Here is a 45,447-nt window from a genome sequence, read left to right as displayed (position 1 = left end):
GCACACCGTTCCGCATACGAGAGCTGTCGGTACCTGGTTCCCATCGCAACACCTCAACCTGGTGTTGCACTTCGTTTGTGAACTCGGGGGATCCATTGCCGCTCCGCTTGCGCCTCCAGCGTTGCGCGTATGGAAGCTGACTTCCGTCAGCATGACGAGGAAGGGGGCATGCGCGCGCTCCCGCAAAGCGCAGGGATCTTGGAAACCGCTGCCTGCGACCCCATCTAAGCGCTTGATGACACAGCCTCTTTTCGATCGCCGCCGCCTGCTCGGGTTGGTCGGCTTGGGTGGCACCGCGCTCGCGATCGGTGCCTGTGCCGAGGGGGGCGAGGCCGCGCCTGCCTCCCCCTTCCGGCTGACCGACGCCCAGTGGCGCGCGCGGCTCACGCCGGCGCAATATCAGGTGCTGCGCAAGGAAGGCACCGAGCGCGCCTTCACCAGCCCGCTCAACAACGAGAAGCGCGCCGGCACCTTCGCCTGCGCCGGCTGCGCCCAGCCGCTCTTCTCCTCGGAAACCAAGTTCGAGAGCGGCACCGGCTGGCCGAGCTTCTGGGCACCGCTCAAGGGTGCGGTGACGACGCGCGAGGACCGGACGCTGTGGATGGCCCGCACCGAGGTGCGCTGCGCACGCTGCGCCGGCCACTTGGGCCACGTCTTCGACGACGGTCCGCCGCCGACCGCCAAGCGCTATTGCATGAACGGCGTGGCGATGACCTTCCGCGCCAAGGGGTGATGGGAGAACGGGGGGGAGACAGCGAACGCCTCATCCTCACTCGTCATGCTGACGGAGGTCAGCATCCATTCGCGCAACACTCGCGCTTCCTGCCATAGCGGCAATGGATCCTGACTTCCGTCAGGATGACGGACAATCCGTGCGGAGTTGAAGACGCGCCCCGCTCAGTCGACCAGCGCGACGACGCTCCTGCCGGGGCTGCCGGTGTTGCCGCCGCTCGCCATCTGGACGGCCGGCAGCGTGTCGCTCTCAGGCGCATGGCCCGAATAGATGAAGCCGTTGGTCGGGTAGGACGACGTGCCGAGGCCGCCGACGGGGCCGAACCACACGCGCACCTGGCTCCAGTCGCCGGCCGCCGACACGTCCACCGCGCGGACGTCGCGCTCGATCCCGCCGCGGCGCGACCAGTTGGCGTGGGTCAGCAGCACTTCGCGGTCGCTCACCACCTTCGACACCATCGCGACATGGCCCAGGCGCATGCGGCGGGTCGATTCGAACGACAGCACCGAACCCTCGACCGGGGTGTTGCCGCGCTCGTACTTGCCCGCGGCCTGGCCCCACCAGGTGTTGGCATTGCCGTGAATCTCGATCCCGGAGATCTCGCGGGCATAGGGTGCGCATTGCCAGAAGCGTGCCTGCGCAGGTACCGTCGTCAGCAGGCAAAGCGATGCCGCTAGCGCGCAACGCGCTGCAAAAGCCCGGAAATTCATGGACCCCCCAAAGGTCGGTGAAGCTCGTGCCAGTGTGTGAAGCAGGGTTTTTCGCCCCGCGAAACCCCATGCACTTCGTCGATGGAACCTTTTCCGACGAAGCGTGTTTACGCGACGATGGTTGCCCGCAGGACCGCGCGCCGCGGTGGCGTTTCGGCTGCCCGATCCGGTCGCTGGCGCTGGATTCGGGCGGGACTCGTGCCTGTCGCCGCAGCGATGGCCACGCGCCTCGCGCCGCTCTAGAAGAACCGCATGCGATCCTGGTTCCTGGCCGTGCTGCTGCTCGGCGGCTGCAACGCCGGCCCCCTTCCCGACGACACCACCCCCGCCGCGCCCGAGACGTCGGCGCCGCTCTCCCCGGCACCGTCGCGGTGCGGATCGGCGAACAGGGCGCGAGCTTCGCCGCCTGCGGCATCCGCGGGCTGGTGACCGACGCCGGGGTGCCGGTGCGCGCCGCGCCGTTCGAGGAGGCGACCGTCAGCGACACGCTGGACGAGGGCCGCAACCTGTTCGTCTGCACGCGCTCGCTCGACCAGCGCTGGCTCGGCGTGGTCGTGCCCGCTGCGGCGAGCCCGGAGGACGGCTGCGGCGTCGCCTCGTCCGTCTCGTCGCGGCGCCGCTACGACGGGCCGTGCCTGTCGGGCTGGGTACCCGCCGCCGCGATCCGTGCCCGCGCCGGCTGACGCGGACCGACGAGGCAGAGGGAGCCGAGCGGGCCGGCTCGGTTCGTCGCAACCTTTGTTGCGCCGCAGCAGCTTTCATGATTCGATGCGGATTGCAGGGCGATCCGATCGGTTCAGCATAGTGTTAACCGGCCACGGGCAGACTGCGTCGGCGATGGAGCACGGGGCGGAGCGAAACGGATGGGCGCAAGCAGGAAGCCGGCAAAGGGAGCGATGACCCTGGCCGAAATGAAGGAATTCGCAGGGTTCAGCGCTGCGACCCAGCGCTACATCCGGCGCTCGCTCGACATCGGGCTCGATCGCGAGGATGCGATGCAGCGCTGGTCGCGCGACGTGATCGAGGCGGCGAGCATCCGCGCCCAGGCCCGGCTCTACGACCGGCTTCCCGAGATCCGCGCGCTCATCCCCGACGACAGCGGGCTGGAGACGATCGAGCCGTTCCTCGCGCCGCTGCTGGTGGTCACCGCCTTCGACCTCGGTCAGGGGCGGCTGACCTCCTTCTCCGCCTACCGCTTCCTCTACGAGCGGCTGATCGGCGCCGAGGCGCGGCCGTGGCTGCCGTCCGCCTTCTGCGCCTCGGCGGCGCTGCCGCACCTCCATCCGGAGCTGCGCCGCAAGCTGCTCCAGTCGATCAGCGAGGCCGCCGCCACCGCATCGGGCTGGTCGCTCCGCCAGCCGGCGTTCTTCCCCGCCTGGGTGGAAAAGGTCGACCAGCGCGCCTTGCCGAACTGAGGGCGCAAGTTATCCAGTACCGGCGCCCGCGCCCGGTGGCGGACAACGCTGCCACCTTGCCGACGATCGCGTCCAGCGCCGGAAATCCTGCATCGTCTATCTGGAGGATGACGCGCGATGGTGAGCACGCATAGCGGGTCGTGCCATTGCGGCGGCGTTCGCTTCACGGTGTGTCATGACCTCGTCGAGTTGACGACCTGCGACTGCTCGCTGTGCGTCAAACGCAACGCCCTCATGGCAAAGGTGCCCGAAGCAGCCTTGCGGGTCGACGCCGGCGAAGCGCTGCTCGCGACCTACCAGTGGAACAGCCATCGCGCGAAACACCATTTCTGCTCGCGTTGCGGCATCTACCTGTTCCACCGCAAGCGCGCCGCACCGGACCACTTCGGCGTCAACGTCTTCTGTCTCGACGGGTTCGACGTCGCGTCCCTGCCCGTCCGTGCGACGGAGGGACTTTCCATGCCCGTGGTCTGCGACGATCCACGCGCGGAATGGCCGGGCCCGCGTGTGCCGGAACAGGAGGCGCGGTAACGGCGTGCCCGAAGCGCCGCCTGTGTTGAAACGGCGTCCGCGCGACGCGCGAAAAGGCCGGCTTCCTGTGCCCACCTGGGGCGGGTCGAAAAACGCGCGTCCCGACCTCCTCGTCCGTTTGCCTGACGGGGTCCGCTTTCGACCGGCTCCGTCCCTACTCGTGACGGACGGCGAAGGCGCGGACATCGATCCGAGCTAGCGACACGCCCGCCAGCCCATCGCGCCCCGGTGCGCCTGGTCGAGGTGGAAGTGGTCGCGGTGCGCCTCGTTGTAGTCGGGCGACAGCACCGTCGAGAACAGGTCGCACGCGCCGTCGCGGACCTCGCGCAGGAAGGCGGCGCGCTCGCCCCCGCCCTTCCAGTCGCCGACCACGCGGATCCGCCGCCCGTCTGCCAGCACGAAGCCGGCGACGTCCAGCGCGTTGGCGGCGGCATGCTCGCTCCAGTCGCCGGTCGAGCGCCCGTACATCCGCCGGCAGTTGTAGCTGCCGAAATGCTCGATCCGCACCACCGGGCTGTCGAAATGGCGGCGGGCGGCGGGCTGGACGACCTGCCACTCCCACATCGTCAGCCCGGCCGCGACCGGGCACGCCATGCCGACGCCCTTGGGCGAAAAGCCGATCCCGCGCGATCCGCCGCCGGTCAGCCGCACACCGTCGGTATAGCCGCACTGCCCCGACACTACCGGTTCGAGCACCTGGTAGTGGACGCCCGCGCGATCGAGCAGCCGCTGGCACTTGGGAAAATCGTCGCCCAGCCCGGCGAGCTTGCGCCCGGTGACCATCCCGATCGGCTCGGAAAGGTCGAGCGGCCGCCACGGCATGTCCTGCGGCCGGTTGCGCACCACCGCATAGAGCGCGAATCCGATCGCCAGCAGCACCAGCAGCCAGACGATCGCGCGCGTGATCCCGCGCAGCCCGCTCATCGGCGTCGCGCCGCGGCGAGCGGCTCGGCGGTGACCGGGTAGCCGAGGTCGTCGGGAATGCAGAGCTGGTCGATGCCGTCGCGCCGCTCGACCCAGGGGGTGATGGCGCGCACCGGATAGGCCGCCGCATGCGCGACCGCCGCCGCAACGTTCTCCAGTGTCGCCAGCCGCTCAAGCACGCGGCGGGTCGGAAAGATCAGCTGCGCACGACCGGCGTCGGCCTCCGCCAGCACCTGATGCGCGCTCGCCCAGAAGGCGTGCGCCGTCTCGGACCCGTCGACCACCGGCTCGCCCGCCGCTTCGGGTGCCGTCGTCAGGAAGAACTGCGTGTCGAACATCCGCGGGAGCCGCCCCTCCGGTCGCCAGCGCGCAAACGGGATCAGCCGGTCGGGCAGGAGACGGTGCGGCCCCAGCACCGCGCCCAGCGGCTCGCCGGCATGCAGCCGCGCGCGCATCGCCGTCACCGCGGCGGCATCGGGCGCGGGCGACAATGCCACCGCCACTCCGACCTCCTCGATCGTCTCGCGGATCGCCGCCGCCCGCGCGGCGAGCGTCACGTCGCCCAGCTGCGCCGCCAGCACGCGGTCGCCGGGATCGATCCGCCCGCCCGGAAACACCAGCGCCCCGCCCGCGAACGCCATCTGCGACGCCCGCTCGACCATCAGCAGCTCGGGCGCACGCCCGCCCGCCCGCTCGCGCATCACGATCAGCGTCGCGGCGGGAATCAGCTCGGGCGAGTCCGACGGGGGAGCAGCGTCTTCCATCCGCGGCCGCCTTCCCACGCGGGCGGGGGGCAAGACAAGCTCCGCGATGGACCATCGCCCGCCCTTCCGCCGGGAGGTTCGCGCAGCGACAGCTCCGGAACGGTGCGGCCCCCTTGCCTGTTTCGCTCCGCCTGCGACGACCGCGCCATGGACCGAATGTTCGAACGCGTGGAGGATCTGGCCGAGCAGGTGTGGCAGCGTGTCACCCCGCTCGCCGACCTGTCCGGCGGCTACGCGCTGCTGGACTTCCCGGACTATTCCAACGTGGGGGACAGCCTGATCTGGCTGGGCGAGCTCGCCTTCTTCGAGCGCGCCGCCGAACGCGCGCCGGCCTATGTCAGCACCATCCACGGCTTCGATCTCGACGCGCTGCTGCGCGCGGTACCGGACGGGCCGATCTTCCTGAGCGGCGGCGGCAACTTCGGCGACCTGTGGCCGCGCTTCCAGCGCTTCCGGCTGGAGCTGCTCGCCGCGCTACCCGGCCGGCGCATCGTCCAGCTGCCGCAGACGCTCCACTTCGCCGACCCCGCGCGGCTGGATGCGACGCGCGCCGCGATCGCCGCGCACGGCGATTTCACCCTGCTGGTGCGCGACCGCGCCAGCCTCGCCCAAGCACAGGCGACGTTCGATTGCCCGGTCGCGCTCTGCCCGGACATGGCCTTCTGCCTCGGCAGCCTGTCGCGCCCCGCGCTGCCGGTGCACGACATCGTCTATCTGCTGCGCACCGACCAGGAGCGCAGCGCCGGCCTCGGCACCCTGACCCTGCCGCCGCGCAGCATCGCCGCCGACTGGATCCACGGCGCGCCGGTGCCGAGCCGCTTCGAACGGGCGATGACCAAGCTCGGCCGGACCACCTCGGCCCTGGCCGGGGCCGAGCCCGACTATCGCCGCTTCCGCGCCCGCGCCCGCACCGAGCTCGAGCGCGGCCGGGCGCTGCTCGGCGCGGGCGACGCGGTGGTGACCGATCGGCTGCACGGTCACATCCTCGCGGTGCTGATGGGGATTCCCCATGCCGTGCTCGACAACAGCTACGGCAAGGTCCGCGGCTTCGCCGAACAATGGACCGCCAACCTCCCGGGCGTCGCGCTATGCGACACGCTCGAACAGGCCACCGCCCACGCTCTCGCCAGCGCGCGCGAGCTTGCCTGAACGAAACGCCGGCTCCGCTCACCGACCGGCGCCGGCGGTTCCGTCTCGGCAGATCACGCCAGTCGGAAACAGACGCCCACGCCCGAGTGCCGGCTTTCTCGGCGGCGACGTCTGCGGCCGAAACCGGCCCGGCATGATGCGAGGCTCCTCCGCGTCGGCCTAGACGGCGCGCGCCCGACGACGGTGTTCTCCGACTCCACTAGTACGCTGATCGCTGCCATGCAGGCGACCTGCATCCGCCACCGCCTCGCGGTCGCCGGCATCGGCATCCGCATCCGCCACCGCCTCGCTGTCGCCGGCATCCGCATCCGCATCGCCAGGGGATAGATGCGCAGTAACGCTGGCTGGCATTACGAGCGCGCCCTTTTCCCCTGTTCAGCCGCTATCGCCCCCCACAGGCGGTCGCAGACGCCAGCCTGCCGCCATCGGATCAAGCGGCTGTAGCAGGTGGTATGCGGGCCGCAGCGCTCAGGCGGGTCGCGCCGGATCGCAACACCCCAAATACGCCGTTCAGCACGTGCCAATCATCAACGCACGAGACACCGCGTGGCCTATCGGGCAGCAGCGGCTCGATCACGCGGCACTCGTAATCAGTCAGGTCATCTCGGCTCATGCCGACGCTGAATCAACGCTTTGCTCGGTCGTAACGTCGGTCGTGTGGGATCAGCTTGCAGGTACAGCTTTGCATGGCATGTCCGTCTTGCTGTGCCGTTGGACGCGCGGCGATTGATGCTTCACCGTCCATTTGCCAGATTCTTTACGGCGAACAACCTGCGCACGGCAAAGAAGCCGATCGGGGGCCGCTTCGTTGAAGATTGTTCGTACGCCGTCGTCACGAAACAGGGTGAAGGAACAGCGATATCCTTTGAGATTGCTGCCCCAGGACATATCTTGGATGTGAAGATCAGGTGCTTTCGCGCCTCCCGGACCCGCATTGTACCACAGCGACGCTGGCGAGCTACTATCCCCGATCATTGCATTGCATCGCGTTGCGTTGCAGATCGCTCCAGATCGCCGCACGAAGCTGCCCCGCGAACGTCTCCGCCGGCGGAGACAGACTTGCTGCGGCCAGCGTGGACAACAGGAAACCGAGGATACCCCGTCGAACGGTGCACTCCACCCGGCCTCGGTCGGGGGCCAAGGTCTGAGTCTACGGCCTAGATTGCACCGCCACGACCGCAGCAATCCCTCAAGACTTAGGCCTGCGTCCCCGCGAAACAGCCTCCCCCTTTCGGTCAGATCCTCGCGCCGCCAAACCATTGCGCGAACAGCCGGCCGAGGAACACCACGTTGCCGATCATGTAGCGGCGCCACAGCCGGCGCGGTTCCTGGGCGAGCCGGTAGAGCCATTCGCCGCGCAGCCGGCGTACCCAGCGCGGCGCACGCGGGACTTCGCCCGCCAGGAAGTCGAGATAGGCCCCGACCGCGATGGTGATCCCGCCCAACGCCCGATAGTGCGCGGCGCACCAGATCTCCTGGCGCGGATGGCCCATGCCGACCAATATCAGGTCGGCACCACTCGCCCGGATGCGTGCGAGCAGTGCCGGCACCTCGGCCTCGGCGAAGAAGCCGTGGGCGGTGCCCACCACCCGGTGGCGCGGAAAGCGGGCGTGGAGCCGTCGCGCCGCCTGTTCCGCGACGCCCGGCGGGCTGCCGAGCAGGAACACCCGCAGGCTCTGCTCGGTCTGCTCGAACAGCCGGTCCATCAGATCGGTGCCGTTGAGATTCTCCTGGAACGGCGCGCCGAACAACAGCGTGCTGGCGAGGTCGACGCCCGCGCCGTCGTTGACCACCACCGCGCGGGCGATCGCCGCGGCGAAGGCGGGATCGCGCTCCGCGGTGTTGGCGGTGTGCGCGTTGCAGAAGGCGACGAACAGCGGCGGCCGCGCGGGATCGGCCAGCGTGCGGTCGACCAGCCGTTGGAAACCGTGCGCGCAAGAGACGTGGATCGACACCCGGCCGATCCGCCGCCGGCTGCGCCCGAGCGCGCGTAGGTAGATCTGTCCGATCGCCGTCGCCGCCCCCTCCCAGCCGAACGGCGCGAGCCGGCGCTGCCGCTCCGCCGGACCAAGCGGGGCAGCGAGTGCCGCCAAGACCCGATCCAGCGTCTCTGCAACCGCCGCCGGATCGGGATCGAAGTCGCACAGCGTGCCGTAGCCGGTGCGTGCCAGCGTGCGGCGGAACGCAGGAATGTCGCGCAACAGCGGATAGAGCCCCGCAGCCATCCCCTCGACCGCAGCGAGCCCGAACCCTTCGTAGTCCGATGCGCAGACATAGACGCTGCTGCGCCCGATCAGCGCGCGCAGCTCGGCATCGGAGGGCCAGGCGTGCACCTCCACCGCCTCGCCCACGCCTTCCGCCCGCGCCCGGACGCGCAGCGCCGCCGCCTGCACGCCCATTTCGCGGCCGGCGACGATCAGCCGCCAGCGAGGGTCGCGGCGATGCACGAGGGCGAACCAGGCGATCAGCCGCTCGAGCCCCTTGTTGGGGGCGAGCCGTCCGAAATAGAGCATCGCGCGCGCGGCGGGATCGGCGCAGCCGTCGAACTTGGCCAGGTCGACGCCGTTCTCGACGGTCTCCAACCCTGCGCTGCGGATCGCGCGGAACTGCGCCTCGTCTGCAAGGCTCGACGGGATCACCGCGGCGTAGCGCCGCAGGCTCCAGCGGGTGACCAGCGCGAAGAACAGCCGCTTCGCGCGCGACGCGAAGCGCGTGTGGAAGAAGCCACCATGGGTCGACAGCACCATCCGCCGGCGGTGCAGCGGCTGGGTGGCGGCCAGGAAGTCGCAGAAGAAGTCGACGCCATGGACATGCACCAGATCGGCGCCGTCGAGCGCGCGCAGCACGCCGAGGGCGATCGGGTAGCGCTTCGATCCCCACCAGCGCAGCCGCGTCACCGGCAGCCGGCCGATCCGGTCGCGCGCCGGCAGCCGCTCCGCCGCAGGTTCGTCGAAGATGCGATCGAGCGTGACGATCCGCACGACCATCCCTGCCGCGCGCTGACGCAGCGCGAGTAGGCGGACGAACTCCTCCATCCCGCCGACGCCGGGGGCGAATTGCCGCACGACGTGCACGACGCGAAGGCCGTGAAATGTCGCCCCCGCGGGCGTGGGAGGAACGCTTGCCGGGGCAGCGGCATGGGGTGCCCCGTCGAGCCGCGGCAAGCGCGCGACCGCCGGCGCTTGCCAACCCGCCCCGTCCTGCGGAACTGCGCCTTCCGCGGTGCGCCCGCCCCGTACATGTACATCCTCCGTGTCGGCAGCGCCGCGGGTAAGCGGCGCGCCCTCAGGTGACCCCACAGTCAGCAGCGGCGTCGGATCGCTTGCCCGGAAAGCCGCGCGGTGCCCCGCCTCCGTGCGCACCTCAACAAGCGCCCGCTGGCCGGAAGCGCACTGGTGGAACGGCTTCGCGGCGAGGCCGGGTCCGAACGGCGGCGTGCGGCGGAGAGGGGGTAACACCCCGCCGCACGCCTACCCGCCCGTACGCCCGCGCGCGGCCGGCCGTAGGACTGCACCCATAGACGGGGAGCGCAATCGCTGGCCGCGCGGGGTTCGCCCGTACGGACGGGGTCTCCCCCGCATCGCGCGCCCAGGCGAAGTTCTCGCCGGGCGCACCGGAGAACAGTCGCAGCCTCCGGCGCGCCCCCTTCAGGCGATCGCCCGACGACGACAGAAACCAAGTCCTGGCCGAATAGAGCCGTGCAGCATCCCCCATCGCGCACCTGCCGTTGCTGCTGTCGATGTTCCGATGCAGAGCCTAGCCGATGGTCGGGGAGGTGCCAGCGGACTTGGGTGCACGCCGGACCCATCCGCATCCATTCTGAACGAGCCGACGATTTCGGAACAACGTCTCGCGTGTCCCAGCCGCTAGGTCGGCAGCGGGATAGGTCCCGCCAACGCGCTCAAGCGCCAGGGTAGGCCGAGCGTCAACGTGGCGCCGCTCGCTCTACGTATCGCGTCGCGGTGCCTCCGCACCCGTCGAGCGCATCTGTCGAGAAGGCGGTCGCGCCCGCCGCCACTTTCCTGGCCGAAACGGGGCGGAATGCCGATCGATGGGGGGCGAAAGAGTATCGACGCTCCGTGACGTCATCGCCGCGTCGGAGCGCGCGCGGACGAGATCCGAACGCGCCGCTTCTTACAGTTAGCCGACTATCGCTTCCGACGCCGCGAGCCGCCGAGCCTTCAGAATATCGCCAGCAACGCCACCGACCAGATCGCCGCACCCAGCACCGCCGACACGAAAAAGCTCCGCGCCAGCGACGGCGACATGATGTCCTTGGGTGAGTCGATCGGCAGTTTCATGCTTCATCCTCTCCTCGACGGGTTTGCCCCGTTCATGCGGAAGTGTTGCCGCTGTACGGGCAGCGGTCAAGTCGAAGCGAGGGTTACGCGCGATCAATGCTCGCGAAAGCTCCGCCACAGGCTCTGGTCGAGCGGCTCGAGCAGATATTGCAGCAGCGTCCGGCGGCGCAGCGGCACCAGGATCTCGACCGGCAACCCCGGCTTGATCTCGCGCCCGGCGGCGTGGCGACGGATGCTCGCGAGCCCCGCCTCCGGCACCACCACCTCGCCGGTATAATAGCGCGTGCCGGTGCGCGGGTCCTCGAAGCTGTCGGCCGACAGGCGGCGGATGGTGCCGAGGATCGTCGGCAGCGTGCGGGCGTGGAGCGCAGGGAAGCGCAGCTCCGCCTGCTGGCCGACGGCGAGATCGTCGGCGTCGTCGGGCGCGATCCGCGCCTCGATCACCAGGCCGGCGCGGTCGGGCACCACCTCCATCAGCCGCTCGCCCGCGCCGATCACCCCGCCGACGGTGTGGACGGTCAGCCCGACCACCTGGCCCGAAGCGGGCGCGCGCACCCGCGTGTTGGCGAGCGCCGCCCGCGCCGCCGCGAGCTTCGGAAGCACGTCGTTGAGCGCGAACTCGGCGGTGCGCAGCTGGTCGGTGAGCGTGCGGCGGTCGTCGGAGGCGAGCGAGCGGCTCTGGAGGTGTTTCTCGGCGATCTGCTCGCGCACCTCGGCGTCGCTGGCACGCAGTTGCCCGGCCTCGCCCGCCAGCGCCGCGGCGTTGCGTTCGAGCGCGCGGATGCGATTGCCGCTCGCGAACCCCTTGGCTGCGAGCGAGCGCATCCCGCGCAGTTCCTCGTCGAGCAGCCGCTGCTGATCCTCGATCGCGCGCAGCTGCTCGCGGATGCCGATGCTGCGCGACGCCAGCTGAGCGCCCTGCTGCCCGACGACCACGCGCTGGTCGGCAAGCGCGGCCGCGCCCGCGGCGAACTCGCGCCGCTGGAGCGCCATCGCACGCTCGGCCTCGGCACGGTCGTCCCCGGTCAGCTGCGCAAAGGCCACCGGCACGACCAGCGGCGTGCCGGCCAGCTGCGCGATAAGGCGCGCGCGCTGCGCCTGCAACGCGATCGCCTGCGCGGTCAGCGATCGTTCGAGCGAGCGCGTGTCGCTGCCCGCCAGCTCGACGAGCACCGCGCCCTGCGCCACCCGCTGCCCCTCGCGCACGTGCAGCGCCGCGACGATGCCGCCCTGGTCGTGCTGCACCGCCTGGCGGTTGCCCGCCACCGCCACCGTGCCGCCGGCATAGGCAGCGGCATCGAGCCGCACGATCGCCGCCCAGCCGAGAAACCCGCCGAAGAACAGCAGCACCAGCAGCCATCCGATCCGCAGGTCGCTTCCCACGTCGTCGGCGAGGCTCGCCGCCTCCGCAAGCGCCGCGCCCGGCGGCCGCCCCAGCGCCACCGCCCCACCGACGATGCGCGGCAGCCGGCTCACGCCGCACCACCCGCCGCCGCGGGCGCCTGGTTCGGAATCGCGCGCTTGCCCGCCAGCCGCGCCACCACCGCCTCGCGCGTGTCGAACATCTCCAGCCGGCCGTCGCGCAGCACCGCCAGCTTGTCGCTCGCGGCGAGGATGCCGGTGCGGTGCGCGACGATGACGATGGTGACCCCGGCGCGCTTCTGCTCGGCGAGCGCGGCGATCAGCTGCGCCTCCCCCTCGCCGTCCAGGCTGGCATTGGGCTCGTCGAGCACCAGGATGCGCGGCCGGCCGAACAGCGCCCGCGCCAGCGCGATCCGCTGCGCCTGCCCCACCGACAGCCCGGCGCCATTCCACCCCAGCATCGTGTCATAGGCGTGCGGCAGACGCAGGATGAAGCCGTGCGCACCGCATTGCTGCGCGGCGCGGATCACCTCGCCGTCGAGCGCCGTCCCCTCCCCGCCCTCCGGGATGCGGAAGCGCGCGATGTTCTGCTTGATCGTGCCCGCGAACAGCGTCGGCGCCTGCGGGACGTAGCCGATCGCCTCGGCCAGCTGCGCCTCGGGCCAGTCGGCGAGCGCGGCGCCGTCGATCCGCACGCAGCCGCCCGCCGCCGGCTGTGCGCCGACCAGCGCGCGCACCAGCGTCGACTTGCCGGCGCCGCTCGGCCCGATCACCCCCACCATCTCCCCCGCCTCCATCCGCAGCCCGACGCCGTGCAGCACCACGCGCCCGCCCTGCGGATCGGCGACCGACAGCCGCTCGACCGCGATCGCCCCGCGCACCGGCGGCAGCTGGGTCCGGCCGCGCTCAGCCACGCCCGCCGCGAACAGCGCCAGCAGGTTGCGATAGGCGACCCGCGCCTGGATCATCGTGCGCCAGGCGGCGGTGATCCCTTCGATCGGCGCCAGCGCGCGCGCGATCAGCAGCGACGCGGCGAAGATCGCCCCGCCCGAGATTTGCTGCTCGATCGCGAGCAGCGCACCCAGCCCGAGCGCGAGCGACTGCATCGCCACCCGCGCCGTCTTCGCGAGGGTCAGATAGCGCGCGCCGACGAACGCCGCGCGCATCTGCAGCGCCTGCGCCACCTGCCGGTCGCGCAGATGCAGCTGGAGCAGCCCCGCCTGCATCCCCAGCGCGCGCACCGTCCCGGCGGCGGCAAGGCTCGCCTCCACCCGCTGATAGCCGTGCTGCTGCGCGGCCGACGCGTCCTGCACCAGCGCCTTGCTGCCGCGCTCGTTGAGCAGGGTCAGCCCCAGCAGCACCGCCGAACACGCCACCGCCAGCGCCCCCAGCGCCGGGTGCAGCAGGAAGCACACCGCCAGGTAGATCGGCGACCACGGCGCGTCGAACAGCGCGATCATGCCCATCCCGGTGATCGTCTGGCGCAGCGTGTCGAACTCGCGCAGCAGCACCCCACCGCGCCCCTCGCCATCGGGCGCGTGGAGCAGCGCGACGATCAGCGGCGCGCCCAGCAGCCGGTCGAGCCGCGCGCTCGCACGGATCAGCAGCCGGGTACGCAGCAGGTCGAGCATCCCCAGCGTCGCCACCGCCGCCAGGAAGATCAGCGTCAGCATCGCCAGCGTCGCCGCGCCGCGGGTCGGCACCACCCGATCGTAGACCTGGAGCATGTAGAGCGACGGGGCGAGATAGAGCAGGTTGAGCAGCGCGCTGAACACCGCGGCATGGACGAGGTGCGCGCGGCAGGCGCCGATCGCATCCGCCACCGCAGGGTTGCGGCGCATCGCCGGTCGCGGGGGCGGCGCTCCCATCAGCCGAACGCCGGCCGCGGCGCGCGCGGTGGCTGACTGCGCGCCCGCCCCGCGCGCGGGTGGATCGGCAGCCCGGACAGTCCCGTTGCGGAAACCGGACGGTGCGCGGCGGCGAGCAGGCAGCCGAACAGCGCGAACACCACCGCGACCGTCTTGATCGACACGAACGAGTAGCTGATCGGCATGCACAGCGCGAAATAGATCGCGGTGGCATTGGCGAAGCGGCGCAGCTCGGAACTGCGCTCGCGCGCCATCAGCACCGGCAGCAGCCAGAAGGCGAGGAAGCCGATCAGCGACTGCGACTGGAGCAGATAGGCCCAGCCGGCATCGGCGTTGGCATAGACCTGCGCCCCCGGCTGCGCGCCGAGCAGGTCGGCGAGGCGCAGCTGGCCGAGATAGTCGACGCCCTTGCGCAGCCGCCCCGCAAAGGTGTCGCCGCCGCGCGGCAGCAGCTCCGCCGCGCGCAGGGCGAACAGCGTCGCGATCATCGCCGGCAGATAGACCAGCGGCCAGCCGCGCGGTGCCCAGCGCCCGAACGGCAGGCCAAGCAGGATGCCGGCGGCGCAGACCAGCGCGAACCGTCCGTCGCAGGCGAACAGCAGGAACAGGTCGCTCGCGATCAGCAGCGCCCGCGTGCCGCGGCCCATCCGCCCCCACCACAGCACCAGCACGATCAGCACGACGCTGGTCCAGTTGCCTAGCGACACCGGCTCCAGGAACACCGAGGTGGCGCGGTTGAAGCCGGTCGAGGGAAGCAGGTTGCGCCCGGTCGGCCGCTCGACGTTGAGAAACAGCCCCTCGCCCCCCTCCGACCAGAAGCTGTCGGCGGCGAGGCCGCGCGTGTTCACGTAATAGCCGGTGACGTTGAACGTGCCTGCGAAGCTCGCCGGCTGCACCAGCTCCCACGCCGCACCCGCGCCGATCACCCATTGCGCGGCAACCAGCCAGCGCAGCAGGTCGCGCGGGGCGAGGCAGGTACCGAGCAGCGCGAAGGCGGGGATCAGCACCGCATCGCCCAGGAAGCGCAGCTCGATCGACTGACGCACGACGCACAGCAGCAGCCACAGCATCGCCGCCGCCGCCAGCATCCCCACCCATCGCCGCCAGCCGCCGCGCCGGTGCAGCAGCCCGACCGCCAGCGCCAGCGCCATCACCATGCCCTGCATCGCCACCACCACGGTGCCGCCGATCGGCAGCAACTGCGCGTTGACCCAGGCAAGCGCGATGTTGAACAGCACCGCGAGCCACAGCACGGCGAGCGCCGCCCGTCGCAGCCGCAGCGCTGCGGGCGCGACCGCCGGGCGCTCCGCGGCCGGGTGCTGGCGGACCGGGTGTTGGCTGGTCGGGTGTTGTCTGGCCGGGAGCATCGCGGCGCTAGAAGAGCCGCTCGCGGACGAACATCACGTCGCCGTCCTCGATCCGCGCGTCGAGATCGGCGATCGCGCTCTCTGCCCCGCCGCGGGTCAGGCGGATCCGGTTCTGCGTGCCGGCGTCGTTGGGGCCGCCGCCCTGCGACAGCGCCTGGCGGAAGGTCATGCCGCCGCGGATCGCATAGCTGCCCGGCTGGCGGACCTGGCCATAGATGTAGAAACGCTCCGCCTCCGGCACGAACAGCAGGTCGCCGGGCTGCAGCGCCGGATCGCCGGCACCGCCCGCCGCCACCTCGGCGATCGCGAAGCGCTGCGGCGGCGCATCGCCCCGGCGCAGCACCACCGTCTCGCTGCCGTCGCGCTGCCCGCCCGCCGTGGCGAGGATGCGCGACAGCGGCTGGCTGCCCTGCACCGGGTAGATGCCGGGCCGGATCACCGCACCGAGCAGCGTCACGCTGCGGCTGACATAGCCGGTCACCTCGACGTTGACCCGCGGCTCGCGCAGATAGCCGCCGCCGACCAGCTGCTGTCGGATCTTCTCGCCAAGCGCGACCGGCGTCTCGCCCGCGGCGACCACGGCTCCCATCAGCGGCAGCGACACGGTGCCGTCCTGCTTGATCCGCAGCCGCAGCGGCATGTCGGGCTGGCCATAGATCGTCACCTCTATCTGGTCGTCGGGCCCGAGCGCGTAGCCGGCCTCCGACGAGATCGGCTCCGAGGCCGATGCCGATGCCGATGCGGCGACCGGCGCCTGCACCGGGACCAGCCCCTGCACCTGCGCGCCGGCACCGCCCGCGCCGCCGAGCGCCGCCAGCAGCCCTGCCGCGCCGCACCTTCTCCAGTTCGCGCTGCCCATTCTTCCCCCTCTCCGTCAGAACGCTAGCCCGAGGACCAGCTGCCCCCGGGTGCTGCGATAGGTGCCGAACGCCGCGTCGGTGGTGCGGCGCGCATGGACCGCCTCCAGCCCGATGCGGGCGCGGTCGACCGGCGACCAGCCGAGCGCCGCGCGCAGCTCGACACTGCGGTCGAAGCTGCGTGCGCCGACGCTGGCGGCATCGACCGCGCGGAACCGCCGACGCTCGAGCAGCCCGCCGAGCTCGACGTCGACGGCGCGGCCGATCCGGTAGCGTGCGGCAGCCTCGCCGCGATCGGCGACGAAATAGCCCGCGGCGACGTCGCCGCTCGCGTCGAGGTCGCGCCGCAGCGCGGCGGTGAGCCGCAGCCGCCCGCCGTTCGACCAGGCGAGCGAGGCGCCGCCGACCAGCCCGGCGAAGTCCCGCGTCTCCACGCCGCGGCTGTCGGCCTCGGCATAGCCGAGCGTGCCGCCCGCGATCAGTCCGCCGCCGCGCCAGGTGACTCGCGCGACCGCGCTGCCCAGCCGCGTGGCGTCGTGGCGTCGGTCGCCCAGCGGCCGGTGGGGGAAGTCGAGGCGCTCGCGGGCGACCGCGAGCGCCACCGTCAGTCGCTCGCTGCGGCCGTAGGCGAGGCCGGCGGACACGCGCTCCGCCTCCAGGTCGCTGCGCCGGCGCACCGGCGCGCTATTGTCGACGCTCCGGCGGCGATAGCCGACCTCGGGGCGCCAGCCGACGCCGATCGTGCAGCCGCCGTCGAGCAGCAGCGTGCGGCTGTCGCGGGTGTTGCGCACCAGCGCGCCCAGCTCCTCCAGGTTGGTCTGCCCGCGCCCGTAGCCGAGCGACGCCTCGCCATCGCAGCGCGATCCCACCCGCCAGTCGACCCCGCCGGTCGCATCGATCCGCTCGCGGCGCAGGAAGCGGTTCCTGGCATAGAAGTCGTAGCCGGCCGCCCCGCGCAGGAACAGCCGCTGGCGGCTGACGCGCTGCGCGACGTCCGCCACCGCCGCGACGGTGGTGCGCACGTCGTCGCGGCTGCGGTCGGGCGGTGCCGCCCGCCCCTCATCCAGCCGCAGGATGTTGTCGTCGTACAGCACGCGCATCTCCACGCCGAGGCGCAGCCGGTCGGGAGCTTCCTCAGCCAGATCGTCGGCCGGAGCGGGGGGAGCGAGGGCGGCGATCGTGCCTGCGGCAAGCACCGCCAGTCCCGTTCCCCCCATCCCCGTCCCCCTCGCCGCCGGCCTCGGCTCCACCTAGCGGGTCGCCAGCGGCGCCGCGCGCGGCGAAAGCACCGCTTCGGAGGGGAGCGCGCCCTCCCTGCTTCCCGCGGAGGCGCATCGCCGCCGTTTCGGGCGCAACACGCCCCCTCTCTCCCCGCCGCCGCGCTAGACGAGCGGCGCTCGCACAGGGGGAGACACGGCTTGGACATTTCGTTGATCGTCTGCACGCGCAACCGCGCGCCGCAGCTCGCCGGTTGTCTGGCGGCGGTGGCGGGCCTGCGCTTCGCCGGGCGCTGGGAGCTGGTGATGGTCGACAACGGCTCGACCGACGCCACGCGCGCGGTGATCGAGACCTTCGCCGCCGGCGCCCGCTTCCCGGTACGCTACGTCCACGCGGCGACCCCGGGGCTCGGCAACGCGCGCAACGCCGGGCTGACGGCGGCCCAGGGTGCGCTGATCGCCTTCACCGACGACGATTGCTACGTCGATCCGCAGCTGCTCGCCCGCACCGTCGCCGCCTTCGCCCGGCCCGACCTCGGCTATGTCAGCGGGCGCATCCTGCTGCACGACCCCGCCGACTATCCCGCGACGATCAACGAATCGACCGAGCCGCGCGACTTCCCGGCCGGCCGCTACCTGCCGCCCGGTGCGATCCGCGGCGCCAATCTCGCGTTCCGCCGCGTCGCGCTGGACGCGATCGGCGGGTTCGACCCGCGGTTCGGCAGCGGCGCGCGCTTCGCGGCGGAGGACATCGACGCGGCCTGCCGCTGCAGCCTGCGCGGCTGGGCGGGCGCCTACGACCCGAGCATCGTCGTGTCGCACCACCACGGGCGCAAGGCGGCGGACGTAGGCGGGCTGTTCCGCGCCTACGACTATGGCCGCGGCGCCTATCACGCCAAGCTGCTGCTCCACGACCGCGCGCCGCGCGCCGCCTTCCGCGGCTGGGCCGGGCTGCCGCGCCGGATCCGCACGCGTCCCTCGACCCTGTGGTGGGAGCTCGCCGGCGCCGCCGGGTTCGCGCACAGCCATTTCCGCCGCGCGCCGGGTCGCGGGCGATGAGGCAGGTCGGCACGCGCACCGGCGACGCCGTGCCGCGGGTGATGGTCCGCGTCATCAGCCTTCGGGAATCGGCCGAGCGTCGCGCCCGCATGGCGGCGCAGCTCGACGCGACCGGCCTGGCGTGGCGCTTCTACGACGCCTGGCGCACGCCGCCGGCCGAGCTGCCCTACGATCCTGCGCGCGCGCGCATCGCCCGCGGGCGCGTGCTCACGCCGGGCGAGCTCGGCTGTTTCGCCAGCCACTGGGCGCTGTGGGGCGACTTCCTGTTCAACCACGCGGACGACCTGCTGCTCGTCTTGGAGGACGACCTGCTGCTCGATCCCGAGTTCTTCGCACGGCTCGATTCGGCGGTGCTGGCGATGGGCAACCTCGACTATCTGCGCCTCTACGCCAAGGTGCCCGCCGGCATCCGCAACGAGGCGCCCTTCCTCCAGCGCCATATCGCCCGCTTCTCGGGCAAGGCCTATGGCACCCAGGCCTATCTGCTCACCCGCCGCGGCGCCGCGCGCTTCCGGCGCTCGATCCGACGCGTCGAGCGGCCGATCGACGACGAGATGGACCGTTTCTGGGCGCACGGCATGCCGATCCGCGCCGTGTTTCCCTTCCCGGTGATGGAGGTGCAGCAGGGCTCCACCATCGAGCATGCCCGCCGCAGCCTCGAACCGCTCACCGGCGGCGAGCGCGCTCGCTGGCTGCTCGGCCGCGGGCTGGAAAAGGCGCGCCGGCTCACCGCCGCCGCGCTCTCCCACGCCGGGGCCGGCGCCTGACCACCGTCAGCTTGGGCCGCCGCGGGGGAGCGCGCGAGGGACTGCTCGCGCGCCTGCGCCGCGCCGCGCCCTGGGCGGCCGCCGAAAGCCTGTTCTCGGCCGCGGCGACGCTGCTGTCGACGCTGATCGTCGCGCGGCTGATCACCCCGTCCGACTTCGGCCTCGCCTCGGTCGCCTTCGCGGTGGTGGCGATCGTCCAGCTGCTCGCCTTCGCCGGCGTGCCGCAGGCGATGCTGCGCACGCCATCGCTGACGCCGCGGCTGAGCGACCAGGGCTTCTGGGTGCTGCTCGGGCTCGGGGCGGTCGCCACCGCCGCCTGCTGGCTGCTCGCCGCGCCGCTCGCGCGGTTCTACGGCGCGCCGCTGCTGTTCTGGCTGGTCGCGGTGCAGGCGCTCGACTGCCTCCTCCAGGCGCTGGTGCAGTTCCCGACCGCGCTGCTCACCCGCAAGATGCGCACCCGCAGCCTGGCGCTCCGCATGCTGTGGTTCAAGGCGGTGAGCATCGCCGCAACGGTGACGGCGGCCGCCTCCGGGCTCGGCGCATGGAGCCTGGTCGCCGGCGGCCTCGCCGGCAGCGTCGCCAGCGTGGCGCTGCTGTGGCGCACCCAGCCGCGGCTGCCGCGCTGGCGCGGGTTCGACGCCAGCCTGCTGCCGCTGCTCCGCATGGGCTGGCTGATCATGGCGGAGACGGCGCTCACCGCGCTCGCGGTGCGCGGCTTCGTACTGCTGTTCGGCAAGTTCCACGGGCTGCACGACCTGGGGCTGCTCAACTTCGCGATGCGGCTGGTAGACGAGCTCGGGGCGATGATCACCGCGTCGATCGGCCGGGTGTCGCTCAGCTTCTTCGCACGCGCGCACCGCGCCGGCCACGACCTCGCGCGCCTGTTCGAGGTCGGCACCCACGCCATCACCCTCGCCGTGCTGCCGGTGTTTCTCGGCCTCGCCGCGGTGGCAGGCGACGCGATCCCGCTGGTGTTCGGCGATCGCTGGCACGCCGCGGTCCCCGCGGTGCAGCTGCTCGCGCTGTTCTGGGGATTGCGGCTGACACGCGTGCTGAGTCCCGGGCTGATGCTGACGCTCGGCGTTCAGGGCCCGCTGGTGTTCAACGCCGCGGTCAGCTTCGGTTTCGCGGTGGCGGCGGTGGTGCTGACGCGCGACTTGGGGTTCGTCGCCGCGGTGGCGGCGTTCAGCGCGCGGATGCTCGTGACGCTACCCGCCGGCGCGACCGTCCTCGCCCGCGTCGCGGGGCTGCCGGTGGCGCAACAGTGGCGAGCGGTCGCCCGGCCGCTGGCGCTGGCCGGGACGATGGCGGCAGCCGTGCTGGTCGCGCGCGGACTGGCGAGCGATTGGCCGCCGCTGCCGCGGCTGCTGACGCTAATCACCGGCGGCGCGCTGCTCTACGCGCTGCTGGTCGCCGCGTTCGACCGCGTTGGCCTGAGGCGGATCGTCGCCTTGCGACGGTGAGGGCCGCCCGCCCCGCCACACTCGTCATCCTGACGAAAGTCAGGATCCATTGCCGCAACGCCTACGTCGACAGCCCCATCTTTCCCGTTCGTCTCGAGTAGGGATCGAGCTTGTCGAGAGCCCGTATCGAGAGAGCCGGACGCGACAACGTCTCGATACGCCGTCCCGACAAGCTCGACGGTACCTCGGGGCGGACGAGTTGGGGAAGGTCGTGATGTCCCCGCTGGATGTCGGATTGCTCCAAGCCTCACGAGCGTAGCGCGTCTGGATGCCAGCCTCCGCTGGCATGACGAGAGAAGCAAATGACGGAGACGAACGGCCGCCTAGTCGATGTCGGCCGGTGCCGCCATCGGCGTGTCGGGCGCAACTTCGGCCGGCACCGGCGCCACCGGCACCGCCCCGCCCGGGGCCACCGTGCGATCCGCGAGCGCATAGAATGCCCGGCCGTCGGTCTCCAGCACCCGCACCCGTCCTTCGTTCATCGGCTCGAGCGAATGGACGAACGACCGCGGCTTCTTCATCAGCTTCGGGTTCTCGACCACCGTCAGCCCCGCCCGCCGTGCCGCCTCGGCCACGAAGTGCACGCAGTTGCGCCGGTTGAGGTTGTAATGGTGGTCGCCGTTCTCGCCCCATTCCTCGACGAGCTGGAGCACCGACGCATATTGCGCGTCGGTCAGCGTGACGGAGAAATGCACGTCGCTGCGCTCGATGTAGCTGCGCTTGGTGACGTCGATCCGTCCCGCCACGCTGCCCATCAGGATCGCCGGGGTGATCGCCTTGGCGGTGAAGCCGTAGCTCGCCTCGACCGGCGCGCCCCCCGCATCGGGCGTGCCTTCGAGCACGAAGAAGGCGTGAGGGAATTCGTTGCCGAACTCGTGCGACCAGAAGCTGATCGTCACCCCCGCCTGCGCAGGGACCGCCAGCGCCAGCATCACGACGCCTACGAACGCAACCACCGCCCGGAACAGGCGGACACACAGCGGAAAAGCCATGCTCCGGACGCTACCGCGCCCGGCACACGGGGGGAAGCCCCATGTGCCGGGCGGCAGATCGAAAAGCCGTCCGGTGCCCGGGGGAGCGTCCTTCTCCCCCGAGCACCGGAATCCGGACGTCAGCCCTGGTTGTTCTCGGCCAGCTTGCGCTCGGCGTCGGCGTCGTAGCCGGACGAGGGCGCGGGCTGCTGGTTGTGCACCGGCTGGGTCGAGGCGGGCGGGTCCGAAGCGTCCATCGACTCGTCGAGCCCGCGGTCGAGCCGCGCTTCCTTGCTCTCTGGGTTGCGCTCGAGGCGCTCGTGAATGGACTCGTCGTGGCCGGCATCGTTCCGCTGCTTGCCGGGATCCTCTGGAGCGACCGAAATGCTGTCGAGCGCCTTCGGGTCGATCGACGTGTTGTCCGCGGTCATCCTATCCTCCTCATGATCGGACAGGAAAAACGAGCGGCGCGGCCCCGCGTTCCGGGCGCGACCAACCGCTGGACGCAAAAGGGCCCGGCGGATCGCTCCGCCGGGCCCCCGAACCGCGTGTCCGAAGCAGGCGACTTAGTCGCGGCTGCCCAGGAACGAGAGCAGGAACTGGAACATGTTGACGAAGTCGAGATAGAGCGACAGCGCGCCCATGATCACCGCCTTGCCCATCATGTCCGTGCCCGCGACATAGGCGTACATGCTCTTGATGCGCTGCGTGTCGTAGGCGGTCAGGCCCGCAAACAGCAGCACGCCGATCGCGCTGATGGCCAGGTTGAGCGCCGGCGACTGGAACCACAGGTTCAGCAGCATCGCCACGATCAGGCCGACCACACCCATGATCAGGAAGGTGCCGAGGCCCGACAGGTTCTTCTTGGTGGTGTAGCCCCACAGGCTCAGCGACAGGAACGCCACCGCGGTCGCGAAGAAGGTGATCGCGATCGACGCCCCGGTGTACACCAGGAAGATCGTCGACATCGACAGGCCCATCACCGCCGCGAACGCCCAGAAGATCGCCTGACTGGCGCCGTAGGACAGCCGCTGGATGCCGAAGCTCAGCACCATCACGAACGCCAGCGGCGCAAACATGATGAGGTACTTGAGCGGGCCCGGCGACAGGAACACCGCCGCGGCCGGCGAGTTCGCGCCGCCCCAGGAGAACAGCAGCGCGACGATACCCGTCAGCAGCACGCCGGACGCCATGTAATTGTAGACGGAAAGCATGTAGGACCGCAGCCCCGCATCATACGCCTCCGCGCGCGATGCGGCCGTCGCGAACGGCGCGGCGGTCGTTCGGGGATCCGACCAGTTAGCCATCTCGAAAAAACTCCTTTTCACCGGCATGGTGCCGGTCAGCCTTTCATATGCCCCCGCGGGGTCGGAATTCAACCCGCTGGCGGGCTGGCCGGCGGCGGCGGACGGGTCTAGCAACAGTTTGTCATGCATCGCCTGTTCGTCGCCCTGCGCCCGCCGCCGCCGATCCGGCAGCAGCTGCTCGACCTGATGGGCGGGGTCGAGAACGCGCGCTGGCAGGACGACGAGCAGCTCCATCTCACGCTGCGGTTCATCGGCGCCGTCGAGCGGCCGGTGGCGGAGGACATCGCGGTCGCCCTCGGCCAGGTCCATGCGCCGGCGGTGACGCTGCGCCTCGCCGGCGTCGGCCGTTTCGACCGGCAGGGGCGCACCACCACCCTATGGGCCGGGGTACAGCCGCACGACGCGGTCGCTTCGCTCCACCGCAAGGTCGACCAGGCGCTCGCCCGGCTGGGGCTCCCGCGCGAAGGCCGCGCCTTTCATCCCCATATCACCCTCGCGCGCACCGGCGCCGCGGCCGGACCGGTCGACGGCTTCCTCGCCCGTCACGCCGGGCTGACCAGCGAACCGTTTACGCTCGGCCATCTGCTGCTGTTCGAAAGCATGCTCAGCCGCGACGGCGCGCGCTACGAAGCGGTGGCGCGCTATCCGCTCGGCTGATCGGGCGCCCAGCCCGGCGGCGCCAGTTCGAAGCCTTCGAAGCGGAACGCCGGCGCGACGACGCAGCTGACCAGCGTCCAGCCTGCTTCCGCCTCGGCCGCCTGCCACCAGCCGGCGGGCACCCGTGCCTGCGGCTGCTGCCCGGCGAGCACGTCGCCGCCGAGCGCGATCCGCGAAACCGGCGCCGCATCGCCCTGCGCCTGCAGCAGCGCAAGGGGCGCCCCGGCGTGCCACAGCCACAGCTCGTCGGCGTCGACCCGGTGCCAGTGCGAGCGCTCGCCCGCCGCCAGCAGGAACAGGATCGCGGTGGCAGCACCCCGCGCGCCGGCGAGGTCCGGCGCGCGCCAGGTCTCCCGATACCAGCCGCCTTCCGGATGCGGCGCCAGCGCCAGCCGCGCGATCAGCGCTGCCGCTTGGCGGTCGGACGGAAGCGGTGGAGTCATGCGCGATCGGTCCCTTTGCCCCAACATGAACGTTGCACATCGTTTCGTTCATGAAACTGCCACGTCGAGTCTGCGTTTATAGGGCTGCAATTCGACGATGGGGATTATCTGATGCGTAACATGGTTCTCGCGCTCACCGCGCTGTCGCTGGCGGTTCCGGCCGCCGTCGTCGTCCCGACCGATCAGGCGTCGGCACAGTCGCACAAGCGCTACAAGTATCGCGAGTGGAAGGGCCGCGACGGCCGCCAGTATTGCCGCAAGCCCGACGGCACGACCGGCCTGGTCGTCGGCGGCGTCGCCGGTGCGCTGGTCGGCCGCACGATCGACAGCCGCGGCGACCGCACCGTCGGCACGCTGCTCGGCGCGGCGGCAGGCGCGGTCGCGGGCCGCGAGATCGAGCGCAGCGGCAGCAAGAAGTGCCGCTAAGCCGGTAGCGGACGCGAAAGACCGAACGGACGGGCGGCGGAACGACGGGTTCCGCCGCCCGTTTTCGTGTCCGACCCACAACAAGGAGCACGACATGATCCGCAGCGGTTCGGCACGCTACGAAGGCCTCGGCAAGGACGGCAAGGGCACGGTGTCCACCCAGTCGGGGGCAATTTCCGACCAGCCCTACGGCTTCGCCACCCGGTTCGAGGATGCGCCCGGCACCAATCCGGAGGAGCTGATCGCCGCCGCGCATGCGAGCTGCTTCACCATGGCGCTGAGCTTCGCGCTCGCCAAGGCGGGGTTCGAGGAGGGCACGCTCGACACCAGCGCGAAGGTGACGCTCGACAAGGACGGCGACGGCTTCGCGATCACCCGCTCCGCGCTGACGCTCAAGGCACGCGTGCCGGGGATCGAGCAGGATCAGTTCGAGAAGATCGCGCAGGAGGCCAAGGCCGGCTGCCCGGTGTCGAAGCTGCTCGACGCCGAGATCACGCTGGAGCACAGCCTGGAGGCGTAACGCCAAGGCGCGCCGCGAAGACGGGGCTGCCGCGGTCTCGTGCTCCCGCGCAGGCGGGAGCCCAGGGTCGCACGCGCAGGAGGTCGGTGGTTCGGTTCCCAGATCACCTGTGCGCGTTGCGCTCGCCTCGCCCACCGTGTCGTCATGCCAGCGAACGCTGGCATCCATTGCCGCAACGCTGGGGCCTCCAGCGGTAACGGCAATGGATCCTGACTTCCGTCAGGATGACGAGCGGGTGGGGCCGGCGGCGCGCACGCCACCCGCTACGGTCCCAACAACACACCACAACCCGCCCCCCCGTCATGCCAGCGAAGGCTGGCATCCAGCGCCGCAACGCCCGTGCTTCCAGCCGAACCGCCATGAGGCCGGAGCGTCGCCCACCCCGACAGCGAGTAGTGACGCCGCCGCCCTGCCGCGCTAGCCAGCAGCGATGCTGCGCGTGCTCACCCTCTCGACGCTGTTCCCCGACGCGAGCCGCCCCAACTTCGGCGTGTTCGTCGAGCGGCAGACGCTCGGCCTCGCCGCGCATCCCGACGTCGATCTCCGCGTGGTGGCGCCGGTCGGCCTGCCGCCCTTCCCGCTCTCCCGCTTGGGCCCCTATGCCCCCCTCGCCGCGCTCCCCCGCCAAGAGACGTGGAAGGGCGTGGAACTCCACCGCCCGCGCTTCGCCAACCTGCCCGGCACCGGCGGCCGCTGGCACGCGCCGCTGCTTGCCCGGGCGCTCACGCCGCTGCTGGCGCGCATCCGCCGCAGCTTCGCCTTCGACGTGATCGATGCCGAGTTCTTCTTCCCCGACGGCCCCGCCGCGATCGCCCTCGGCCAGCGCTTCGGCGTGCCGGTGTCGATCAAGGCGCGCGGCGCCGACGTCCACCATTGGGGCCGCGCCCCCGCCACCGCCGGCCAGGTGCTTGCCGCGGGGCGCGCCGCCGACGGGCTGCTCGCGGTGTCGCAAGCGATGGCGGCCGACATGGGCGTGCTCGGCATGCCCGCCGACCGCATCCGCGTCCATTCGACCGGCATCGATCGCAGCCGCTTCGGCACGCTCGACCGCGCCGCCGCCAAGGCGCAGCTCGGCATCGCCGGTCCGCTGGTGGTTTCGCTCGGCGCGCTGATCCCGCGCAAGGGCCACGCGATCGCGATCGACGCGGTGGCGGCGCTGCCCGGCGTCGCGCTGTGGATCGCCGGCGAAGGCCCGGAACGCGCGAGACTGGAAGCGCAGATCGCCGCCGGCCCGGCGCGCGACCGCATCCGCCTCACCGGCGCGATGCCGCACGCCGACTTGCCCGCGCTGCTCGCCGCCGCCGACGTGATGGCGCTCGCCTCCAGCTCGGAAGGCCTCGCCAATGCCTGGGTCGAGGCGCTCGCCAGCGGCACGCCGATCGTGATCCCCGACGCCGGCGGCGCGCGCGAGGTGGTGACCCGCCCTGCCGCCGGCCGCATCGTCGCGCGCACCGCACCGGCCTTCTCAGACGGGATCGCCGCGCTGCTCGCCGCCCCGCCGCCCGCCGCGGAGGTGCGCGAGACGGCGGCGCGGTTCAGCTGGGAGGCGAACCGCGACGCGCTCTACGCGCATCTGTCAGGGCTGGTTAGGAACGCTCAGTCGAGCGGATAGAGCGCGGCGGCGATCCAGCGCAGCTCGGCGCGCAGCACGCCCCAGGCGCGCGCCGCGGCGCGGCTGTCCATCGCCTCGACGCCGACGCCCTTCGCCTCCAGCGCGGCAACCAGCGTCGGTGCCGGGCGCAGCATGCGGCTGCCGGTGCCGAGGATCAGGAATTCGGGAAGCGGATCGAGCGCGAGCAGCGGCGCCAGCGCGTCCGGGCTCAGCTCGGCCAGCGGCGGCGGCGACCAGCCGCCGGCACGCTCGGGAGTGATCAGCAGGCCCTCGTAGACGCCCTCGTCCACGCGAAAGCCGCGACCGACGATACCGGAGATCGTCGGCCCTTCGGCCCGCCCTGCCTTGTCGAGGCGCATCAGCGCGGGGCGCGCTCGGCGCGTTCCGCCGCGGTCGGCTCGGACGAACCGACCTTGGTGCCGGCCTTCAGCTTGAGGGTGATGAGCAGCGACGACGACACGTAGATCGACGAATAGGTGCCGACGATCACGCCCAGGATCATCGCCGAGGTGAAGCCGCGCAGCACGTGCCCGCCGAAGATCAGCAGCGAGCCGAGCGCCAGCAGGATGGTCAGCGAGGTCATCACCGTGCGCGGCAGCGTCTCGTTGACCGAAAGGTCGATCAGCTGCGGCATGTCCATCTTGCGGAACTTGCGCATGTTCTCGCGGATGCGGTCGTCGATCACCATCTTGTCATTGATCGAATAGCCGATGATCGTCAGCACCGCCGCGACGATGTTGAGGTCGAACGGCATCTGGGTCAGCGCGAAGAAGCCCAGCGTCATCAGCACGTCGTGCAGGATCGCCACCGCGGTCGAGACGCCGAACTGCCATTCGTAGCGGAACCAGCTGAACACCGCGATGCCGAACACCGCCAGCACCACGGCGAGCACGCCGTTCTGGATCAGCTCGCCCGACACCTTGCCCGAAACCGTGGTGTAGTTGGAAAAGGTCGCGCCCGGGAACTTCGCCGCCAGCCCCGCCTTCACCTTTTCGACCACGGCATCCGCCGCGCCTTCCGGAGCATCGTCCGCCAACGGCAGGCGGATCGAGAAGGTGTTCGGATCGCTGCCCAGCTGCTGGAGCGCCGCCTCGCCGACGTTCAACTCGTCCACGGCGCTGCGCACTTCGCTGAGCGGCGGGACGGTCGCGAACTTCTCCTCGATCGCCACGCCACCGACGAAGTCGACACCGAAGTTGAGGCCGCGCGCGAACACCAGGCCGAGCGCCGCGATCGTCAGCAGCGCCGTCACCACGAAGGCGATATGGCGGATGCGGACGAACTGGATGTTCGTGTTGTCGGGGACGATTTTCAAAAGGCGCATGGGGGGCGTCCTAGATGTGGATCTCGGTCGGCCGGTTCCTGCGAACCCAACCCGACACGAGCATGCGCGTGAAGGTGACGGCGGTGAACACCGAGGTCGCGATGCCGAGCAGCAGCACCACCGCGAAGCCGCGGATCGGGCCGGAGCCGAGCAGCAGCATGATCAGCCCCGCGATCGCGTGGGTCACGTTCGCCTCGAAGATCGTGCGGCTCGCTTCCTTGTAGCCGAGCTCCAGCGACTGGATCACGCTGCGCCCGCGCCGCCGCTCCTCGCGGATGCGCTCGTTGATGAGCACGTTGGCGTCGACGGCGGTGCCGATCGTCAGCACGAAGCCGGCGATGCCCGGCAGCGTCAGCGTGGCACGCAGCATGCCCATCACAGCCAGGATCACCAGCACGTTGATGACCACCGCCAACGTCGCATAGATGCCGAACCGGCCGTAGGTCAGGATCATGAAGGCGATCACGGCGACGGCCGCGATCACCGACGCCAGGATGCCGGCGCGGATCGAATCGTCGCCGAGTTCCGGGCTGACCGTGCTTTCCTGCACCACCGCCAAGTCGATCGGCAGCTTGCCCGAACGCAGCGCGATGGCGAGCTGGTTGGCGCTGTCGACGGTGAAGCCGCCCGAGACGGAAGCGCGACCGCCCAGGATCGGCTCGTTGATGTTGGGCGCCGAGATCACCTCGTTGTCGACGATGATCGCGAACGGCTTGTTGACGTTCTCGCGCGTGACGGTCGCGAAGCGACGGCCGCCGACGCTGTCGAAGGTGATGTCGACGTTGGGCGCGCCGTTCTGGTCATAGGCCTGACGCGCATCGGCGAGTTGATCGCCCGAAATGATCGTGTTGCGCTTGACCGCGATCGGCTGGCCGGTGCCCTGATAGCGCAGGATCTGGCTGCCGACCGGCGCGTCGCCGCGCGCGACCGCAGCCGGATCGGCGGTGGTGTCGACCAGCTTGAACTCCAGCCGCGCGGTCTTGCCGAGCAGTTCCTTCAGCGCCTTGGGATCGTCCAGACCCGGCACCTGCACGACGATGCGGTTCGAACCCTGACGGATGATGGTCGGCTCGCGCGTGCCGAGCTCGTCGATGCGACGGCGCACGACTTCGGTCGCATCGTCCATCGCGCGCTCGGTCGCCTGGCTCAGGCCCGCCTGGGTCTGGGTCAGCACGAAGCGCGTCTGGTCGAGGACCTGGATGTCCCATTCGCGCTGGCCGGTCAGGCCGGCGCCGCCGCCGGTGATCGACAGCAGCTTCTCGCGCGCCGCGTCCACCTGGGCGACGTCGCGTACCATGAACGACAGGCGTCCGCCGCGCGTGGAAATGTCGCCGATCTGGACGCGCGGGGCGCGCCGCATCTCGGTCGAAACCTGCTCCCGCATCTGCTCCAGCCGCAGGGTCGCGACGCTGGCGGTCTTCCCCTCGAGCAGGATGTAGCTGCCGCCGGCCAGGTCGAGACCCAGGTTGATCGTCTGCATCGGCACCCAGCCCGGCATCTGGGCGCGGACGCGCTCCGGCAGCAGGCTCGGCACCGCGAGCAGCACCATGACGAGGATCCCGAGCCAGATGGCCCGGACCTTCCAGCGCGGGAAGTCGAGCATCAGTCGTTCGCGGGCTTGGCGCCGGTCGGCACCGTCACTTCGGAGATGGTCGCCTTAACCACGCGCACGCGGGTGTTCGGCGCGATCTCGACCTCGACCACCGCATCCTCGATGCGGGTGACGCGCCCCAGGATGCCGCCCGAAGTGACGACCTGGTCGCCCTTCTTCAGATTGGCGATCGCGGTCTGCAGCGTCTTCATCCGCTTCGACTGCGGCCGAATCATGAGGAAGTAGAAGGCGACGAAGATCAGGATCAGCGGCGCGATCGACACGAACGACGCAAATGCACCGCCCTGGGCGGCCGTACCGGCGGACTGGGCGAAGGCTTTGGGAACGAGCATGGGTGCTTGGAAACCTGATGAAATAGGGCCGCGAGAGCCGGGCCGTTCAAGCGGCGCGCGCTATCATGCGCACGCCCCTGTGGCAACCGGGCGTCCTTAGCGCTTGCAAGCGGCGCGCGACGCGCCTAGAGGGCGGCGCTCGGTCGGGGCGTAGCGCAGCCTGGTAGCGCATCACACTGGGGGTGTGGGGGTCGCAGGTTCGAATCCTGTCGCCCCGACCAACGAAATCAAGCATTCGCGACAGAATAGCGGGGGCGGCACAAGCCGCCTTCCCGCCGGGGATGGCCGCGGTTGCGACCGCCGGGCGCGGCGTGCGTGGCGTGCGCCCAACCATCCCGCGCCCATCGTCGCGCCCTTAGCCGCGCAGGTCGGAAAGCGTCTTCCGCACGACGTCGAGGCTGTCGGCGACGCCCAGAACGTCGTTCGGGTTTTCCCCGGTGGTGCCGGCGAGATTGATCCCGACCAACCTGCCCTCCGCATCGACGATCGGCGCGCCGGACGTCGCCTGCAGCTCGATGCGCTTGTCATCGAATGCGTAGAGCATCGCGCCCTGTTCGTACTCCACCACCGTTGCGCGATGCAGCAGCACATCGGGGTTGCCGCCCCTGATCTGCGCGACCAGCCACACCTTGCTGCCGGTCGCGGGCGCCTTTTCGGCCAGCACGAGCCCCGGCGATCCGGCCGGCTGCCCGACGAGCGGAAAGACGGCGATGTCCTTGAACTCGGCGGTCGAGGTCGCGGAAACCGGATGCGCGCCGGCGATCGCCAGCGCCGGGCCGGTCGTCCACGCGCCCTTCCCCTTTATCTGAGCACAGTGCGCGGCGGTCGCACGGGCCGGCATCTCGTTCCAGCGGATTTCCTCGTCGAGCCCGCCCATTTCGCCGAACAGGTGATGGGCCGTCACCAGCAGCGGCCGCGGGCCGTTGACGACGAAGGCCGTGCCTGCCCCGTACGGTTCCTTGTCCACGGTGAACTCGGGCCGGCAGATCGCCGCCTGCGCCGCGGTGGCGCCCTCCAGCGGCACGTCGCTGCCCGCCGGCGTACAGGAAGCGAGCACCCACCAGGGGGCGAGCAAAGCCGGCACCCACCGCATCGAAATCGTCTTGGCCATTCGTACCCCCGTGGATCGCGGTGACCGAGCACCGGCAGCAGCAGCCTAGCGGGTCCTATCGATCAAAGAAAAGCCTCTCGCCAAGCCACACCGGGCCACCGCGCGATCGCCCTCGGCGTTCCAGGGCCTATCGAGAGGTCGACGCTCGCGGCTCTCTCGATACGGGCTCTCGACACGCTCGATCCCTACTCGAGACGAACGGGGAACGGGTGAATGTCGATTCGTCTCAGGGGCGGCGCGGACGGCATCATCGACTTATCGGCGATGCTGGCGACTGTCCGGATCGTTTGCCGCAACGCCAACTGCGCAAGCTCCGCCGCCGACGCTCCCGTCCGTCAACGTACCTCTATCGACGGAGCCTCTTTCCTACTTGCAACCTATATGGTTCACCGGCTCCTGCAATTAGGAGGTACGGCATGACCATCGACACCCTGATCGAGGAGGCGATCGCCCGCGAGGGCGGGTTCGTCGACCATCCCGCCGACCGCGGCGGCGCGACCCGCTGGGGCCTGACCGAGGCGGTGGCGCGTGCCAACGGCTACGACGGGCCGATGGCGTCGCTGCCGCGCAGCGTCGCGGCGGACATCTACCGCCGGCTCTACTGGACCCGCCCGCGCTTCGACGCCGTCGCCACCCGCGCCCCCGCACTCGCCGCCGAGCTGTTCGACACCGGCATCAATATGGGGCCGGCGGTCGCCGCCGGTTTCCTCCAGCGCACGCTCAACGCGCTCAATCGCGGCGCGCGCGACTATCCCGACCTGCGACTCGACGGCGCGATCGGCCCGGTGACGCTCGCCGCGCTCGACGGCTTCCTCGCCAGCCGCGGCAGCCTCGGCGAGTCGGTGCTGGTGAAGGCGTGCGACGCGCTCCAGGGCGCGCGCTACCTCGACCTGGCCGAACAGCGCCCCGCCAACGAGGCATTCCTCTACGGCTGGCTCGCCAACCGGCTCGGCTGAACCCAGGCCTCAACTTCCTCAACTTCCGGCGACGACCGCCGAGAAAAGGACAGGCATATGACCATCATCGACGGCGTGATCGGCCCGGTCGCGGGGCTGCTCGACCGCATCATCCCGGACCCGAAGGCCCGCGACGCCGCCAAGCTCGAGCTGCTCAAGCTCGAGAACAGCCGCGAACTGGAGGCGACCCGCGTCCAGCTGTCGGCGGTGGTGGCGGAGGCGCAGTCGGCCGATCCCTGGACCAGCCGCGCGCGCCCCAGCTTCCTCTACGTCATGTACGTGCTGCTGCTGTGGTCGATCCCGATGGGCGTGCTCTCCGCCTTCCGCCCGGAGCTGGCGGAGGCGGTCGCGCGCGGGATGACCGCCTATCTGCGCGGCATCCCCGACGAGCTCTACGCGCTCTTCGGCACCGGCTATCTCGGCTACACCGCCGCGCGCGCCTGGGGGAAGGCCAGGGGCGTCGAGCGATAGCGCTTGTGCGGGGATCGGGCGGCAGCCATATTGGCGCGGCAGGAGACCGGGATGCGCGTCAATTCGGACGAGACCTTGCGCCGCGCCGCCGCCTACCGCTCTGCCCATGCCGGCCAGAGCTGGCTGGAGCTGTCGCGCCGCCCCGAACAGCAGCAGCGGAGCCGCGAGTTCTTCTCGGGCGGCCGCCCCTCCGGTCGCGAGCCTCGGGTCGAGGCCGCCGAATAGCCGGAACGGGAGCGGCGGCGCATGCTTGAAACCGGCATCCTGCTGCTGTTCCTCGCGCCCGGGCTCGCCGCCTATGCCGCGATCTACGGCCTGTTCCACGACGGCAAGGCGATCGCCCCCGAACCGCCGAGCGCCAACACCGTCGAAGCGGTGATCGTCATCGCGGGCGCCGCGCTGCTGGTCCACGCCGCCACCGCCGCGCTGTTCTCGCTCAACGGCCTCGTCTGCGCCCATGCGACCTGCATGGTGCGCGTGCCGGCGCCCTGGCTCGATCCCTATCACAGCGCGCTCGACGTCGTCGGCGGCAAGGGGATCGGCGGCAATGCCGTGACGGTGGCGCTGCTCGGCGTCGCCGGCCAGTCGCTGCTCACCTATCTCGCGATCCGCGGCTGGCTGCGCAGCCGCGCGCGGCGCGACCGCCTCCCCGCCTGGATCTACGGCTGGGCGACATCGCTCGCCGACGCGCTCGACAATTCCGACACCGCGGTGATCGCCTATGTGATGACTACCGTCGAGCACGACGGCAAGACGCTCGCCTATGGCGGGCTGGTCCACGACATCTCGCTCAAGCCCGACGGCTGCATCACGCGGATCACCCTCACCGACTGCGAACGCTATCTCATCGACCTCGACGCCTCGCTCGCCGACGCGTCGCTGTCGCCCGCGCTCAGCCGCTTCTCGTTCATGGCGATCGACGCGCAGACCATCCGCAACATCGCTTTCGAAACGATCACCTTCGACGTCGTTGCATAGCCGCCGGTCGCGCCCCACATGCCGCCCATGAGCAACGACATGGTGTGGCACGGCACCACGATCCTTTCCGTGCGCAAGAACGGCCGCGTCGTCATCGCAGGTGACGGCCAGGTCTCCCAGGGTCCCACGGTGATGAAGCCGAACGCGCGCAAGGTGCGTCCGCTGGGCGACGGCAGCGTGATCGCGGGCTTCGCCGGCGCGACCGCCGACGCCTTCACCCTGTTCGAGCGGCTCGAGGCCAAGCTTGAGCGGCACCAGGGCCAGCTGCTGCGCGCCGCGGTGGAGCTCGCCAAGGACTGGCGCACCGACAAGTTCCTGCGCAACCTGGAGGCGATGCTGATCGTCGCCGACAAGGAGGTGACGCTGGTGGTGACGGGCAACGGCGACGTGCTGGAGCCGGAAGGCGGCATCGCGGCGATCGGATCGGGCGGCAACTTCGCCCTCGCCGCCGCCCGCGCGCTCACCGACTATGAAGCCGATGCCGAAAAGATCTGCCGCAAGGCGATGCAGATCGCCGGCGAGCTGTGCGTCTACACCAACGACCGGCTGACGGTGGAGCGGCTGGACACGGTGGCCTAGTCGGCGCCTGGCCTAGCACCCGCCCCCGGGACACACCAACCCCGCCCCACCCGTCACCCAGACACACCCGTCACCCCAGCGAAGGCTGGGGTCTCCCGGTAACAACGCGTGCCCCCGCGGCACGAGATCCCAGCCTTCGCTGGGATGACGAGGAACGAACATGAACGACACCCTCACCCCCAAGGCGATCGTCGCCGCGCTCGACGCGCACATCATCGGGCAGAAGGATGCCAAGCGCGCGGTCGCCGTCGCGCTGCGCAACCGCTGGCGCCGCCAGCAGCTCTCGCCCGAGCTGCGCGACGAGGTTTCCCCGAAGAACATCCTGATGATCGGCCCGACCGGCTGCGGCAAGACCGAGATCAGCCGCCGCCTGGCCCGCTTGGCCGACGCGCCGTTCGTGAAGGTGGAGGCGACCAAGTTCACCGAGGTCGGCTATGTCGGCCGCGACGTCGAGCAGATCGCCCGCGACCTGGTCGAGGAAGCGATCCGACTGGAAAAGGAACGCCGCCGCCTGGCCGTGAAGGACAAGGCCGAGGAAGCCGCGATGGCCCGCCTGCTCGACGCGCTCACCGGCAAGGGCGCGAGCGAGGCGACGCGCGAGGCGTTCCGCCAGCGCATGGCCGACGGCCACCTAAACGACACGGAGATCGAGATTGAGCTGGAGGCGCAGCCCTCCATGCCGTTCGAGATTCCCGGCGGCGCGCCGCAGATGATCAACCTGTCCGAGATGATGGGCAAAGCGTTCGGCGGCGGCGGCCAGCTGAAGCGCCGCAAGCTCACCGTGCCGGCCGCCTGGGAGAAGCTCGTCGAGGAGGAAGCCGACAAGCGTCTCGACCAGGACGAGGTCAGCCGCACCGCCTTGGCGGATGCGGAAGCCAACGGCATCGTCTTCCTCGACGAGATCGACAAGATCGCGGTGTCGGACGTGCGCGGCGGCTCGGTGAGCCGTGAGGGCGTGCAGCGCGACCTGCTCCCGCTGATCGAGGGCACGACGGTGGCCACCAAGTACGGTCCGATGAAGACCGACCATGTCCTCTTCATCGCTTCCGGCGCGTTCCACGTCGCCAAGCCGAGCGACCTGCTGCCCGAGCTCCAGGGCCGCCTGCCGATCCGCGTCGAGCTCAAGGGGCTGACCGAGGACGATTTCGTCGCGATCCTATCGGACACCAAGGCGTCGCTGCCGCAGCAGTATCAGGCGCTGATCGGCACCGAGGGCGTGACGGTGGACTTCACCCCCGACGCGATCCGCGCCGTCGCCCGCATCGCCGCCGAGGTGAACGGCGAGGTCGAGAACATCGGCGCCCGCCGCCTCCAGACGGTGATGGAGAAGCTGCTCGAGGAAGTGAGCTTCGACGCCGAGGATCGCCGCGGCGAGATGCTGACCGTCGATGCCGCCTATGTCGAACAGCAGCTCGCCAGCGTCGCGCGCAACACCGACCTCAGCCGCTACGTCCTGTAGGATTTGTGCCCCGGCGAAGGCCGGGGCCCAGTTCCGCGACGTCCGCGTTCTGCACGCAAACCCTCCCTCCCGTCATCCTGACGAAGGTCAGGATCCATTGCCGCTCCGGCAGGAGGCGCAAGCGCAGCGCGTATGGATGCTGACTTCCGTCAGCATGACGAGAAATGGAGCGCGGTCGCCAATCGCACCACCGCTGCTCCGACCTACGAGTTCTTCTTGTACTCGACGAACTCGCCGAACCGGCAGTAGCCGGAGGGAATGCCGGCCGACTGCCCGCGCTGGAGCAGGCGGAAGCGGTCGTTCTTGCAGATGCGCGAGCCGTAGAGTTCGGCGATGACGATCTGGTCGCCGCGCAGCGCCGGGCAGTTGGGCTCGACGACGTTGCGATAATAGGTGTTCGCCGTCGCGCGGTAGAGCAGCGAATCGCCGACGATCTGCGGCCCGCCGGCGAAGGTGGGGTCGATGCAATCGAGCGTGCGGGCGGGCGTATAGTCGGCAAGCGTTTCGGCCAGCTCCTTCTCCCCCGCCGCCCGGCGCCTCGCCTCCTCGGCAGGGGTGGCGCAGCCGGCGAGCAGCGCGGCGCCCGCGAGCGTCAGGGTCCACCGTAGCATGCCGTCTCTCCTTGCTGCGCGCGCCCGTTATCTGCGGAACGCGTCCTTGGCCTGCCGCCGCTCGGCAAGCATCTCCACCGACGACGCGCGAAGGAACGGGTTGGTTGCGCGTTCCTCACCGATCGTGGTCGGCACCGTCGGCTCAGCCGCGGCGCGCAGCCGGTCGACCTCCGCCATCCGCTCGACAATAGCGGCATTGTCGGGCTCGGCGACCCGCGCATAGCGGCCGTTCGACTGGGTATATTCGTGGCCGCAGAACACCTGCGTTGAGTCCGGCAGCGCCTCGAACCGCCGCATCGCGGCGTACATCTGCTCCGCCGTCCCTTCGAACAGCCGGCCGCAGCCCATCGCGAACAGCATGTCGCCGCTGAACAGCAGCGCATCGTCGGCGAAGTGGAAGGCGATGTGGCCGGCGGTATGCGCCGGCACCTCCAGCACCGTCGCACCATGATCGCCGATCCGTACCGTGTCGCCCTCCGCCAACCCGTGGTCGAGCGTCGGGATCTTCGCCGCCTCGGCCGCTGGGCCGAACACGGCCACGCCGGTCGCGTCCTTCAGCCCGGCGTTGCCGCCGGTGTGGTCGCCATGCCAGTGCGTGTTCCAGATCGCGGTGAGGCTCCACCCCCGCTCGGCCAGCGCGTCGAGCACCGGCGGCGCCTCCGCCGGATCGACCACGACCGTCTCGCCAGAGGCGGGATCGTGGAGCAGCCAGACGTAGTTGTCCGACAGCGCCGGCAGCCGGACGACCTCGATCGGAGACGCCGCCGCCATTACCAGCGGCCCGTGTTCGGCATCGATGCCCAGGGCTCGGCCGACGGCAGCGGGTCGCCCGCCTGGAGCAGCTCGATCGAGATGTTGTCGGGGGTGCGGATGAACGCCATGTTGCCGTCGCGCGGCGGGCGGTTGATCGTCACGCCCGCGTCCATCAGCCGCTGGCAGGTCTCGTAGACGTTCTCGACCCGATAGGCGAGATGGCCGAAGTTGCGGCCCTCGCCATAGTCTTCCGGGTCCCAGTTGTAGGTGAGTTCCACCTCCGCCTCGGCCCGCTTGCCCGCGCCGTTGCTGTCCTCGTCCGCGGCGAGGAAGATCAGCGTGAAGCGCCCCTGCTCGTTTTCGATGCGGCGGGTCTCCTGCAACCCCAGCAGGTTGAAGAAGCGGATCGTCGCATCCGGATCGGTGACGCGGATCATGGTGTGCAGATACTTCATGGGCGGGGCTTTCATCTTCACGGCGAACTTGCATCGCGCCGGCGGCACGATAGGCTCCTGCGGTATATGGGGCAGGAGACGCGAATGGAAAGCGCAAGGGTCAGGGATCGCGGCACGGTGCTGCTGGTGGTGGCGGCGATCCTGGCGATCGGCATGATCGTCGGCGGCTATCTGCTGGGCAACGGGCTGGTGCGCGCGCGCCATGCCGACCGGTCGGTAACGGTCCGCGGGCTCGCCGAGCGCAACGTCACCGCCGATCTGGCGGTGTGGACGCTCAACTATTCCAAGCAGGGCGCCGACCTGGCGCAGGTGCAGGCGGAGATGGACCGCGACACGCAGAGCATCCGCCGCTTCTTCACCGGGCTCGGCTTCCCTGCCGAGGCGCTGACCCCCGCCGGCGCCGGCGTCAGCCAGTCCTATGTCGACGGCTATCAGATGGTGACGATCAACCAGCGGCTGCAACTGCGCACCACCGACATCGCCCGTGCCCGCCAGGCGGTGGCGCGGCAGTTCGACCTCGTCCGACAGGGCGTGGTGCTGCAGGAGGGCTCCGGCATCGCCTACAGCTTCACCAAGCTCAACGACATCAAGCCGCCGATGGTCGCCGAGGCCACCCGCGACGCCCGCGCCGCCGCCGAACAGTTCGCCAAGGACAGCGACACCGGCGTCGGCGGCATCAAGAGCGCGACCCAGGGCTATTTCTCGGTCGAGGCCCGCGACGGCGAACAGGAAGGCTACGGCGTCGCCGACACCCCGTTCAAGAAGGTGCGTGTCGTGACGACGGTGGATTTTTATCTGGATTAGGGTCGGGGCCCGGAAATGGCTCGACCGCCAGTGCCCAATCTCGGGCTCGCTGAACCCGTCTAATCGAGGTCTTGGCACCATCCCGATCCAGATCCCCGCCCCGGATCGCTGCGGCGTCCGCGATGGTCAACTTCGACCGAGCAGACGGCGCGCCCGAGTTTCACCTCGGGCGCTCTGTCGCGTTGCCCGCACCAGCGTTTTTCGACACATTCGACCTGTTTGGGAAAAGGTACCTCGGACATGCTGCTGAGTGCTTTGCTAGCGGTGGCGACTTCTTCCGGCGGTTGTTCGCCGGTCGACGGTTTCGCAGAAGTCGTGGCATCGCCGACCCGGTGGATCGTAGTGGGCGAAAGACACGGCACAAATGAGATGCCGGCCATGTTTGCAGACCTCGTCTGCCTCGCTTCCCGTGCGGCGCCCGTCGTCGTTGCGGTCGAGCAACCGGAACAGGACCAGCCAGCGATCGACGCGTACCTGAACTCGGATGGAGGCGAGAAAGCAGAGGCGGCGTTTCTTCGTGCGTCGATGTGGCGCGGGGGTCAGCCCGACGACGTCCTCGATGGGCGATCGAGCGAAGCCATGTTCGATCTGTTTCGCAACCTTCGGGCACAGCATAAGCAAGGCCGTGTCGCGCGAGTGGTCGCCTTCCAGCCAACCCTCAGCTACCAAGACGGCGCGTTTCGAATGCCGTGGCTGAACTACAAGCCCGTCGATCACGGCGAGTTCGAGAAGCGAATGGCAGCCCTGTTGCAGAACGGCGATATAGGGCCACGGCGGATGCTGGTGCTTACCGGATCCGTACATGCCAGAAAAATTCCCATGGACCAATTTCCAGAACTTCGGCCGATGGCATCGTTCTTGCCGCAGGAGGAAACCACGACCCTTCTTCTAGCTTCCCATGGGAAGGGTAGTGCATGGTACTGCTTGGAGGCAGGATGCGGGGTGCATGAGGTCGAGGAGAACTCTCCAAAACAGCGCGGTTTGGTCCTCGATAAGCGTCCAAACCAGCCGTTTTCGGGCATCGTGTTCCTCGGGACGCCGCTCACGGCCGCAACGCCGCAGAAAGGGCCGAGTTAATCTATCGGTTCCTGGTGCTGATCGCCGCGGGCGCGCTGGCAGCGCTGGACAGCCTCGTTCTGGTGGCGTCCTTCGTTAGCGAGCCGCCCCTTGGCGGATGGCTGCTGGCCGTCGGATTGGCCCTTGCGCTGCTCGGTCCGGTGCTGCGCCGGATGTGGCCAGTGTTGGCGGCGCAGAACGGCATCATCCTCCTCTCGAGCGCGCACGCGATCCGCGGCGAGGGCGTCCCGGAGGCGTCGAGCCTGTTCTACTTCGCGGGTCTGCTCCTGCTCGGCAACCTGCTTGCTTGGCCACTCGCCCGGTATGTGGCGCGACGGTGAACGTGAGCGATTAGGTCCGAGTGGCAACGCTGCCTCGCATCGGCCGGTTCGGCACGATGCCCCCGTCTCCGTCGCGTCACTCAGTCGTTCGGAGACGGCCTGGTTTTCAGCGGCCACCCTCTCGTCCCCGGTCCTAAACCCTAAAACCCCACCCCACCCAACCGCGCCAGCGCGTCGTTCGCGGACTGCGCCTGGGCGCTGCCGGGGGCGAGCCGGGCCGCGGCTTCCCAGGCGCTGCGTGCGGCGGCTTCGTTGTTCTCGACTGCGGCGATGTTGCCCGCCTCCAGCTGGACCGAGGCGTCGTCGGACGCCATCGCCAGCGCGCGGCCGATGTCCTTGCGCGCTCGCAGCAGGTCGCCGGTGCGCCGTGCCAGCGTCGCCGACAGGAGCCAGGTCAGCGGGTCGTCGCCCGCCAGCACCACCGCGCGGTCGATATCGGCGCGCGCCTCGATCGGGCGGCCGGCGGCGACGAGCGCGCGGGCGCGGTCGAGATGGGCCTCGCCCAGGTCGAGCCCGTCGAGCGTGCCGCCGATCAGCGCCGCGTCGATCGCGACCTGCGCCTTGCCCGGATCGCCCGCGGCGAGCCAGGCGTTCCCGGCCGCCGCCCAGAACGCACCCGATCGCGCGTCCTTCGCCGCGTCGGCCGCGCGGGCCGCCGTCTCGAACGCCGCCGCAGCCGCGTCCCAGCGCTGCTGGCTGGTATAGGCGACGCCCAGGCATTGGCTGGCGAGGAAGCCGCCGCCGTCCTTCTGCCAGGCGGTCGCGCCGCGCTCGGCGGCGGCGGGATCGCGGCGTGCCTGATCGACGCACTCGGCATAGCGGTCGCCGCGCGCGGGTGCGGGCGGGCCGGCAGCGGGTGCGGGTGCAGGCGCGGTCTGGGCGAGAAGGAGCAGCGGCAGGAGCATCAGGCGGGGATCACATCTTCGATCGCGCGCAGGATCAGGGCGATGTCCTGCGGCCGGGACAGGCGGTGGTCGCCGTCCTTGACGAGCAGCGTCTGCACCTCGGCTGAACGCAGCAGTCCGGCGAGGTGGACGGTGCGCTCGAACGGCACCTCCTTGTCGCGCTGCCCCTGGATCAGCCGCACCGGCAGGTCGATCGGCAGCGTGCCGTGCATCAGCCGGTTGGCCTCGCCCGAGCTCCAGAAGGCGCGGGTGGTGACGGTCGGCTGGTCCGAATAGGGCGACGGCTTCTCCAGCCGCCCTTGCGTGAGCAGCGTCATCTTCTCCTCGGGCGTGAAGCCCCAGTCGGTGAAATCGGGCGCGGGGGCGATGCCGACCAGCCCCACCACCCTATCGGGCCGGTCGCGCGCGGCGAGCAGCATGATCCACCCGCCCATCGACGATCCGACCAGCACCACCGGACCTTCGACGGCATGGTCGATGATCGCGAGCGCATCGTCGCGCCACAGCGCCAGCGTCTGCTCCTCGAACGCGCCGGGGCTCTGCCCGCAGCCGCCATAGTCGAAGCGGACGAACGCGCGCCCCTGCTCCCGCGCCCAGGCCTCGATCGCCAGCGCCTTGCTGCCGGTCATGTCCGAGGCATAGCCGGGCAGGAAGACGATCGTCGGTCCCGTGCCGGGGGTGTGGTGGAAGGCGAGCGGGCGCTCGGCAGCGAGAGCAGCGTCGGTCATCGGGCACCTAAGTTGAGGAAGTTGAGGCACGCGCGCCGCTGGCCGCGGACGCAGTCCGCCCGTCCGGACGGGGCGGACGCCGGGCGGCGGGAGAAGCGGACGGCGTGCATGCTCCTCCCATGCCACGGCGGCGGGGCGGTAGGACAGTCCCTCCGTTCGCTCCACACAATCGCCCAACCCTGAAAGCAGCGCTTTGCCGCCGACAAGTTCCGGTTGGACGAAAACGCCTCGTTTCGCCGCCGCTAAAGTTGTGCTTTCTCAGGCCCAAATTCTTTCCCGCAGCATCGGCAGTAAACCGGCGGATTGGCCGTTGTTTCGCCCCCGGGCTTCTGCCACCTCCGCCGTCTATGACCGCTCCCCTGCCCCCTGCCCGGCCCGGCCTCACCCATCTCCAGCGGCTGGAAGCGGAGAGCATCCACATCCTGCGCGAAGTGGTGGCCGAGGCGGAGCGTCCGGTGATGCTCTATTCGGTGGGCAAGGACTCGGCGGTGATGCTGCACCTCGCCAAAAAGGCCTTCTACCCCGCGCCGCCGCCCTTCCCGCTGCTCCACGTCGACACGACCTGGAAATTCCGGGCGATGTACGCGCTGCGCGACAGGGCGGCCGCCGAGGCGGGCATGGAACTGCTCGTCCACCGCAACCCGGAGGCGATGGCGCGCGGCATCAACCCGTTCGACCACGGCAGCCTCCACACCGACCTGTGGAAGACGGAAGGGTTGAAGCAGGCGCTCGACCAGTACGGCTTCGACGCGGCGTTCGGCGGCGCGCGGCGCGACGAGGAGAAGAGCCGCGCCAAGGAGCGCGTGTTCAGCTTCCGCTCCGCCAGCCACCGCTGGGACCCCAAGGCGCAGCGCCCGGAGCTCTGGCGGCTCTACAACGCGCGCAAGGCGAAGGGGGAGTCGATCCGCGTCTTCCCGCTGTCCAACTGGACCGAGCTCGACATCTGGCAGTACATCCTGGCCGAGGGGATCGAGATCGTGCCGCTCTACTTCGCCGCACCCCGCCCGACCGTCGAGCGCGACGGCATGCTGCTGATGGTCGACGACGATCGCTTCCCGCTGCGCCCCGGCGAAGTGCCGGTCGAGCGCTCGATCCGCTTCCGCACGCTCGGCTGCTATCCGCTCACCGGCGCGGTCGAGAGCACGGCGGCGACGCTGTCGGCGGTGATCCAGGAGATGCTGCTCACCACCACCTCCGAACGCCAGGGCCGCGCGATCGACAAGGACGAAGGCGGCGCCGGCATGGAGAAGAAGAAGCAGGAAGGGTATTTCTGAGGTGGCGTCGTCCGCCCCCTTCCACGCCGTCACCCCAGCGCAGGCTGGGGTCTCCTGCCGCTGGGGCGCCGTGTGGGGATCGCGATCTTCGCTTCGGAGCGTCCCCGTGCCGCACGAGATCCCAGCCTGCGCTGGGATGACGGGTTGGTTTCCGCGCTCCCGCCCTGCGCATGTTCCCCGTCACCCTGAACGCGGGTCAGGGTCGCTCTCACTCCACGCACCGAAGCCCCCCGTGGCACGGTGGATGCCGACGCCCGTTCGGCACGACGAGGTCCGCTGATGTCCGCGCTTCCCGAACCCGTCTACCAGATCGACGCCCTCATCGCCGAGGACATCGACGCCTATCTCGAGGCGCATCAGAACAAGACGCTGCTGCGCTTCATCACCTGCGGGTCGGTGGACGACGGCAAGTCGACGCTGATCGGCCGGCTGCTGTACGATTCGAAGATGATCTTCGAGGATCAGCTCGCCGCGCTGGAGAGCGACAGCAAGCGGGTCGGCACCCAGGGGCAGAACCTCGACTTCGCGCTGCTGGTCGATGGCCTCGCCGCCGAGCGCGAGCAGGGGATCACCATCGACGTCGCCTACCGCTTCTTCGCGACCGAGAAGCGCAAGTTCATCGTCGCCGACACGCCGGGGCACGAACAGTACACGCGCAACATGGTCACCGGCGCCTCGACCGCCGATCTGGCGGTGATCCTGATCGACGCGCGCAAGGGCGTGCTCACCCAGACGCGGCGCCACAGCTATCTCACCCATCTGATCGGCATCCGCCACGTCGTGCTGGCGGTGAACAAGATGGATCTGGTCGGCTATGACGCGGATCGCTTCGCCGAGATCGTCGCCGACTATCGCGCCTTCGCGGACTCGATCGGGATCGACGCCTTCACCGCCATTCCGATCTCGGGGCTCGGCGGCGACAACATCGCCAGCCGTTCGGACCGCACGCCGTGGTACGCGGGCCCGACGCTGGTCGAGCATCTCGAGACGGTGGAGGTCGACCTGGCCGCCGATCGCCGTCGGCCGTTCCGCATGCCGGTGCAATGGGTCAACCGCCCCGACCTCGACTTCCGCGGCTTCGCGGGGCTGGTCGCCAGCGGCACGGTGAAGCCCGGCGATGCGGTGCGCGTGCTCCCCTCCGGCCGCACCTCGACCATCGCCCGCATCGTGACGATGGACGGCGACCTGGCCGAGGCCGGCGCGGGCCAGTCGGTCACCCTGACGCTCGCCGACGAAATCGACTGCTCGCGCGGCGACGTGCTGGTCGCCGCTGACGCGCCGCCACAGGTCGCCGACCAGTTCCAGGCGATCCTCGTGTGGATGGATGCCGAGCCGCTGCTGCCGGGCCGCGGATATTGGATGAAGATCGGCACCCGCACCGTCAGCGCGACCGTGCAGCCGCCCAAGCACGCCGTCGACGTCAACACCCTGGCCGAGCTGTCGGTGAAGACGCTGGGGCTCAACGACATCGGCGTGGCGGAGGTCTATACCGACCGCGGCATCGCCTTCGAGGGCTATGCCGACAGCCGCGACCTCGGCGGCTTCATCCTGATCGACAAGCTCACCAACGCCACCGTTGCGGCCGGCATGCTGCAGTTCGCGCTGCGCCGCAGCCAGAACGTCCATTGGCAGGCGGTGGAGATCACCCGCGAGGCGCATGCCGCGCAGAAGCACCAGCGCCCGCGGGTGCTGTGGTTCACCGGCCTTTCGGGATCGGGCAAGTCGACCATCGCCAATCTGGTCGAGAAGCGGCTGCACGCGCTCGGCAAGCACAGCTTCCTGCTCGACGGCGACAACATCCGCCACGGGCTCAACAAGGACCTGGGCTTCACCGACGCCGATCGCGTCGAGAACGTCCGCCGGGTGGGCGAGGTGGCCAGGCTGATGGCCGATGCCGGCCTGATCGTGCTCACCGCCTTCATCTCGCCGTTCCGCGCCGAGCGGGAGCTGGTGCGCGGCATGCTGCCCGCGGGCGAGTTCGTCGAGGTGTTCGTCGACACGCCGCTCGCGGTCGCGGAGGCGCGCGACGTCAAGGGGCTGTACCGCAAGGCACGCGCCGGCGAGCTCAAAAACTTCACCGGCATCGACAGCCCCTATGAGGCGCCCGAGACACCCGACGTCCACGTCGACACCACGCGGGAGACGCCCGAAGCCGCGGCCGAGCGGATCGTCGCGCTGCTGCTCGGCGACGCCGCGTGACCGCGCTCGCCCAAGACGCCGCGCTCGCGCGCCGCATCGCCGAGAGCGCCGGCCGGCTGCTGATGGAGATCCGCGGCTCGGGGCTGTTCGCCGGCAAGGGGTTGGGCGACGCCGGCGACCGCGTCGCCAACCGCTTCATCCTGGAGGCGCTGGCGCAGGCGCGGCCCGGCGACGCGATCCTGTCGGAAGAGGAACAGGACAGCGCCGCGCGGCTCTCGGCCGAGCGGGTGTGGATCGTCGACCCGCTCGACGGCACGCGCGAGTATCGCGAGGGGCGCAGCGACTGGGCGGTGCACGTCGCGCTCGCGATCGCTGGCGAGGCGGCGGCCGGCGCGGTGGCGCTGCCGGCGCTGGGGCTGACGCTCGCCTCGGACCTGCCGCCCGCGCTGCCGCCCGCGCCCGCCGGCGCGCCGCGGATGCTGGTCAGCCGCAGCCGTCCCGCCGAACCGCCGGTGCGGGTCGCGCAGGCGATCGGCGCCGAGCTGGTGGCGATGGGCTCGGCCGGAGCCAAGGCGATGGCGGTGGTGCGCGGCGAGGCCGAGATCTACCTCCACACCGGCGGCCAGCACGAATGGGACAATTGCGCCCCCGCCGCGGTCGCCGCCGCCGCCGGCCTCCACGTCAGCCGCGTCGACGGCAGCCCGCTCGCCTACAACCGCGCCGACCCGTACCTCCCCGACCTGCTGATCTGCCGCCCGGAGCTGGCGGCGCAGGTCCTGGCGCTGGTGGCGGAGGCGCGGGAGTAGCCGCGAGAGGAAGGCCCGCCACCTCCACCGTCATGCCAGCGAAGGCTGGGACCTCCTTCCCCAAGCGGCGCCCTCGCGGCACGAGACCCCAGCCTGCGCTGGGGCGACGGGGTTGGAGGTGCAGCCACCACCGCCGCCACCGCACCCCCGACGTTCTACCGTCATCCCAGCGAAAGCTGGGATCTCCCTCCGCAGGCGGCGTCCTTGCCGCAAGAGACCCCAGCTTCCGCGGGACCTTTGCATAAAGCTGGGGATGTAATTCTCTTCGCTGGGTATCGGAGAGATGAGATGCGCAAGCAGACGAGGCCGGCGTCCTTTGCGGACCTGTTG

48 protein-coding genes, 1 tRNA gene and 1 pseudogene are annotated in these 45,447 nt (G+C 70.5%); 26 read left to right on the top strand and 24 right to left on the bottom strand.

What is annotated here, in order from left to right; all coding sequences use genetic code 11:
• Positions 1 to 235: 235 nt before the first annotated feature.
• Positions 236 to 733 carry a peptide-methionine (R)-S-oxide reductase MsrB gene (gene msrB / locus ACBY01_RS13715; protein ID WP_416461467.1) on the top strand — a complete coding sequence of 166 codons (498 nt, stop codon included), beginning with the start codon at positions 236 to 238 and terminating at the stop codon, positions 731 to 733.
• Between the two features lie 164 nt (positions 734 to 897).
• Here msrB and ACBY01_RS13710 read toward each other — a convergent pair whose 3' ends face one another.
• Positions 898 to 1,443 (bottom strand): CHAP domain-containing protein, encoded by a 546-nt coding sequence (locus ACBY01_RS13710; protein WP_416461466.1) that lies wholly within the window; start codon positions 1,441 to 1,443, stop codon positions 898 to 900.
• Between the two features lie 371 nt (positions 1,444 to 1,814).
• Between ACBY01_RS13710 and ACBY01_RS13705 the strand changes: the two genes are divergently transcribed.
• The 3 genes from ACBY01_RS13705 to ACBY01_RS13695 all read left to right on the top strand — a co-directional run bounded on the left by ACBY01_RS13705 (position 1,815) and on the right by ACBY01_RS13695 (position 3,389).
• Positions 1,815 to 2,126, top strand: a complete 312-nt coding sequence (locus tag ACBY01_RS13705) for a hypothetical protein (RefSeq protein ID WP_416461465.1) — start codon at positions 1,815 to 1,817, stop codon at positions 2,124 to 2,126.
• 180 nt (positions 2,127 to 2,306) lie between these two features.
• The gene (locus ACBY01_RS13700; RefSeq protein WP_416461464.1) at positions 2,307 to 2,858 is read left to right on the top strand and encodes a hypothetical protein; all 552 of its coding nucleotides are present in this window, start codon (positions 2,307 to 2,309) and stop codon (positions 2,856 to 2,858) included.
• Positions 2,859 to 2,975: 117 nt separating this feature from the next.
• Positions 2,976 to 3,389 (top strand): GFA family protein, encoded by a 414-nt coding sequence (locus tag ACBY01_RS13695; RefSeq protein ID WP_416461463.1) that lies wholly within the window; start codon positions 2,976 to 2,978, stop codon positions 3,387 to 3,389.
• Positions 3,390 to 3,584: 195 nt separating this feature from the next.
• On the opposite strand, the gene ACBY01_RS13690 is transcribed toward ACBY01_RS13695, so the two are convergent.
• Together ACBY01_RS13690 and ACBY01_RS13685 are read right to left on the bottom strand one after the other, a co-directional pair.
• Positions 3,585 to 4,313, bottom strand: a complete 729-nt coding sequence (locus tag ACBY01_RS13690; protein ID WP_416461462.1) for an extensin-like domain-containing protein — start codon at positions 4,311 to 4,313, stop codon at positions 3,585 to 3,587.
• Positions 4,310 to 5,077 (bottom strand): NUDIX hydrolase, encoded by a 768-nt coding sequence (locus tag ACBY01_RS13685; protein ID WP_416461461.1) that lies wholly within the window; start codon positions 5,075 to 5,077, stop codon positions 4,310 to 4,312. Before ACBY01_RS13685 ends, ACBY01_RS13690 begins: the two co-directional genes overlap by 4 nt.
• Positions 5,078 to 5,224: 147 nt before the next feature.
• Here ACBY01_RS13685 and ACBY01_RS13680 point away from each other — a divergent pair, with 147 nt between their 5' ends.
• Positions 5,225 to 6,226, top strand: a complete 1,002-nt coding sequence (locus ACBY01_RS13680) for a polysaccharide pyruvyl transferase family protein (protein ID WP_416461460.1) — start codon at positions 5,225 to 5,227, stop codon at positions 6,224 to 6,226.
• 183 nt (positions 6,227 to 6,409) lie between these two features.
• Positions 6,410 to 6,553: a hypothetical protein gene (locus ACBY01_RS13675; protein WP_416461458.1), complete on the top strand. Its 144-nt coding sequence runs from the start codon at positions 6,410 to 6,412 to the stop codon at positions 6,551 to 6,553.
• A 68-nt stretch (positions 6,554 to 6,621) separates the two neighbouring features.
• Here ACBY01_RS13675 and ACBY01_RS13670 read toward each other — a convergent pair.
• The 7 genes and pseudogenes from ACBY01_RS13670 to ACBY01_RS13640 form a co-directional block, all read right to left on the bottom strand.
• Positions 6,622 to 6,839 (bottom strand): annotated as a pseudogene (locus tag ACBY01_RS13670) (transposase); the annotation flags it as partial.
• A 622-nt stretch (positions 6,840 to 7,461) separates the two neighbouring features.
• Positions 7,462 to 9,291 (bottom strand): WecB/TagA/CpsF family glycosyltransferase, encoded by a 1,830-nt coding sequence (locus ACBY01_RS13665; RefSeq protein ID WP_416461457.1) that lies wholly within the window; start codon positions 9,289 to 9,291, stop codon positions 7,462 to 7,464.
• A 1,329-nt stretch (positions 9,292 to 10,620) separates the two neighbouring features.
• Positions 10,621 to 12,003, bottom strand: a complete 1,383-nt coding sequence (locus tag ACBY01_RS13660; RefSeq protein WP_416461456.1) for an HlyD family type I secretion periplasmic adaptor subunit — start codon at positions 12,001 to 12,003, stop codon at positions 10,621 to 10,623.
• Positions 12,000 to 13,730 (bottom strand): type I secretion system permease/ATPase, encoded by a 1,731-nt coding sequence (locus ACBY01_RS13655; RefSeq protein WP_416461455.1) that lies wholly within the window; start codon positions 13,728 to 13,730, stop codon positions 12,000 to 12,002. Before ACBY01_RS13655 ends, ACBY01_RS13660 begins: the two co-directional genes overlap by 4 nt.
• A gap of 26 nt (positions 13,731 to 13,756) precedes the next feature.
• Positions 13,757 to 15,124, bottom strand: a complete 1,368-nt coding sequence (locus ACBY01_RS13650) for a polysaccharide biosynthesis protein GumE (protein WP_416461454.1) — start codon at positions 15,122 to 15,124, stop codon at positions 13,757 to 13,759.
• Between the two features lie 7 nt (positions 15,125 to 15,131).
• A complete protein-coding gene (locus ACBY01_RS13645; protein WP_416461453.1) occupies positions 15,132 to 15,983 on the bottom strand; it encodes a polysaccharide biosynthesis/export family protein in 852 nt (283 codons plus the stop codon).
• A 15-nt stretch (positions 15,984 to 15,998) separates the two neighbouring features.
• Positions 15,999 to 17,198: a hypothetical protein gene (locus ACBY01_RS13640; RefSeq protein WP_416461452.1), complete on the bottom strand. Its 1,200-nt coding sequence runs from the start codon at positions 17,196 to 17,198 to the stop codon at positions 15,999 to 16,001.
• A 201-nt stretch (positions 17,199 to 17,399) separates the two neighbouring features.
• On the opposite strand from ACBY01_RS13640, the gene ACBY01_RS13635 reads away from it, so the two are divergent.
• The 3 genes from ACBY01_RS13635 to ACBY01_RS13625 are packed head-to-tail and all read left to right on the top strand — an operon-like array spanning position 17,400 to position 20,487.
• Positions 17,400 to 18,257 carry a glycosyltransferase family 2 protein gene (locus ACBY01_RS13635; protein ID WP_416461451.1) on the top strand — a complete coding sequence of 286 codons (858 nt, stop codon included), beginning with the start codon at positions 17,400 to 17,402 and terminating at the stop codon, positions 18,255 to 18,257.
• Positions 18,254 to 19,024, top strand: a complete 771-nt coding sequence (locus tag ACBY01_RS13630; RefSeq protein WP_416461450.1) for a glycosyltransferase family 25 protein — start codon at positions 18,254 to 18,256, stop codon at positions 19,022 to 19,024. The genes ACBY01_RS13635 and ACBY01_RS13630 overlap by 4 nt, the downstream gene beginning before the upstream one ends.
• Positions 19,025 to 19,035: 11 nt before the next feature.
• The gene (locus tag ACBY01_RS13625) at positions 19,036 to 20,487 is read left to right on the top strand and encodes an oligosaccharide flippase family protein (protein WP_416461449.1); all 1,452 of its coding nucleotides are present in this window, start codon (positions 19,036 to 19,038) and stop codon (positions 20,485 to 20,487) included.
• A gap of 323 nt (positions 20,488 to 20,810) precedes the next feature.
• On the opposite strand, the gene ACBY01_RS13620 is transcribed toward ACBY01_RS13625, so the two are convergent.
• From ACBY01_RS13620 to ACBY01_RS13610, 3 genes are all read right to left on the bottom strand, one after another.
• The gene (locus ACBY01_RS13620) at positions 20,811 to 21,479 is read right to left on the bottom strand and encodes a hypothetical protein (protein ID WP_416461448.1); all 669 of its coding nucleotides are present in this window, start codon (positions 21,477 to 21,479) and stop codon (positions 20,811 to 20,813) included.
• Positions 21,480 to 21,598: 119 nt separating this feature from the next.
• Complete coding sequence (locus tag ACBY01_RS13615; protein ID WP_416461447.1) at positions 21,599 to 21,889, bottom strand: hypothetical protein; 291 nt, start codon at positions 21,887 to 21,889, stop codon at positions 21,599 to 21,601.
• 135 nt (positions 21,890 to 22,024) lie between these two features.
• Entirely contained in the window at positions 22,025 to 22,765 is a 741-nt protein-coding gene (locus tag ACBY01_RS13610; RefSeq protein WP_416461446.1) for a Bax inhibitor-1/YccA family protein, read from the bottom strand.
• Between the two features lie 123 nt (positions 22,766 to 22,888).
• Between ACBY01_RS13610 and thpR the strand changes: the two genes are divergently transcribed.
• Positions 22,889 to 23,422 (top strand): RNA 2',3'-cyclic phosphodiesterase, encoded by a 534-nt coding sequence (gene thpR, locus ACBY01_RS13605; RefSeq protein WP_416461445.1) that lies wholly within the window; start codon positions 22,889 to 22,891, stop codon positions 23,420 to 23,422.
• On the opposite strand, the gene ACBY01_RS13600 is transcribed toward thpR, so the two are convergent.
• Positions 23,407 to 23,865, bottom strand: a complete 459-nt coding sequence (locus ACBY01_RS13600; RefSeq protein WP_416461444.1) for a cupin domain-containing protein — start codon at positions 23,863 to 23,865, stop codon at positions 23,407 to 23,409. The two genes, thpR and ACBY01_RS13600, sit on opposite strands and share 16 nt — an antisense overlap.
• Before the next feature lie 111 nt (positions 23,866 to 23,976).
• Here ACBY01_RS13600 and ACBY01_RS13595 point away from each other — a divergent pair, with 111 nt between their 5' ends.
• From ACBY01_RS13595 to ACBY01_RS13585, 3 genes are all read left to right on the top strand, one after another.
• A complete protein-coding gene (locus ACBY01_RS13595; protein ID WP_416461442.1) occupies positions 23,977 to 24,291 on the top strand; it encodes a glycine zipper 2TM domain-containing protein in 315 nt (104 codons plus the stop codon).
• 94 nt (positions 24,292 to 24,385) lie between these two features.
• Positions 24,386 to 24,811, top strand: a complete 426-nt coding sequence (locus ACBY01_RS13590) for an OsmC family protein (RefSeq protein WP_416461440.1) — start codon at positions 24,386 to 24,388, stop codon at positions 24,809 to 24,811.
• Positions 24,812 to 25,241: 430 nt separating this feature from the next.
• On the top strand, positions 25,242 to 26,423 hold the full coding sequence (locus ACBY01_RS13585) for a glycosyltransferase (protein WP_416461439.1): 1,182 nt from the start codon (positions 25,242 to 25,244) through the stop codon (positions 26,421 to 26,423).
• Here ACBY01_RS13585 and ACBY01_RS13580 read toward each other — a convergent pair.
• Genes ACBY01_RS13580 through yajC form a run of 4 tightly spaced genes read right to left on the bottom strand, consistent with a single transcriptional unit; the run spans position 26,408 to position 29,691 of the window.
• On the bottom strand, positions 26,408 to 26,782 hold the full coding sequence (locus ACBY01_RS13580) for an Mth938-like domain-containing protein (RefSeq protein ID WP_416461438.1): 375 nt from the start codon (positions 26,780 to 26,782) through the stop codon (positions 26,408 to 26,410). The two genes, ACBY01_RS13585 and ACBY01_RS13580, sit on opposite strands and share 16 nt — an antisense overlap.
• Positions 26,782 to 27,747, bottom strand: a complete 966-nt coding sequence (secF, locus tag ACBY01_RS13575; RefSeq protein ID WP_416461437.1) for a protein translocase subunit SecF — start codon at positions 27,745 to 27,747, stop codon at positions 26,782 to 26,784. The genes ACBY01_RS13580 and secF overlap by 1 nt, the downstream gene beginning before the upstream one ends.
• A 10-nt stretch (positions 27,748 to 27,757) precedes the next feature.
• The gene (gene secD / locus ACBY01_RS13570; protein WP_416461436.1) at positions 27,758 to 29,350 is read right to left on the bottom strand and encodes a protein translocase subunit SecD; all 1,593 of its coding nucleotides are present in this window, start codon (positions 29,348 to 29,350) and stop codon (positions 27,758 to 27,760) included.
• Positions 29,350 to 29,691, bottom strand: a complete 342-nt coding sequence (yajC, locus tag ACBY01_RS13565) for a preprotein translocase subunit YajC (RefSeq protein ID WP_416461435.1) — start codon at positions 29,689 to 29,691, stop codon at positions 29,350 to 29,352. The genes secD and yajC overlap by 1 nt, the downstream gene beginning before the upstream one ends.
• A gap of 144 nt (positions 29,692 to 29,835) precedes the next feature.
• Between yajC and ACBY01_RS13560 the strand changes: the two genes are divergently transcribed.
• A tRNA-Pro gene (locus ACBY01_RS13560) sits at positions 29,836 to 29,912 on the top strand.
• A 134-nt stretch (positions 29,913 to 30,046) separates the two neighbouring features.
• Here ACBY01_RS13560 and ACBY01_RS13555 read toward each other — a convergent pair.
• Positions 30,047 to 30,715 carry a S1 family peptidase gene (locus ACBY01_RS13555; protein WP_416461433.1) on the bottom strand — a complete coding sequence of 223 codons (669 nt, stop codon included), beginning with the start codon at positions 30,713 to 30,715 and terminating at the stop codon, positions 30,047 to 30,049.
• Between the two features lie 503 nt (positions 30,716 to 31,218).
• On the opposite strand from ACBY01_RS13555, the gene ACBY01_RS13550 reads away from it, so the two are divergent.
• The 6 genes from ACBY01_RS13550 to hslU all read left to right on the top strand — a co-directional run bounded on the left by ACBY01_RS13550 (position 31,219) and on the right by hslU (position 35,245).
• Positions 31,219 to 31,758 carry a glycoside hydrolase family 108 protein gene (locus ACBY01_RS13550; protein WP_416461432.1) on the top strand — a complete coding sequence of 180 codons (540 nt, stop codon included), beginning with the start codon at positions 31,219 to 31,221 and terminating at the stop codon, positions 31,756 to 31,758.
• A 57-nt stretch (positions 31,759 to 31,815) separates the two neighbouring features.
• Positions 31,816 to 32,229 carry a holin family protein gene (locus tag ACBY01_RS13545; protein WP_416461431.1) on the top strand — a complete coding sequence of 138 codons (414 nt, stop codon included), beginning with the start codon at positions 31,816 to 31,818 and terminating at the stop codon, positions 32,227 to 32,229.
• A gap of 51 nt (positions 32,230 to 32,280) precedes the next feature.
• Positions 32,281 to 32,454 (top strand): hypothetical protein, encoded by a 174-nt coding sequence (locus ACBY01_RS13540; RefSeq protein WP_416461430.1) that lies wholly within the window; start codon positions 32,281 to 32,283, stop codon positions 32,452 to 32,454.
• Between the two features lie 21 nt (positions 32,455 to 32,475).
• Positions 32,476 to 33,207 carry a hypothetical protein gene (locus ACBY01_RS13535; RefSeq protein ID WP_416461428.1) on the top strand — a complete coding sequence of 244 codons (732 nt, stop codon included), beginning with the start codon at positions 32,476 to 32,478 and terminating at the stop codon, positions 33,205 to 33,207.
• Between the two features lie 27 nt (positions 33,208 to 33,234).
• Positions 33,235 to 33,786, top strand: coding sequence for an ATP-dependent protease subunit HslV (gene hslV / locus ACBY01_RS13530; RefSeq protein ID WP_416461427.1), 552 nt, complete (start codon positions 33,235 to 33,237; stop codon positions 33,784 to 33,786).
• 160 nt (positions 33,787 to 33,946) lie between these two features.
• Positions 33,947 to 35,245, top strand: coding sequence for an ATP-dependent protease ATPase subunit HslU (hslU, locus tag ACBY01_RS13525; protein ID WP_416461425.1), 1,299 nt, complete (start codon positions 33,947 to 33,949; stop codon positions 35,243 to 35,245).
• Between the two features lie 203 nt (positions 35,246 to 35,448).
• Here hslU and ACBY01_RS13520 read toward each other — a convergent pair whose 3' ends face one another.
• Genes ACBY01_RS13520 through ACBY01_RS13510 form a run of 3 tightly spaced genes read right to left on the bottom strand, consistent with a single transcriptional unit; the run spans position 35,449 to position 37,064 of the window.
• Positions 35,449 to 35,856 carry a hypothetical protein gene (locus ACBY01_RS13520; protein WP_416461423.1) on the bottom strand — a complete coding sequence of 136 codons (408 nt, stop codon included), beginning with the start codon at positions 35,854 to 35,856 and terminating at the stop codon, positions 35,449 to 35,451.
• Between the two features lie 27 nt (positions 35,857 to 35,883).
• Positions 35,884 to 36,627: a hydroxyacylglutathione hydrolase gene (gene gloB / locus ACBY01_RS13515; protein ID WP_416461422.1), complete on the bottom strand. Its 744-nt coding sequence runs from the start codon at positions 36,625 to 36,627 to the stop codon at positions 35,884 to 35,886.
• Entirely contained in the window at positions 36,627 to 37,064 is a 438-nt protein-coding gene (locus ACBY01_RS13510; RefSeq protein WP_416461421.1) for a VOC family protein, read from the bottom strand. The genes gloB and ACBY01_RS13510 overlap by 1 nt, the downstream gene beginning before the upstream one ends.
• An 84-nt stretch (positions 37,065 to 37,148) precedes the next feature.
• Between ACBY01_RS13510 and ACBY01_RS13505 the strand changes: the two genes are divergently transcribed.
• From ACBY01_RS13505 to ACBY01_RS13495, 3 genes are all read left to right on the top strand, one after another.
• Positions 37,149 to 37,868, top strand: a complete 720-nt coding sequence (locus ACBY01_RS13505; protein WP_416461420.1) for an SIMPL domain-containing protein — start codon at positions 37,149 to 37,151, stop codon at positions 37,866 to 37,868.
• 240 nt (positions 37,869 to 38,108) lie between these two features.
• Positions 38,109 to 38,945: a hypothetical protein gene (locus ACBY01_RS13500; RefSeq protein ID WP_416461419.1), complete on the top strand. Its 837-nt coding sequence runs from the start codon at positions 38,109 to 38,111 to the stop codon at positions 38,943 to 38,945.
• Positions 38,946 to 38,959: 14 nt separating this feature from the next.
• On the top strand, positions 38,960 to 39,265 hold the full coding sequence (locus ACBY01_RS13495) for a hypothetical protein (RefSeq protein WP_416461418.1): 306 nt from the start codon (positions 38,960 to 38,962) through the stop codon (positions 39,263 to 39,265).
• A gap of 140 nt (positions 39,266 to 39,405) precedes the next feature.
• Here ACBY01_RS13495 and ACBY01_RS13490 read toward each other — a convergent pair whose 3' ends face one another.
• Both ACBY01_RS13490 and ACBY01_RS13485 read right to left on the bottom strand, forming a co-directional pair.
• Positions 39,406 to 40,170 carry a hypothetical protein gene (locus tag ACBY01_RS13490; RefSeq protein WP_416461417.1) on the bottom strand — a complete coding sequence of 255 codons (765 nt, stop codon included), beginning with the start codon at positions 40,168 to 40,170 and terminating at the stop codon, positions 39,406 to 39,408.
• Positions 40,170 to 40,898 carry an alpha/beta fold hydrolase gene (locus ACBY01_RS13485; protein WP_416461416.1) on the bottom strand — a complete coding sequence of 243 codons (729 nt, stop codon included), beginning with the start codon at positions 40,896 to 40,898 and terminating at the stop codon, positions 40,170 to 40,172. Before ACBY01_RS13485 ends, ACBY01_RS13490 begins: the two co-directional genes overlap by 1 nt.
• Before the next feature lie 347 nt (positions 40,899 to 41,245).
• Here ACBY01_RS13485 and cysD point away from each other — a divergent pair, with 347 nt between their 5' ends.
• From cysD to ACBY01_RS13470, 3 genes are all read left to right on the top strand, one after another.
• A complete protein-coding gene (gene cysD / locus ACBY01_RS13480; RefSeq protein WP_416461415.1) occupies positions 41,246 to 42,172 on the top strand; it encodes a sulfate adenylyltransferase subunit CysD in 927 nt (308 codons plus the stop codon).
• 279 nt (positions 42,173 to 42,451) lie between these two features.
• On the top strand, positions 42,452 to 44,371 hold the full coding sequence (gene cysN / locus ACBY01_RS13475) for a sulfate adenylyltransferase subunit CysN (protein ID WP_416461414.1): 1,920 nt from the start codon (positions 42,452 to 42,454) through the stop codon (positions 44,369 to 44,371).
• A 62-nt stretch (positions 44,372 to 44,433) separates the two neighbouring features.
• On the top strand, positions 44,434 to 45,117 hold the full coding sequence (locus ACBY01_RS13470) for an inositol monophosphatase family protein (protein ID WP_416461468.1): 684 nt from the start codon (positions 44,434 to 44,436) through the stop codon (positions 45,115 to 45,117).
• Positions 45,118 to 45,447: the final 330 nt, after the last annotated feature.

The sequence above is a fragment of the Sphingomonas mangrovi genome (genome assembly GCF_047975845.1).
Taxonomy (GTDB): Bacteria; Pseudomonadota; Alphaproteobacteria; order Sphingomonadales; family Sphingomonadaceae; genus Sphingomonas.
This window is presented reverse-complemented; position numbering and strand designations above follow the sequence as displayed.

Bases quoted from the DNA above. Each gene is read 5' to 3' on its own strand.
- ACBY01_RS13545 (WP_416461431.1), top strand. From the start codon at position 31,816: ATGACCATCATCGACGGCGTGATCGGCCCGGTCGCGGGGCTGCTCGAC.
- ACBY01_RS13550 (WP_416461432.1), top strand. From the start codon at position 31,219: ATGACCATCGACACCCTGATCGAGGAGGCGATCGCCCGCGAGGGCGGG.
- msrB (WP_416461467.1), top strand. From the start codon at position 236: ATGACACAGCCTCTTTTCGATCGCCGCCGCCTGCTCGGGTTGGTCGGC.
- cysN (WP_416461414.1), top strand. From the start codon at position 42,452: ATGTCCGCGCTTCCCGAACCCGTCTACCAGATCGACGCCCTCATCGCC.
- ACBY01_RS13610 (WP_416461446.1), bottom strand. From the start codon at position 22,765: ATGGCTAACTGGTCGGATCCCCGAACGACCGCCGCGCCGTTCGCGACG.
- ACBY01_RS13680 (WP_416461460.1), top strand. From the start codon at position 5,225: ATGGACCGAATGTTCGAACGCGTGGAGGATCTGGCCGAGCAGGTGTGG.
- ACBY01_RS13505 (WP_416461420.1), top strand. From the start codon at position 37,149: ATGGAAAGCGCAAGGGTCAGGGATCGCGGCACGGTGCTGCTGGTGGTG.
- secD (WP_416461436.1), bottom strand. From the start codon at position 29,350: ATGCTCGACTTCCCGCGCTGGAAGGTCCGGGCCATCTGGCTCGGGATC.
- ACBY01_RS13615 (WP_416461447.1), bottom strand. From the start codon at position 21,889: ATGACCGCGGACAACACGTCGATCGACCCGAAGGCGCTCGACAGCATT.
- ACBY01_RS13620 (WP_416461448.1), bottom strand. From the start codon at position 21,479: ATGGCTTTTCCGCTGTGTGTCCGCCTGTTCCGGGCGGTGGTTGCGTTC.
- secF (WP_416461437.1), bottom strand. From the start codon at position 27,747: ATGCGCCTTTTGAAAATCGTCCCCGACAACACGAACATCCAGTTCGTC.
- ACBY01_RS13580 (WP_416461438.1), bottom strand. From the start codon at position 26,782: ATGCGCCTCGACAAGGCAGGGCGGGCCGAAGGGCCGACGATCTCCGGT.
- ACBY01_RS13710 (WP_416461466.1), bottom strand. From the start codon at position 1,443: ATGAATTTCCGGGCTTTTGCAGCGCGTTGCGCGCTAGCGGCATCGCTT.
- ACBY01_RS13645 (WP_416461453.1), bottom strand. From the start codon at position 15,983: ATGGGCAGCGCGAACTGGAGAAGGTGCGGCGCGGCAGGGCTGCTGGCG.
- ACBY01_RS13535 (WP_416461428.1), top strand. From the start codon at position 32,476: ATGCTTGAAACCGGCATCCTGCTGCTGTTCCTCGCGCCCGGGCTCGCC.
- ACBY01_RS13655 (WP_416461455.1), bottom strand. From the start codon at position 13,730: ATGCGCCGCAACCCTGCGGTGGCGGATGCGATCGGCGCCTGCCGCGCG.
- thpR (WP_416461445.1), top strand. From the start codon at position 22,889: ATGCATCGCCTGTTCGTCGCCCTGCGCCCGCCGCCGCCGATCCGGCAG.
- ACBY01_RS13640 (WP_416461452.1), bottom strand. From the start codon at position 17,198: ATGGGGGGAACGGGACTGGCGGTGCTTGCCGCAGGCACGATCGCCGCC.
- ACBY01_RS13520 (WP_416461423.1), bottom strand. From the start codon at position 35,856: ATGCTACGGTGGACCCTGACGCTCGCGGGCGCCGCGCTGCTCGCCGGC.
- ACBY01_RS13585 (WP_416461439.1), top strand. From the start codon at position 25,242: ATGCTGCGCGTGCTCACCCTCTCGACGCTGTTCCCCGACGCGAGCCGC.
- ACBY01_RS13490 (WP_416461417.1), bottom strand. From the start codon at position 40,170: ATGCTCCTGCCGCTGCTCCTTCTCGCCCAGACCGCGCCTGCACCCGCA.
- ACBY01_RS13690 (WP_416461462.1), bottom strand. From the start codon at position 4,313: ATGAGCGGGCTGCGCGGGATCACGCGCGCGATCGTCTGGCTGCTGGTG.
- ACBY01_RS13540 (WP_416461430.1), top strand. From the start codon at position 32,281: ATGCGCGTCAATTCGGACGAGACCTTGCGCCGCGCCGCCGCCTACCGC.
- ACBY01_RS13595 (WP_416461442.1), top strand. From the start codon at position 23,977: ATGCGTAACATGGTTCTCGCGCTCACCGCGCTGTCGCTGGCGGTTCCG.
- gloB (WP_416461422.1), bottom strand. From the start codon at position 36,627: ATGGCGGCGGCGTCTCCGATCGAGGTCGTCCGGCTGCCGGCGCTGTCG.
- ACBY01_RS13630 (WP_416461450.1), top strand. From the start codon at position 18,254: ATGAGGCAGGTCGGCACGCGCACCGGCGACGCCGTGCCGCGGGTGATG.
- ACBY01_RS13485 (WP_416461416.1), bottom strand. From the start codon at position 40,898: ATGACCGACGCTGCTCTCGCTGCCGAGCGCCCGCTCGCCTTCCACCAC.
- ACBY01_RS13700 (WP_416461464.1), top strand. From the start codon at position 2,307: ATGGGCGCAAGCAGGAAGCCGGCAAAGGGAGCGATGACCCTGGCCGAA.
- ACBY01_RS13470 (WP_416461468.1), top strand. From the start codon at position 44,434: ATGGAGATCCGCGGCTCGGGGCTGTTCGCCGGCAAGGGGTTGGGCGAC.
- yajC (WP_416461435.1), bottom strand. From the start codon at position 29,691: ATGCTCGTTCCCAAAGCCTTCGCCCAGTCCGCCGGTACGGCCGCCCAG.
- ACBY01_RS13500 (WP_416461419.1), top strand. From the start codon at position 38,109: ATGCTGCTGAGTGCTTTGCTAGCGGTGGCGACTTCTTCCGGCGGTTGT.
- hslU (WP_416461425.1), top strand. From the start codon at position 33,947: ATGAACGACACCCTCACCCCCAAGGCGATCGTCGCCGCGCTCGACGCG.
- ACBY01_RS13510 (WP_416461421.1), bottom strand. From the start codon at position 37,064: ATGAAGTATCTGCACACCATGATCCGCGTCACCGATCCGGATGCGACG.
- ACBY01_RS13685 (WP_416461461.1), bottom strand. From the start codon at position 5,077: ATGGAAGACGCTGCTCCCCCGTCGGACTCGCCCGAGCTGATTCCCGCC.
- cysD (WP_416461415.1), top strand. From the start codon at position 41,246: ATGACCGCTCCCCTGCCCCCTGCCCGGCCCGGCCTCACCCATCTCCAG.
- ACBY01_RS13590 (WP_416461440.1), top strand. From the start codon at position 24,386: ATGATCCGCAGCGGTTCGGCACGCTACGAAGGCCTCGGCAAGGACGGC.
- ACBY01_RS13695 (WP_416461463.1), top strand. From the start codon at position 2,976: ATGGTGAGCACGCATAGCGGGTCGTGCCATTGCGGCGGCGTTCGCTTC.
- ACBY01_RS13600 (WP_416461444.1), bottom strand. From the start codon at position 23,865: ATGACTCCACCGCTTCCGTCCGACCGCCAAGCGGCAGCGCTGATCGCG.
- hslV (WP_416461427.1), top strand. From the start codon at position 33,235: ATGAGCAACGACATGGTGTGGCACGGCACCACGATCCTTTCCGTGCGC.
- ACBY01_RS13650 (WP_416461454.1), bottom strand. From the start codon at position 15,124: ATGCTCCCGGCCAGACAACACCCGACCAGCCAACACCCGGTCCGCCAG.